The 57,578-nt window shown below is 36.7% G+C and carries 53 protein-coding genes; 46 read left to right on the top strand and 7 right to left on the bottom strand.

What is annotated here, in order from left to right:
• The 17 genes from BVC88_RS20375 to BVC88_RS20295 form a co-directional block, all read left to right on the top strand.
• On the top strand, positions 1-902 hold a 902-nt coding region (locus BVC88_RS20375), incomplete at its 5' end, for a glycosyltransferase family 4 protein (RefSeq protein ID WP_075352584.1).
• Positions 899-1,678 carry a glycosyltransferase family 2 protein gene (locus BVC88_RS20370; RefSeq protein WP_075352583.1) on the top strand — a complete coding sequence of 260 codons (780 nt, stop codon included), beginning with the start codon at positions 899-901 and terminating at the stop codon, positions 1,676-1,678. The genes BVC88_RS20375 and BVC88_RS20370, both read left to right, overlap by 4 nt.
• Complete coding sequence (locus tag BVC88_RS21630; RefSeq protein WP_075352582.1) at positions 1,678-2,910, top strand: ABC transporter ATP-binding protein; 1,233 nt, start codon at positions 1,678-1,680, stop codon at positions 2,908-2,910. The genes BVC88_RS20370 and BVC88_RS21630 overlap by 1 nt, the downstream gene beginning before the upstream one ends.
• Positions 2,894-3,667 (top strand): class I SAM-dependent methyltransferase, encoded by a 774-nt coding sequence (locus tag BVC88_RS20360; protein ID WP_075352581.1) that lies wholly within the window; start codon positions 2,894-2,896, stop codon positions 3,665-3,667. Before BVC88_RS21630 ends, BVC88_RS20360 begins: the two co-directional genes overlap by 17 nt.
• Before the next feature lie 5 nt (positions 3,668-3,672).
• Positions 3,673-4,494 (top strand): alpha-1,2-fucosyltransferase, encoded by an 822-nt coding sequence (locus BVC88_RS20355; RefSeq protein ID WP_175574468.1) that lies wholly within the window; start codon positions 3,673-3,675, stop codon positions 4,492-4,494.
• Entirely contained in the window at positions 4,491-5,216 is a 726-nt protein-coding gene (locus tag BVC88_RS20350; protein WP_175574467.1) for a class I SAM-dependent methyltransferase, read from the top strand. The genes BVC88_RS20355 and BVC88_RS20350 overlap by 4 nt, the downstream gene beginning before the upstream one ends.
• The gene (locus BVC88_RS20345; protein WP_075352578.1) at positions 5,213-6,100 is read left to right on the top strand and encodes a glycosyltransferase family 2 protein; all 888 of its coding nucleotides are present in this window, start codon (positions 5,213-5,215) and stop codon (positions 6,098-6,100) included. The genes BVC88_RS20350 and BVC88_RS20345 overlap by 4 nt, the downstream gene beginning before the upstream one ends.
• Positions 6,090-7,211, top strand: coding sequence for a glycosyltransferase family 2 protein (locus BVC88_RS20340; RefSeq protein WP_175574466.1), 1,122 nt, complete (start codon positions 6,090-6,092; stop codon positions 7,209-7,211). The genes BVC88_RS20345 and BVC88_RS20340 overlap by 11 nt, the downstream gene beginning before the upstream one ends.
• Complete coding sequence (locus BVC88_RS20335) at positions 7,208-8,164, top strand: glycosyltransferase (protein WP_075352576.1); 957 nt, start codon at positions 7,208-7,210, stop codon at positions 8,162-8,164. Before BVC88_RS20340 ends, BVC88_RS20335 begins: the two co-directional genes overlap by 4 nt.
• Position 8,165: 1 nt before the next feature.
• Entirely contained in the window at positions 8,166-9,014 is an 849-nt protein-coding gene (locus BVC88_RS20330) for a glycosyltransferase family 2 protein (RefSeq protein ID WP_075352575.1), read from the top strand.
• Entirely contained in the window at positions 9,011-9,895 is an 885-nt protein-coding gene (locus tag BVC88_RS20325; RefSeq protein ID WP_083639234.1) for a glycosyltransferase family 2 protein, read from the top strand. The genes BVC88_RS20330 and BVC88_RS20325 overlap by 4 nt, the downstream gene beginning before the upstream one ends.
• Positions 9,892-11,013 carry a glycosyltransferase gene (locus BVC88_RS20320; RefSeq protein WP_075352574.1) on the top strand — a complete coding sequence of 374 codons (1,122 nt, stop codon included), beginning with the start codon at positions 9,892-9,894 and terminating at the stop codon, positions 11,011-11,013. Before BVC88_RS20325 ends, BVC88_RS20320 begins: the two co-directional genes overlap by 4 nt.
• A 170-nt stretch (positions 11,014-11,183) precedes the next feature.
• Positions 11,184-11,378 carry a hypothetical protein gene (locus BVC88_RS20315; protein WP_075352573.1) on the top strand — a complete coding sequence of 65 codons (195 nt, stop codon included), beginning with the start codon at positions 11,184-11,186 and terminating at the stop codon, positions 11,376-11,378.
• Positions 11,379-11,629: 251 nt separating this feature from the next.
• Positions 11,630-11,947 (top strand): hypothetical protein, encoded by a 318-nt coding sequence (locus tag BVC88_RS21235; RefSeq protein WP_139316615.1) that lies wholly within the window; start codon positions 11,630-11,632, stop codon positions 11,945-11,947.
• 119 nt (positions 11,948-12,066) lie between these two features.
• Positions 12,067-13,158 (top strand): glycosyltransferase, encoded by a 1,092-nt coding sequence (locus tag BVC88_RS20305; protein WP_075352571.1) that lies wholly within the window; start codon positions 12,067-12,069, stop codon positions 13,156-13,158.
• Entirely contained in the window at positions 13,155-14,279 is a 1,125-nt protein-coding gene (locus tag BVC88_RS20300) for a glycosyltransferase family 4 protein (protein WP_075352570.1), read from the top strand. Before BVC88_RS20305 ends, BVC88_RS20300 begins: the two co-directional genes overlap by 4 nt.
• A 515-nt stretch (positions 14,280-14,794) precedes the next feature.
• On the top strand, positions 14,795-15,106 hold the full coding sequence (locus BVC88_RS20295) for a GIY-YIG nuclease family protein (RefSeq protein WP_075352569.1): 312 nt from the start codon (positions 14,795-14,797) through the stop codon (positions 15,104-15,106).
• Positions 15,107-15,609: 503 nt separating this feature from the next.
• Here BVC88_RS20295 and BVC88_RS20290 read toward each other — a convergent pair.
• The 6 genes from BVC88_RS20290 to BVC88_RS20265 form a co-directional block, all read right to left on the bottom strand.
• Positions 15,610-16,899 (bottom strand): glycosyltransferase, encoded by a 1,290-nt coding sequence (locus BVC88_RS20290; RefSeq protein ID WP_075352568.1) that lies wholly within the window; start codon positions 16,897-16,899, stop codon positions 15,610-15,612.
• 77 nt (positions 16,900-16,976) lie between these two features.
• Positions 16,977-17,951 carry a polysaccharide deacetylase family protein gene (locus BVC88_RS20285; protein WP_075352567.1) on the bottom strand — a complete coding sequence of 325 codons (975 nt, stop codon included), beginning with the start codon at positions 17,949-17,951 and terminating at the stop codon, positions 16,977-16,979.
• A gap of 159 nt (positions 17,952-18,110) precedes the next feature.
• The gene (locus BVC88_RS20280) at positions 18,111-18,500 is read right to left on the bottom strand and encodes a four helix bundle protein (RefSeq protein WP_075352566.1); all 390 of its coding nucleotides are present in this window, start codon (positions 18,498-18,500) and stop codon (positions 18,111-18,113) included.
• Between the two features lie 139 nt (positions 18,501-18,639).
• A complete protein-coding gene (locus BVC88_RS20275; protein ID WP_075352565.1) occupies positions 18,640-19,860 on the bottom strand; it encodes a hypothetical protein in 1,221 nt (406 codons plus the stop codon).
• Positions 19,861-20,146: 286 nt separating this feature from the next.
• Positions 20,147-21,085, bottom strand: a complete 939-nt coding sequence (locus BVC88_RS20270; RefSeq protein WP_075352564.1) for a GNAT family N-acetyltransferase — start codon at positions 21,083-21,085, stop codon at positions 20,147-20,149.
• A gap of 306 nt (positions 21,086-21,391) precedes the next feature.
• Positions 21,392-21,631: a hypothetical protein gene (locus BVC88_RS20265; RefSeq protein ID WP_075352563.1), complete on the bottom strand. Its 240-nt coding sequence runs from the start codon at positions 21,629-21,631 to the stop codon at positions 21,392-21,394.
• A 681-nt stretch (positions 21,632-22,312) separates the two neighbouring features.
• Between BVC88_RS20265 and BVC88_RS20260 the strand changes: the two genes are divergently transcribed.
• From BVC88_RS20260 to BVC88_RS21695, 7 genes are all read left to right on the top strand, one after another.
• Positions 22,313-23,134 (top strand): polysaccharide biosynthesis/export family protein, encoded by an 822-nt coding sequence (locus BVC88_RS20260; protein WP_075352587.1) that lies wholly within the window; start codon positions 22,313-22,315, stop codon positions 23,132-23,134.
• Positions 23,135-23,136: 2 nt separating this feature from the next.
• Positions 23,137-25,596: a GumC family protein gene (locus BVC88_RS20255; protein WP_075352562.1), complete on the top strand. Its 2,460-nt coding sequence runs from the start codon at positions 23,137-23,139 to the stop codon at positions 25,594-25,596.
• Positions 25,597-25,759: 163 nt separating this feature from the next.
• Positions 25,760-26,485: a 3-deoxy-manno-octulosonate cytidylyltransferase gene (gene kdsB, locus BVC88_RS20250; RefSeq protein ID WP_075352561.1), complete on the top strand. Its 726-nt coding sequence runs from the start codon at positions 25,760-25,762 to the stop codon at positions 26,483-26,485.
• 155 nt (positions 26,486-26,640) lie between these two features.
• Positions 26,641-27,450 (top strand): polysaccharide biosynthesis/export family protein, encoded by an 810-nt coding sequence (locus BVC88_RS20245; protein ID WP_075352586.1) that lies wholly within the window; start codon positions 26,641-26,643, stop codon positions 27,448-27,450.
• Between the two features lie 51 nt (positions 27,451-27,501).
• Entirely contained in the window at positions 27,502-29,901 is a 2,400-nt protein-coding gene (locus BVC88_RS20240; protein ID WP_245803691.1) for a GumC family protein, read from the top strand.
• Between the two features lie 1,234 nt (positions 29,902-31,135).
• The gene (locus BVC88_RS21445) at positions 31,136-31,291 is read left to right on the top strand and encodes a hypothetical protein (RefSeq protein WP_175574464.1); all 156 of its coding nucleotides are present in this window, start codon (positions 31,136-31,138) and stop codon (positions 31,289-31,291) included.
• A gap of 86 nt (positions 31,292-31,377) precedes the next feature.
• The gene (locus tag BVC88_RS21695) at positions 31,378-31,500 is read left to right on the top strand and encodes a hypothetical protein (protein WP_262481245.1); all 123 of its coding nucleotides are present in this window, start codon (positions 31,378-31,380) and stop codon (positions 31,498-31,500) included.
• A gap of 205 nt (positions 31,501-31,705) precedes the next feature.
• Here BVC88_RS21695 and BVC88_RS21440 read toward each other — a convergent pair whose 3' ends face one another.
• Positions 31,706-31,876: a hypothetical protein gene (locus BVC88_RS21440; RefSeq protein WP_175574465.1), complete on the bottom strand. Its 171-nt coding sequence runs from the start codon at positions 31,874-31,876 to the stop codon at positions 31,706-31,708.
• A 546-nt stretch (positions 31,877-32,422) separates the two neighbouring features.
• On the opposite strand from BVC88_RS21440, the gene BVC88_RS21435 reads away from it, so the two are divergent.
• The 22 genes from BVC88_RS21435 (at position 32,423) to BVC88_RS20130 (ending at position 57,076) form a co-directional block, all read left to right on the top strand.
• A complete protein-coding gene (locus tag BVC88_RS21435; protein ID WP_175574464.1) occupies positions 32,423-32,578 on the top strand; it encodes a hypothetical protein in 156 nt (51 codons plus the stop codon).
• A 1,234-nt stretch (positions 32,579-33,812) separates the two neighbouring features.
• Positions 33,813-34,394: a hypothetical protein gene (locus tag BVC88_RS20230; protein ID WP_075352558.1), complete on the top strand. Its 582-nt coding sequence runs from the start codon at positions 33,813-33,815 to the stop codon at positions 34,392-34,394.
• A gap of 357 nt (positions 34,395-34,751) precedes the next feature.
• A complete protein-coding gene (locus BVC88_RS20225) occupies positions 34,752-35,156 on the top strand; it encodes a four helix bundle protein (protein WP_075352557.1) in 405 nt (134 codons plus the stop codon).
• A gap of 129 nt (positions 35,157-35,285) precedes the next feature.
• Positions 35,286-36,284: a mannose-1-phosphate guanylyltransferase gene (locus BVC88_RS20220; RefSeq protein WP_075352556.1), complete on the top strand. Its 999-nt coding sequence runs from the start codon at positions 35,286-35,288 to the stop codon at positions 36,282-36,284.
• A gap of 58 nt (positions 36,285-36,342) precedes the next feature.
• Positions 36,343-36,726: a four helix bundle protein gene (locus tag BVC88_RS20215; protein ID WP_075352555.1), complete on the top strand. Its 384-nt coding sequence runs from the start codon at positions 36,343-36,345 to the stop codon at positions 36,724-36,726.
• 137 nt (positions 36,727-36,863) lie between these two features.
• Positions 36,864-37,829, top strand: coding sequence for a GDP-L-fucose synthase family protein (locus BVC88_RS20210; protein WP_075352554.1), 966 nt, complete (start codon positions 36,864-36,866; stop codon positions 37,827-37,829).
• A 155-nt stretch (positions 37,830-37,984) separates the two neighbouring features.
• On the top strand, positions 37,985-39,211 hold the full coding sequence (gene gmd, locus BVC88_RS20205) for a GDP-mannose 4,6-dehydratase (RefSeq protein WP_089153111.1): 1,227 nt from the start codon (positions 37,985-37,987) through the stop codon (positions 39,209-39,211).
• Positions 39,212-39,368: 157 nt separating this feature from the next.
• Positions 39,369-40,679 carry a nucleotide sugar dehydrogenase gene (locus BVC88_RS20200; protein WP_075352552.1) on the top strand — a complete coding sequence of 437 codons (1,311 nt, stop codon included), beginning with the start codon at positions 39,369-39,371 and terminating at the stop codon, positions 40,677-40,679.
• Positions 40,680-40,687: 8 nt separating this feature from the next.
• Entirely contained in the window at positions 40,688-41,683 is a 996-nt protein-coding gene (locus tag BVC88_RS20195; protein ID WP_075352551.1) for an SDR family oxidoreductase, read from the top strand.
• Positions 41,684-41,700: 17 nt separating this feature from the next.
• Positions 41,701-42,936 carry a UDP-N-acetylglucosamine 1-carboxyvinyltransferase gene (locus BVC88_RS20190; RefSeq protein ID WP_075352585.1) on the top strand — a complete coding sequence of 412 codons (1,236 nt, stop codon included), beginning with the start codon at positions 41,701-41,703 and terminating at the stop codon, positions 42,934-42,936.
• A gap of 70 nt (positions 42,937-43,006) precedes the next feature.
• Positions 43,007-44,299, top strand: a complete 1,293-nt coding sequence (locus BVC88_RS20185) for an oligosaccharide flippase family protein (RefSeq protein WP_075352550.1) — start codon at positions 43,007-43,009, stop codon at positions 44,297-44,299.
• 1 nt (position 44,300) lies between these two features.
• Positions 44,301-45,158 (top strand): UDP-N-acetylmuramate dehydrogenase, encoded by an 858-nt coding sequence (gene murB, locus BVC88_RS20180; RefSeq protein WP_075352549.1) that lies wholly within the window; start codon positions 44,301-44,303, stop codon positions 45,156-45,158.
• A 2-nt stretch (positions 45,159-45,160) separates the two neighbouring features.
• Positions 45,161-46,324 carry a glycosyltransferase gene (locus tag BVC88_RS20175; protein WP_175574463.1) on the top strand — a complete coding sequence of 388 codons (1,164 nt, stop codon included), beginning with the start codon at positions 45,161-45,163 and terminating at the stop codon, positions 46,322-46,324.
• Positions 46,324-47,607 carry an O-antigen ligase family protein gene (locus BVC88_RS20170; RefSeq protein WP_075352547.1) on the top strand — a complete coding sequence of 428 codons (1,284 nt, stop codon included), beginning with the start codon at positions 46,324-46,326 and terminating at the stop codon, positions 47,605-47,607. Before BVC88_RS20175 ends, BVC88_RS20170 begins: the two co-directional genes overlap by 1 nt.
• Positions 47,564-48,733, top strand: coding sequence for a glycosyltransferase (locus BVC88_RS20165; RefSeq protein WP_075352546.1), 1,170 nt, complete (start codon positions 47,564-47,566; stop codon positions 48,731-48,733). The genes BVC88_RS20170 and BVC88_RS20165 overlap by 44 nt, the downstream gene beginning before the upstream one ends.
• Position 48,734: 1 nt before the next feature.
• A complete protein-coding gene (locus BVC88_RS20160; protein WP_075352545.1) occupies positions 48,735-49,283 on the top strand; it encodes an acyltransferase in 549 nt (182 codons plus the stop codon).
• Between the two features lie 6 nt (positions 49,284-49,289).
• Complete coding sequence (locus BVC88_RS20155; RefSeq protein ID WP_075352544.1) at positions 49,290-49,997, top strand: WecB/TagA/CpsF family glycosyltransferase; 708 nt, start codon at positions 49,290-49,292, stop codon at positions 49,995-49,997.
• Positions 49,994-51,649: a capsule assembly Wzi family protein gene (locus tag BVC88_RS20150; protein ID WP_075352543.1), complete on the top strand. Its 1,656-nt coding sequence runs from the start codon at positions 49,994-49,996 to the stop codon at positions 51,647-51,649. The genes BVC88_RS20155 and BVC88_RS20150 overlap by 4 nt, the downstream gene beginning before the upstream one ends.
• Positions 51,650-51,936: 287 nt before the next feature.
• The gene (locus tag BVC88_RS20145; protein WP_075352542.1) at positions 51,937-53,094 is read left to right on the top strand and encodes a glycosyltransferase family 4 protein; all 1,158 of its coding nucleotides are present in this window, start codon (positions 51,937-51,939) and stop codon (positions 53,092-53,094) included.
• Between the two features lie 131 nt (positions 53,095-53,225).
• Positions 53,226-54,365, top strand: coding sequence for an aminotransferase class I/II-fold pyridoxal phosphate-dependent enzyme (locus tag BVC88_RS20140; protein ID WP_075352541.1), 1,140 nt, complete (start codon positions 53,226-53,228; stop codon positions 54,363-54,365).
• On the top strand, positions 54,366-54,980 hold the full coding sequence (locus BVC88_RS20135) for a sugar transferase (RefSeq protein WP_075352540.1): 615 nt from the start codon (positions 54,366-54,368) through the stop codon (positions 54,978-54,980). It abuts the gene before it with no gap.
• 185 nt (positions 54,981-55,165) lie between these two features.
• Positions 55,166-57,076, top strand: coding sequence for a polysaccharide biosynthesis protein (locus tag BVC88_RS20130; RefSeq protein WP_075352539.1), 1,911 nt, complete (start codon positions 55,166-55,168; stop codon positions 57,074-57,076).
• Positions 57,077-57,578 lie beyond the last annotated feature (502 nt).

Raw genomic sequence — 57,578 nt, 5'->3', positions numbered from 1 at the left:
TTAATAATTTAGATTTTTTTTTAACAATAGATGAGTTCAAAATTACACATACTCACTTTGGACATGTTGGAGAACTAATTTGCTTTTTAAAAAAAATCAAGCTTTTAAAAAAGTGTGAAATTGTCCATTCATTTCATGGGTTTGATTTACTTCCTAATCATCAAAAATATTACCAATTCAAATATGAAAATCTTTTTAAATTTTGTAAATATTTTACTGTTAATTCTAAGTACACCTACAATATATTAGAGGATTTTCCCAATGTAGAGTCAAAAAAAATTAGATCACTTCCAGTATCGCTGGATACTTCTTATTTTTCTAATTCTGATTTTAAACCAAATAAGGATTTTAGGATAATATTTATTGGCAGGTTGATTGATTGGAAATCCCCCATTAATGCTTTAAAAATTCTTCAAATACTTCATGAACGAGAATTTCCTATTTTCCTCGATATCATAGGAGAAGGACCTGAGCGAAAGAGTTGTGAAGACTTTATTCAGGCTAATAATCTTCAGGAATATGCTTTTCTGTTAGGAGCTTTAGATCAAAAAGATATTAAGGTCAAATTATCCCAATCCTCTGTATTCATTGCACCTGGCATTACTGATCCTAAAACAAGCAGAGCTGAAAATCAGGGCTTGGTAGTACAAGAAGCTCAAGCTATGGAATTGCCAGTAATTGTTTCCAGTGCAGGAGGAATGAAATATGGCTTAATTGATGGAGTAACAGGTTATGTAGTAGAAGAGAATGACATAGAGGGCTTTGTAGAAAAAATCATTCATCTTTTTAATTTTCCAGAAATCATAGAAGAAATGGGGAAAAGAGGTAGGAAATATGTTCAGGAAAATTTTGATTACAAAGTGTTGGGCAAAAAGCTATTAGAAATTTATAGCTTGAGATGATTTCAGTGATTATTCCTTTTTATAAGGCTTCAAACTTTATTCTAGAATCTGTTAATTCTGTAATTAAACAAGAATTAGTTTCTGAGATAATAGTTGTATATGATGGATGTCCAGATATTCCTTTTAGTGATTTGAATAATCTTTTTAAAGCTCAAAATAAAGTAATACTAGTTCATCATCAAGAATTTAAAAATTTTGGACCAGCTGCTTCAAGAAATTTAGGTATTCAAAAAGCATCAAATAATTGGATCTCGTTTTTGGATGCTGATGATTATTTCCTAGTCAATCGATTTGAATCATTTAAATTTCTTTTGAATTCAGCAACTGATTTTGAAGGGGTTTATCAGCCTATTCAATACTTCAATGGGTCAAATAAAATTTATGGAATTAAAAAAGAAATTCCTTCACACAAGCTATTTCATTATCTGATTCGAGGGACTTATGGTCATTTTCATACGAATGGTTTGATTATAAAAAAAGATTTATTATTCAAAGCAGGTTTATTTAATAAATCCTTGACCCTGCATCAAGATTCAGAGTTATGGTTAAAATTAGCGTTTTATGGTCGTCTGGTATCAGGTGATTTATCTGCACCCGTTTCAATGGTAAGAATTCATGGGGGAAATAGGATCTGGAAAGGAACTTCAAATTCCTCAAGATTAAAGCAATGGAAAGTTACCTGGCAATGGGCTTGGAATAAACCAGTTGGAATAATCAATAAGCTTTTAATTCTTCGTAAGCTTTTAAAATATAAAATAGGCTCATTAAGAGAATAATGTCTAACACTGTTATAAAAGTAAAAGATCTCTCCAAGCGCTATCGACTTGGTCTAAAGGAAAAGCAAGCGGAGACTCTTATCGGCCAAATCGGAAATGTAATTAAATCACCTTGGGAAAATCTGAAGCAATTACGTGCGATGAGCAAATTCGGTGTAGAAGATGAATCTGTTTTCTGGGCACTTAAGGATATTAATTTTGAGGTCAAAGAAGGAGAGGTCTTGGGAATTATTGGTAAAAATGGAGCGGGGAAATCAACGCTATTGAAAATCCTTTCCCAAATAACCGAGCCAACTTCTGGAAAAATTGAAATCCATGGTCGTGTAGCTTCATTACTTGAAGTCGGTACAGGATTTCATCCCGAACTTTCTGGTAGAGAAAACATCTATATGAACGGGACTATTCTAGGAATGACACGTCGAGAAATAGATTCTAAGTTGGAGGAGATTATTGATTTTTCTGGGGTCGAAAAGTTTATTGATACCCCTGTGAAGTTTTATTCCTCTGGGATGAAGGTTCGCTTGGGATTTTCTGTGGCAGCCCACTTGGAGCCTGAGATTTTAATTGTTGATGAGGTACTTGCAGTGGGAGATTTTGAATTCCAACAAAAGTGCCTAGGTAAAATGGATCACATTAGTAAATCTCAAGGTAGAACGGTTTTATTGGTAAGTCATAATATGGGGGCTATTCAATCAATTTGCACGGGAGGTTTGGTTATAAACTCAGGAAGGGTTAGTTATTGTGGAGATAAAAATACTGCAATTTCATATTATTTAGACGATGGTAATAACTCAATTAAAGATATTTTTAAAAATGATTTAATTGAATTGATTAATTTTAAAATTTTTAGCAATTCTTGTTCACAAATTTTGAATAGGGTTCCTCATAATTTAGATTTTGAAATACAAATTACATTCAATTCGAAAATCGGGAAAAAGAACACAATAGTAGCATTACTACTAACAGATTTAAATGGTTATAAAATTTCAACAATTCATGTCAAACCTTTTGATGTTGTAGAAGGGGAAAATGAATTTGTTCTTTTAATAGAAGGGGGAATTCTTACACCAAATAATTATAAATGGTTAATAAATGTTCATGACGAATATGAATCCTTCTTTTATTTTGATAATGTTTGTCAATTTGAAATTTATGATAATGGAAGTGAGTTTTATAAATGGTCGAATATTGATTATGGGAAATTGTTTTTAAAATATGAAAGGATTAAATAAAAAAAATACTAAATACGAAAGTCTGGCAAGAATTAAACCTCCATTTTGTTGGCTAAATCATACTCCTTTTGTAAAATATTTGATTGAGGAGATTAAACCAGGTTTAGTAGTTGAGCTCGGTACTCATAGTGGAAATTCATTAATTTCAATTCTTGAAGCATGTCAATCAAACAATCTAAACACGAAAGTTTATGCTATAGATACTTGGTTAGGTGATAATCACTCAAAGAACTATTCTGACTTGATATATCATGATCTTTTTAGTTATGTCAAATTAAACTATGCTGACAATTGCACTCTTTTAAAAATGACATTTGAAGAAGCAGTTGCTTCTTTCAGTGATAATTCAATAGATCTTCTTCATATTGATGGATATCATACGTATGATGCTGTCAAAAAAGATTTTGAAGATTACCTTCCTAAAATGAAAACTAACGGAATTGTTTTATTTCATGATATACTTGTCAAAGATTCTGATTTTGGAGTTCATATATTCTGGGAAGAGCTTTCAAATAAATATCCTTCATTTATCCAAGATAATGGCACCGGTTTAGGTGTTCTTTTAGTTTCTGAATCAAGTAATGATATTTTTGATTCTATTAGGTTTGAAACTGATAAAATCAAAACCTTTTCTCTTATGGGTGATGTTTTGAGGTATAAAGAGGAAATTAATGATCTAAATTTGGAATTGAAATTTTATCAAAAATCCAGAATTATAAAATTTGTAAAAAAAATAAGGGGGGTTTTTCGCAAATGATTTTTTTGAAACTAAAGGGACGATTAGGAAATCAATTGTTTCAATATTCATATGCTTATATTATTTCGAATATTTATAAAAAGAATATTTATTTATTGCCTTGTTCAGTTTTTGGTTTTTGGCTTAATATTTTTGAAATTAAGTCTAATAATTATATTTTTAGATCTTCCATTTCAATTTATTTTTTGACAATTATTCAGAAAGTATTTAAGCCTAAATTTGAAATTATAAATAACTCCTGTTTAACTAATAACGAGATACCTGATAATATAATATTTCCATTAAGAATTGAAGGTTTTTTTCAAGATGGAATGTTTTTTATAAATCATAAGCAAGAATTAATCAATCATTTGAAAATTAAAGATAGGATCATTAAGAAGTTTGAGAAAAAATATTCATGGGTTAATAATTCAAAAATAATAACCATTAATTTAAGAATTAAAGAATATAAAACAGTTATTTTTCAGGAAATAAACTCAAATGCTTTTTTGCCATTAGATTGGTTGAAAAGGGTTTTACAACAAATAGATCTGAAAGTATATGATAAAGTTATTATAATATCAGATGATATTTTGGAAGCTAAAAAATTTCTTAAAGAGCTAAATCATAATATGGTTTTTATAAATGATAATTTTATAGTCGATTTTATTTTTTTGATGAAATCAGATACATTGATCATACCAAATAGTTCCTTTTCTTGGTGGGGCGCTTTTTTAAATAAAAAACCAAATAAGAAAGTTTATGCACCTAAAAATTGGGTGGGATATAATGTAGGAATCGAATATCCTAAAGGTATTATGATTGATGAGTTTACATGGATAGAATGAATAATAGAATATTTAGTTATGATTTGCAGGTTTATAATAAAAAGTCTGCAGAAGTTGTCATTCCATTATTAAGAAGTTTTCAATCGTTTAATTCTGTTTTGGATGTGGGTTGTGGTATTGGTACTTGGTTGGCAATTGCAAAAAGTAATGGTATACCCATTATTAGAGGTATTGACGGTGATTATGATGATAAGTCTCTTCTTTTTTCAAATATTTCCAAAAAGGAATTTATCGCTACCGACTTAAATAAAGGATTTAATCTTGATCAACATTTTGATATCGCTATTTGTCTTGAAGTTGTAGAACATTTGGTTTCTGACTCAGCTCCTATTGTTGTACAATCACTCGTACGGCATTCTGATGTTATTCTTTTTTCTGCAGCTATACCAGGTCAAGGAGGTCAAAACCATATTAATGAGCAGTGGCCTAACTACTGGGCTAAGCTTTTTGAAGAACATGATTTTGTGTTTTTGGATATTATTAGACCATTAATCTGGAATAATCCAAATGTGGATTTCTGGTACAAGCAAAACATTTTTTTGGTTGTAAAGAATACTCATGAATTAGCATTAAAATACTCATCATCCCATTTGCCACTAGTTCATCCTGAATTATTTGAGCGAATCAATCAAAATAAAGACAACCAAATAGATCTCTTAAAAAAACAATTGGCTATAAATCCTTTGAAACGCTGGATTGCGTCAATTCTAAAAAAGAAATGAAGTTTTTAAATCTTGCGCCTTTTACGCAGAAAGCAAAATATTTCTTAAAGCACGAGTCTGAGGTGACTATTCTGATTAAAACCTTGGAGCGTGAAGCTCATTTAATTCAACTGCTTGACTCTATTTTGCATTATCATTTTTCTGGGCCAATCATCATCGCAGATGACAGTATTGTGCCTTATAGAGAATCAATCCTTAATAGATTTCCACAATTGAATATTCAATACATCAATTTGCCTTATGATGCGGGAACTGCTGAAGGAAGGAATAGAATGTTAGAGTTGGTAGAAACCCCATATTTTTTACTTTGTGATGATGATTTTGTGTTTGATAGACGCACTCGAATACCCCTGATGAAGAAGCTATTGGAGGAGAATCAATTGGATCTTTTAGCAGGAGTTTTTCGACAGCATAACCGCAAATCAAGGCAGGGGAAGTATTTGCTAAAAGTAAATAATTATATAAATCGTTTTGGATGGGTATTGCCTTCTTCTCAGATCTATGAATATCATGCAGGCATTACGATAAAACCAAATGAAATTTCATTGTATTCCATTCCTTATACCGATCCTGTCACTCCCTGTGATCTGACGCATAATTTCTTTCTAGCCAAAACAGAAAAAGTCAAAGCCTTTGGAGGATGGAATCCAATATTAAAAGGGGGTGAGCATCAGAATTTTTTTATTCGAGCCAAATTAGCTGGCTTAAAAGTTGGCACTACCAGGCAATGCGGTGTGATTCATGATCAATGGACGCCAAATTCTAAGGAATATCAAAACCTAAGAAATAGAGGCAATGAATATCAAATGTTGGCTTTGAAAGAATTTGGGGTTACCCGTCTAGAAAATTATAAGCAGGTTTTGGGTGGAACATTTGGAGTCTGATTTGATCACTTTTTCAATTATTGTCCCTTGCTATAATCAAGGGCATTTTTTAAAGGACTGCTTTAATTCTATTTTAAATCAAAAGTTTAGGGACTGGGAAGTTATTTTGGTGAATGATGGAAGTATAGATACTACCCAGGAAATAGCAGAATCATTTGTTAACAGGGATTCTCGAGTATCTTGCCTGTTTCAAGAGAATAAAGGACTATCTGCTGCCAGAAATACTGGTATGGCAAAAGCAAAAGGACAATACTTATTATTTCTAGATGCTGATGATTGGGTTGAAACTGATTTTTTTACAAATATTCAGGAATCCATAACCAAAAACAAGGGGTTTGAACTATATAGTTACGGGTATGGATACTGGGATAAACCTCAAGGACACTGTTATCATTATCATAATTCTGGATTAAATGGTGAAATCTATCCAAGTGTATTGACCAGAAATATTGGGCCTTGTCATGCTCAATTAATTGAAAGGAAGTTTGCAAATCAATTAGGAGGCTTTGATCCTTCCTTAAAAAGTTGTGAAGATTGGGATTTCTGGATTCGAGCAGGAAAGATGGGAGCAAGACTTAAATATACCCCGATAATAGGAGTTGGCTATAGATATGTGCCTTCAAGTATGAGCCGAAATCCAAAAGTAATGTATAAGTCATTAAGTGAAGTAAGCAAGCGAGCGTCTAAAGTTGATCAAAGGTTATCATTAGCAGGCAAATTTAATATTGCCACTAGCTTAAATTTAATTGAGGAAAGAAAGAATTTTTTTTTTCAGAACCTTGGAGTAATGATTCATAAAAATCAAGTAGCTGAGGCTTTAGAATGGTTTGAGAATGAAAAACAGAAAAATTCTTGGGTAATAAGAGATGCTGATTTTTATAGAATGTCAACCTATTTAACTTGGCAATATTTTAATCGACTCGACTTGATTGAAAAGCTCGAAAAATTTCTTTTGCCTTCATTAAACCAGTTTTTCGATAGTCTTGGTGTGAAAAAATCTAAGTCAAAAAAGATTATTCGACAATTGTTGAAATCCCAATTGATGATAAAAAACCATTTAAAGTACGGAAGAATTTTAGGTGGTACTCTTAACCGACTAAAACTGTATTGAGCTGTAGCATCATTTTGTGTACTTACAATGGAGCTTCTAAGTTGGAGGCTACACTTAAAGCAATTACTGAGTTAAGGACAGGATTTGATTGGGAATTACTTTTGATTGATAATAATTCTACCGATTCAACTGCTGATTTTGCTCGTTCCTATTTAGCTAATTCAAAGATTGACTATTCGGTTTTGGACTGTAATACGCCTGGAAAAATGAAAGCTTTTTGGTTAGGAATAAGAGCAGCGAAATATGATTTTATTCTTGATTGCGATGATGACAATCATCTTTTTTTGGATTTTCTCCAAGTTGGTATCAGCTACTTAAAAGAAAATCCAAGAGTGGGAGCTCTGGGAGGGCATGGAATTTTAAAGGCAAAGCAAGTTCCGGATTGGTTTGAAACTTATGCAAAAAGTTATGCAATAGGCTCACAAGGGAAAAGTGGGGAGGTGATGCAACCATTTTCTCATTTGTATGGAGCTGGATGTTTTTATAGAAAATCTATTCTTCTTGACTTAGAATCTAAGGGCTTTTATTCTCTTTTGAGTTGTAGAAAAGGTACTGAGCTAAGCTCTGGAGGAGATGTAGAACTTTGCTATGCAATCCAGTTATCTGGTTTTGATTTAGTTTATCTTAATACATTGAAATTTCATCATGCGATTTCGCAAGATCGACTAAGTTTTGAATATTATTTAAAACTTAAAGCTGGAATTGCATCTAGTTTTCCTATACTCGATTCATATCGAATTACTGAATTTTTAAATGTAATAGCCTTCAACAATCATTTGATCTTTAAAGAATGGATTGCCTTGAAAGGACTGTTGAAATCAACACTATTGGGGAATTCCAGCATGAATTCAAAAATTGAAAAAGTAGTAACAGTTACAAAGTTTAAATACTTTTTTAAAAATTACACATTGGCTTTGGAAGGGTTTAAACGGAATCAGAAAATTTTCAAATGAAATGATTTCTGTAATTATTCCTTTTTACAACGGAGCGATTACCCTTAATCGAGCGGTAGCATCAGTTAAGAACCAGAGCTTTAAAGATTGGGAGTTAATTTTAGTAAATGACGGAAGCACAGATGAATCTCATACTCTTGCAAATGAATATTTATCTGATTCTCGAATTCGATATGAATTTCAAGAAAATCAAGGTGTAAGTGCCGCTCGAAATCATGGAGCTGTATTAGCGTCGGCGGAATGGCTGATTTTCTTGGATGCGGATGATGAATTGAAAGAGAATGCAATTTTGAATTTTAATGCTGCGACTTCCTCAGATACTACAAAGGATTACTGGATAGCCGGGATTGAACGTGTGAATAATGGAGTAATTACCGAAACATTGCCGACAAATGGAGTTCACTTTAGTAAAATCCCAGGTACTTTTTGTCTAAGAAAGAAGTTGTTTGAATCAGTTGGCGGGTATGATATTAGGATGAAATTTTCTGAAAACACCGAGTTATTTCATCGGTTGGCGTTGGCAAAGGGAAATGGAGGAATATCATCTCAGGTGAGTTTGGTTTATTATGATTCACCAGATGGAGCGTCAAAAAATCTACAAAACATGGTGGATTCCTTAAGTTGGTTTTTGGAAAAGCATCATGATACCTTATCAAACCATGTGAAATACCTTTATTATCAGATCATAGGGGTGAATTACATGCGTTTTCAAAAGTTTTCAAAAGCTAGGAAATATCTTTTGAAAGCGCTTAGCTTCAAGCCCTATAAAGTCAATACCCTGATTCGTTTTTTCATCTCCCTAGTACCGCCTTTAGCTAAATTCTTATATCCCGAAAAAGTTGAAGTATGATTCGGTTCGGAGGATTTATTATCACCTTTAATCGCCCGGAAGTTTTAAAAGAAACTATCTCCAAAGTATTTAATCAGTCTTATCAACCAGAGCTAATTTGGATTATTGATAATTCTGAAGATTTAGCCACCGATCATATGATTGCTTCGCTGCAGGATCCTAGACTTAGATATTTTCGAATGGGATACAATGCAGGTCCAGCAGGTGCAGCCCAAAAAGGCTTGGAACTTTGCAGTAAAGAAGACTTAGACTGGATTTATTGGGGAGATGATAATGATCCTCCTTTTCGTACTGATTGTTTTGAAAGATTATTAGCTATTCGGGATGTAAATCCTTTTGCAGGAGTATTGGGTTCGGTAGGTCAGTTTTTTGATCGGAAAAAGGGGGTTATCAAGCGAGTGCAGACTAGGCTGCTAGAGAAGAAGGACGTTATAGATGTGGATTATGTGGCTGGAGGTATGTGTATGCTTGTCAGTGGAGAAGTAGCCAAGATTGGAATTGCCCCTGATCCAGGCTTATTTTTTGGGTTCGAAGAGTTAGATTTTTGCCTCAAAGTCTCGAGAAAAGGATATTCAATAGTGGTGGATTGTAAATTATTTTTGGAAGCTAGGGCTGCTACTGGAAGATTGGAATTTGAGCGCCCTACCTATCAAAGAAAGCAGAATTTGGCTAGGGAATATTATAGCCTACGTAATCTCTTAATGATTTCTGATTCCTTGACCTTACCAGCTATGAAGCATCAGTTAATCAAAAAATGGTTTGTTAAATCTTTATACGGATTCAGATATGGACCTAAATATGGGATGAGAAATTTTCGTCTGATTATGCTGGCTTTTTGGCATTACTTCAAAGGAATTAATGGGAAGACCGTTGAGCTTTGAATAAGGGTACAATCCTCTTTCTCCTAGATACCCTCCAAACGGGCGGAGCAGAAAAAAGCTTGCTGGAAATCACTTCTAGATTTCAGCACTTTAAGCCAGTCTTTGCGACACTTTTTGCCGGAAGACACGATTTATTAGCCGATTACGAGGCCGCAGGAATCGAAGTGATCCGATTAGGTCTGCCAGTATCTAACAAGTTCAAAGACCTTGCAAAGTATGTGGATAGGGTCGTGTCAGATCAAAATGCAGTGATCGTTCACTCAAGTATCTTCCGCTCAGACATGACCGCTAGGCACTTGAAAAGTAAAGTAAAGATTGTCAACAGTCTGGTGAATAACAGCTATCGAAAGAGGCGCTACGACGGCTTACCTTGGAAAGGAAAACTTTCCCTACTTGCTGTACAGCTTTTGGATCGGTTTACCATTAGTAGTATTGATCTGATGATTGCAAATTCTCAGGTGCTGGTTGATTCTCACCGTAAAACCATCGGGCTTAATCCAAATAAGACGGTAGTGATTCATCGAGGTCGACCTATTCCAATTAAAACGAAAGCTCTGCCCACTACCCATTTCCCACTGCGCACTGCTCACTGGTTATGCGTTGGTAGATTAATCGAACGAAAAGGTCATAAAGATTTACTTCATGCTTTTGCCAATCTACTTCAAGCTAGACCGAATGACCAACTGATTTTAGCAGGTGATGGGGATTATAGGGGAGCCATTGAAAAGGAGATTGAGAGATTAGAAATTGGTAATTCCGTGGACTTGTTGGGTACAGTGGGTAATGTGTCAGAATTGCTGGAAAAATCAGACTTCTTTGTTTTTCCAAGTTATTTTGAAGGCTTGCCAGGCTCAGTGATTGAAGCGATGCTGGCTAAGATTCCGATTATTTGCTCAGACATCCCGGAGAATAAGGAATGCTTAAAAGAAGGAATGTGTCTTTTTCATCGGGTGGGGGATCAGGATGATCTATTAGCACAAATGCAGCAAGCTATTTCCCTTAAGGATTGGGATATTCGTACGGATAATGCTTATGAGTATGCCAGGGAGAATTTCGATATAGAGAAGATTGCAACCCAATATGAGGAAACCTATCTCAAGCTTCTGGCTAGTCCATAACCTTTGAGGTTTTTCAAACCTCGAAGGTTTAAAATTCCCTTTATTTAGATAGCTTATTTCTAATACTTTTTTTAAGATTAAATTGTATAGGCGAAACCTTTGTTGAATTTATTGGAAAGAAATTTGTTATAAATTTGCAATACAAAATTTTATCAGTTAATTGATAAGGTATGAAAAGGAAAGAACTTAAGTCAGTTAGGAAATCTAAAGGTCAACGTAAAGGTTGGAGTACTTTGAAGGAAGATAATCCTAACTGGGTGCAAAGACTTAATGTAGTTGTTGAGGTTAAAGCTCATGTTTCATCTGCTAACTCTTCCAGGAAAGTTGAAGAAAAACTTCAATCCCAATATTTTTTGATTCCGTAATTTGAGCGGTGGAATTTAATTATCCTGGCTATCCAATAAAGTTTATTCAAAAAGATAGATGTAGGGATGATTCTGCCCATTTACATTCTCATATCTTCAAATTTTTTTCTCCAAAAACACACTACCACTACATCATAAGAGCTGAATATCATCAGGAAGAAGTTTTTGCTATTAAATTTTATTGCAAAAAGGATAGAAGGAGTGATTTCAAATACTCTAAAATTGTAAATAGAGGAGATATTGGAAACATTGTGATTTCTTGCCTAAAGGTTATTCCTATTTTGCTTCAAGAATTCCCAAATGCATCTTTTGGCTTTGTGGGTGCTAGATCTTACGATAGGACTGGGAATTTGGTAGAACCTATTTCAAAAACCCAACGCTTCATTATTTGGTCAGAAGTAGTTAAAAAGAAAATAGGACAAGTGACTTTCTCTCATTTTGAATTTCCGGAGGCATCAGGGTATTTGCTCCTGAATAGAAAATCTGTGATTAGTGAAGCAGAAAGAATTGAATTGATGAAAAGGATGTTTATTGATACCTATTCGGATTTTCCAGATTTGATGTTTTAATCTATCTCTGCCATTGCCCCGGTCTTTGTCTCCACAGGCTGGAAAAGCTACATTTCTATTCTTGAAAATCAATTGACTAACTAATTTATTATCCATAAATAATTAGCTCCTTATATCCCTTGAAAATCCTTCAACTTATCCAAAAACAACAGCTGAGAGGGGCTGAGATTTTTGCGGCCCAATTATCAGAAGAACTACTTGGCCAAGGAAATGAGGTAATACTTGTAAGTTTATTCGAAGGAGTTTCCAAGCTACCTTTTTCAGGAAGATGTATTTGTCTGGAGGCAAATTCCGACAAAAGATTTTGGGATTTTAAAACTTGGAAAAAGTTAGCCGCTTTGATAGCGGAATTTCAGCCTGATATCGTACAGGCAAATGCAGGAGACACACTAAAGTATGCTGCTTTTTCCCGCTTGCTTTTTGGCTGGAAGGCGAAGTTGATTTTCAGAAATGCCAATATGATCTCCGGTTTTGTCACTAGTATTCCAAAAAAGATTTATAATGATTTCTTGCTTAGGCAAGTAGCCGGGATTGCCTCTGTTTCTGCTATTTGTGCCAGAGACTTTATCCAAACATTTTCTTTTCCAGAATCCAAGGTTGAAGTTTTACCTATAGGCGTTTTACCTGTAAAAGAGACACTAAATCTACCTGAAGATCTAATAAAAATATTGGGAGCTTCTGATTTTTTAATACATATCGGAAGCTTCGTTCCCGAGAAAAATCATCAAGAGCTCTTCTTAATTTTTGACCAGATACTACTTAAGTTCCCGGATCTCAAATTGCTGCTGTTAGGAGAAGGCCCATTAAAGCCACATTTTCAAAATCAATTTACTGACAGGTCGGAGATCTTATTTGCAGGAGTCAGAACTGATGTAGATGCCATTCTGCCTTTTGCAAAAGCCTTACTTTTACCATCCTTAATTGAGGGTTTGCCCGGAGTGATTTTAGAAGCTATGAATAGTTTGGTGCCTATGATCAGCTATAATGTTGGAGGAATTTCCGAGGTGGTTTCACCGGAAACAGGATGGCTAGTACCAAAAGCTGATAGAGGACAGTTTGTAAAAGCCGTAGTGGAAGTGTTATCATTCGATAATAAATCTAAACTGAAAATTCAGCAGAATGCAAAGCAATTAGTAGAAGATCATTATCAGGTTTCTGTTTTGGCAAAACGATTTGAAATATTTTATAAAGAGAGGATCAGAATAAATTGAAAATTCTATTTATAGATACAGAACCTATTAGGCGCGGGGCTCAGATTTTTGTTTCTGAGCTTTCTTTATTTTTAGGGCAAAATGGGGAAGACTGTAAGGTTATTTACCTTTATCAAAAAGCAGATAGAGCTGATAAAGGGATTTCTCTTTCTGAAGCTTCAAAGATTTTAGATGGAGACAAAGATGATTTTTCTGAGAAATTCCCAGGACTGAATTCTGCTTTAGTAAAAAGATTACTGCTTGAGATCAAAGAGTTTTCCCCAGATGTGATCTTGGCTAATGGTTCACGTACGCTGAAATATGCAGCAGCAGCAAGACAATTTTATTCAGGTAAGTGTACTTGGATAGCTCGCTGGATTGATGATGCATCATTTTGGAATCCGGGTACGGCTTCGAAATTTGTTTATAGAAAGCTGATTATGTCCCAGTTCGATGCGACAATCGGAGTAAGTCAAGCCTCATTGAACTCCATGATTCGACATTATGACTTTAAAAAACCTTCGCAAGTAATTCATCGAGCTTTTGATCTGGAGAAATTTAAAGGTGCTCCAAGCAGAGAAGCTGCCAGAAGAGATTTGGGTATAGGGAAGACCGATGAAGTCCTGCTTTTTCTGGGAAACCTTACTGCTCAAAAACGGCCGGACCGCTTTTTAGAAATCATCCAAAAACTAATACAAACAAGACCTCAATTAAAAGCGCTGGTAGTTGGAGATGGTGATTTGGGCGTTTCGATCAAATCTCCAATCTCCAATCTCCAATCTCAGATCTTCTTTTTCGGTTACCAGCAAGACGTTTCTCCCTACTTAGCTGCCGCTGATTTGCTGATTTTGACTTCAGATACAGAAGGGCTGCCGGGGGTGGTCTTGGAAGCAGGTTATTTTTCTGTTCCCACTGTAGCCACGGAAGTGGGAGGGATTCGGGAATGCTTAATTGATGGAGAATCTGGGATTTTGATACCCGATCGATCGATAGAAGAATTTGTAAGAGAGATTGATTTCTTATTATCTGATTCTTCCAGGTTACAATTAATGGGGAAAAAGGCAAAAGATATGGTTTTAGAAAACTTTAGAATGGAAGAAGTTGCTAGGAAGTATTTGTCTTTTTTTAGAGGGTTAAAATGAAGCAATCGTATCGTCATTGCGAGGGTTTTAATCAAACATTCTTTGAGAACAGTATTCGCAAACCCGAAGCAATCTTTTAATTGAACTAGGTAGTCAAAGAGACAGATTGCTTCGGAAATGAAACTTGCCTAATAAATCAATAATCCGTTTATTTCCTCGCAATGACGGTAAGTCGAAGCAATCGTATCGTCATTGCGAGACTTTATTGCATGGTTTCTTTTTCTTGAATAATTCAAAGTCGAAGCAATCTTTTTGAGGGGAGTAGGTAGCTAACAGATTGCTTCGGAAATGAGACTTGCTTAATAGATCAATAATCCGGTTATTTCCTCGCAATGACGAATCATCTGAAGCAATCATATCGTCATTGCGAGACTTTACCGTAGAGTTTCTTTTTCCTGAATAATTCAAAGTCGAAGCAATCTTTTTGAGGGGAGTAGGTAGCTAACAGATTGCTTCGGAAATGAAACTTGCCTAATAAATCAAAAAGCCGTTTATTTCCTCGCAATGACGATAAGATGAAAAAAGGAGGTTCCACATATATAATGACAAATAAAAACAATACTGTTTTATATATCGGTGTGACCTCAGATCTAATCAGAAGAGTCTCTGAACACAAGGTCAAAACAAACCCAACTTCATTTACAGCAAAGTATAACCTGGATAAATTGGTTTATTTTGAAAATTTCCAGTCTATCGAAGAAGCAATAAATAGGGAGAAACAATTGAAAGGGGGAAGCAGGTTAAAAAAGGAAATTTTAATCAATTCCATAAATCCTGAATGGATCGATTTATTCGATGAATTGGACCGTCATTTCGAGGGTTTTTAAAAAAACATTTAATGGGAAGAGTATTAGCAAAGTCGCATCAATCTTTCTGATTGGAGTATGTAGTCAAAGAGACAGATTGCTTCGCTGCGCTCGCAATGACGGGTAAAGCGAAGCAATCCTATCGTCATTGCGAAGATTTACACGCTAATCTAATTGTAAGAAGAGTCATTCAAATCTGAAGCAATCTTTTAATTGAACTAGGTAGTCAAAGAGACAGATTGCTTCGGAAATGAAGCCTACCAAATAAATCAGGAATTCAAGGATTTCCTCGCAATGACGGTAAGGCGAAGCAATCGTATCGTCATTGCGAAGATTTACACGCTAATCTAATTGTAAGAAGAGTCATTCAAATCTGAAGCAATCTTTTAACTGAAGTAGGTAGTCAAAGAGACAGATTGCTTCGCTGCGCTCGCAATGACGAGAAAGTTCGCTTCATCGTTCTTTTCGCTAAACTACCTTGCATTAAATAAGGCTATTCCAATTTTGTAAACGACTATGTTTTCTTACCTAGGAACTAGATCCTGATAAACTTTTTCCAATTCAGCTACCATTTTTTTCATGCTAAACTCCTTAATCACCCGATCTCGGGCTGCTCGCTTCATCGCATTTAATTCTTCTGGATTTTGGGTCAATTGTATGCAATAATTTGCGAGCTCACTCCAATCTTCAATTGCTGTGAGAAATCCTTCATTTCCGTGGGTAATCACCTCTCCAATTCCTCCAGCACGAGTAGCAACCACTGCTATTTCGCATGACATTGCTTCTAACATGGCTATTGGTAAGCCTTCAAATTCAGAGCTACTGAGATAGATATCCATAATTGACAGGTAGGGGATCACATTTTTTTGAACTCCCACCCAGTGGAAATTTGAAGATTTTCCTGAATCCTCAATCTGTTTAATGATTCGCTCTCGCCACTCTCCGTCACCTACCAAAATAAAATGCGCTTCTGGACAGGTCTTTAGAATTTCCAAAGCAATTTCCACCCATAGCCAGAGTCTTTTTTGGGAGCGAAAGACAGCCACTTTACCGATTACTTTGGCTTCTTCTGGGATTCCTAATTGGGATTTGAGTGATCTTGAGACTTGAGATTGAGACTTTAAGAGATTGGGAGACTGGGAGCCCCGATAGTTATCGGGGGAGATTGGGTTCTTTTCTGGACCATTCTCCATTCTCTCACTCTCTATTCCCTTATTCTCTATTCTCTCAATCTCTGTTCTTTCATTCTCAATTCTTCTAAAAACCTCAGTATTCACTCCATTTTGAATCACTTTTAGCTTCATCCTGCCTCCTCTGACATACGGATCCCAAATGGAGTTGAGCCGCATAGAAAGCGCTACTTCGTTTGATACAGCAATTGCCACATCCTGCTTTTTAAAACTAACTCGGTTTCCCCAATAGGACACTTTATTGTATCGATCCCAGGTATTGTGCTCAGTGTAGACGATTGGAGTTTTGAGCGTATTACCGACGGATCTTGCAAGAATTCCTGCCCATGGTAGATGTGCATGGATTAAGTCAAACTTATGAGCCTGAACAAATTCCCTAACCTTTCGGACTTGAAAAAATAAGCCCAGGTTTCCTGAGGGAAAAAGATGAACCTGAATTCCAGCCCGTTCGAGTTCATCCACGATATTATTTTCTTGATGGTAAAAATAAAGACAATGGAATTCAAATCGATTTTGATCGTGTACCAATGCCGTCTCAGGAATTAGTTTCTCCGCACCACCACGCCCAAGACTTTTGATCAGATGAAGTACTTTTATTTTATTTTTAGCAATGGGGTCAGTCATGAATTGGGTTTTTCTTGCTTTTTAATAAGCAATTCTTGCACATATCTAGCTTAAAATCGGATTAAAAAGAAACGAAGTTAATCAGCTAATCTCATCATTTCACCTATCTGGCCCATATTCAAACTTTTCATTCCCCATTTTTCATTCAGCCGGCGAAAATGAATTAAAATGGCTTTAAGTTCTGATAATGCTCCCTCAGGATCTGTACCGAAGTTATGCGGATGCCACCATAAATGATAGACCTCGCTCTTTTTGGCAGCAATACTCATTTCATTTTTCACACGGGTAAGTCTTACTGAATTAAACAATGCATTGGCTTTAGAATAAGGTCTAAGGATTCGAGAGGCTGGAATTAGTAGCGGTTCATTTCGGAATTTGACTAACTCCTCTTTTTGGAAAGAGGTCCTTTTACCAATAGGGAAAAAGCAATCCGCAGACCGAAACCATTTCTTGCTTAAGTCTTCGTGCTGGGTTTCTTGCCAAAACCAGTTTTTGGGATTGCTGCGTACCTGTGTATAACCTTCCTCCAGACAAATCGGCAGGTAAAGTTCGTTGATATGATTTCTTGGAAAAACCAGAGAATTCATTTTTACACCAAATTTATCTTGGGCTATTTTCTGGGTAGCACGTAAATCTTCCCGAAACTGTTCAGGACTTTGCCCTCTCATTAGGGTGTAATAATGAGCAAATGTATGTGAACCTAATTCCTGGAGGGGAGTATCAAGAACTTTTTTAATCAATTCTGGTGCAAAATGAACTTCAGGGCGTATCCCATTAGCTTTAGTCCATTCGTAAGCAGAAAGACTTTTGTCCCTATAGCTTGGAAGGTTTGCTGGGGAGTATGACCTCCATTCTTCCTCATTTTCTGCAAATAGCATCCCAACAGTAGCCCAGGTAACGGCGATCTGATTTTCCGCGAAAAGATCAAGCATTTCTGGAATTAGTGCTCTGGTTTTCGAAAAGTAATCTACTCTATACTTCGTACCTACTTTGTCAAAAATACCCCAGAGGAGTTCGAAATCGAGGCTTATTGTGAAAATAGCTTGGGACATGTTGAGAGATTAAGAGACTGGAGAGTGAGAGATTGAGAGACTGGAGAGTGAGAGATTGGAGAGTGAGAGATTGAGAGATTGGAGATTGGGAGCCCTGATAGCTATCGGGGGGAGATTAAGAATCCAAATTGGGTTTTGGTAAGAAACTTCTTTTCGATATTACTTTTTTAACGAATTTAGATGTTCTCGTTTTAGGTAGAAAATAAATCCATTTAAGACTTTCAGAGTTTCTGAAATCTTGGTTCTATGTGTCAAATATAATTCTATTGAAATATATCCCTCATCTTTTGCCTCAATCAGATGATCCAATAACTCGGCAATCGAACCTCTTGAATTGTAGTAGAATTTGTTGCTGTCTAAATAATGAAACCTTCCCCAACCTTCAGCAATATTAGCAGTTGCTGATCTGGAAGCACGAATTATTTGGGAGCGGAGTTCATATTTTTCTGAAACAGGAATTTTTGAGATAACTTCATTTTTAAGTCCAGATTTCAATTGATAAGCAAGTTGCCAGCATTTTAATTCTTCAAAAGTTTCTGCTCTTTCCATTTCGTATAATAAATCTTAAACTAATTTATATAAACAAATTGCAATTAACGAATCATACTTTTGAATAATCTCTTAATCTCTAATCTCTAATCTCCCATTCTCCTATTCTCTTAATCTCCAACCTCCCATTCCCTTTTAATCACTTCCCCACAAATTCCGCTTCCGCGATACGGCTTCTTTCTTCTTCCACAATTCGATTGAATATTTCTCCTCGCTTTTTGATCCGGTTTTGTTTTTCCCAATCCATAAATGCAATAATCACAAAAAGCATAAAATACATGATTTGAGATTTTTGGCGGATAATGATTCCCAAGTTTGACATCACGAAAGTCATGGAAATGGAAATAGAGATAAAAACTACGCCCGACATTTTCACCATTGCGGGAGCAACCTTTATGTAATCGATAAAGCTTTTCTTTAGAATTTTGCTAAACATGTAGATGTATAGTGCATTTTCAAATGAAATAGCAATTCCAAGGATATTTGGAGAGTCAATGAATAAGGGTCTAAACCAAAAGGTGAAAAGTTTCATAGGGAGGCTGTAGGAACCCATATCGACACCTGAACCAGCACTTTGGAGCCGTTGGGAGTTAAGGGCTGTTTCTTCTTCAAAGCTTTCCACCACATTATTTGGGTCATAGCCCAAGAACGTTAAGAGGTCTTCATAAACAAAAACGCTGATTACAATAGCGCCAATGGCTACCAGGTACTTTTGATAAGCAGGGACTTTTTCCTTTCCCAAGACAAATCCTACACCCATGCCTATCAAAACTGCAAAGAGGATATGAGGTCGAATCATATAGCAGATAAATCCTCCCAGAATAATTTGAAAAATTCGTTTTCCAGGCCAGGAGAGTCCATAAGTGAGAATGCCTAGCCCTGCAAAAATATAGGCTCCCTTTCCCAAGGATGCCGTCCAGAAGTGCATATTTGGTAAAAACATAAAAATGGTAATTGCATCCCAACCTTCAAATTTCGGGTTGAAGCGAAGGTTCTCTTTAAAAAAGCAATAGAAATAGACGAAGCCCCAGAATCCTACCCAGGTGCTAAAAAACATCATCATATCGTAGTTGAATCCCAGCCATTTGGCAAAGGGATAATTCACCCATTCGATAAAAAGCGTGCCCGGCTCAAAGGCATCCATCCAGTTTCTATAGTGTCTATAGCTATTATAATACATGATAGAATCGGATCTGTTAAACTGGGTATAAGTCCAGTATACAAAACCAAAAAGCATGTGATACCAATACATCTGGTTAAGTAATCCAGCCTTGATCCATTTATGCTCTTTTTGGAGATTGGAGAGGATAGGTTGGCTGAGACCAAAAAGAACTAATATAAGAATGACTGCTCCGAGCAAGGGAATCTAATTTTTCTTTAAAGATATTCAAGTGCATTGGGAATCCCAATTAATAGATTTTACTCACTGGGTAAATCTCTAAAACTGTCGCAATCCTTTCATCATTACGAGGGAGAAACGGCTGAAGCAATCATTCCGTCATTGCGAGGGAGGAACGACTGAAGCAATCTGTCTGCTCTTTACTTCAATTAAAGGATTGCTTCGGGTTTGCTAATTCTCTTTTTAAAGAATGTTTGATAAGACCCCTCGCAATGACGAATAAACCCTCGCAATGACGATTGACAAATCAAAACACCTCCAAATCCCCTAAGCTCCAGTTCCAATTTTGGTCCAAGGGACTAAACAAGGGGTTAATCTGCCTAAGGGTTACAATAGGCCCCATTGGAATAATTGGTAAAATCCCCAAATCCAATATTTTTTCATTTGCATATTTCAAACCTGAATAGGAAGTAAATCGGGCAGCAGCCAATTTTTCAGCCTCTTTCAGCTTTTTCTTGACTTCATTTTTTTCCTTCTTCGAAAGCTCTCTGTTCGTAAAGAAATCTGCGATTCGCAATTCCCTGCCCATTTTACCTTCTTTGATTCGGTAGAATAAAACATAAGACTCCCCGTCAGAAATAAAATGATAGGGAAAGAGCGGGCAATCTCGATACCTCCAAGACAGATATCCCGGCAAAAGATGAGTATTCAATCCTGAAACTGCTTGACTTTCCTGCTCTACTTTATTGATAATATTTTCGATTTTGCTCCAGGGTTCTGGATTTAGAGGATGATTATTTTTTCCCTGATTGAAGTGGAAATTGAGTTTCAAAGGCAGTTTACCCCACTTTTCCCAACCCATTTTCAGATAACCCGGAAGGCTATCGGCATTGGGTGTGTTGTAGATAAAATCTAATCCTTCCTTTTCCATTTCCTCAATCAGACTTAGCGTCAATTTTTTGAAAATTCCCTGACCTTGGTAATCCGGATGCACGGCCGTATCTACCGCCCGGCAGGCTTTTTTGATTTTGCCATCTAAGGAAAACTCCCATCGTAAAAAAGCTCGAATTCCAATCAACTTCCCATCCGATTCCGCTACTATGACCGGAGAAGGCCCAAAGGGGTTGCTTTGATGCTTCCACCTCCAAAGTGCCTCCGACTTGGGGATCATGGATTCTCCTAAGGAAATTTTTAGAAGTTCGATGATCTGAGGAATATCGGATTCAGTGGCAACTCGAATTAGCATTTAAAGGGATTTTCGGTTTAGGTAGAAATAAAATTGAAATATAATAGAAATATTCCTGCGCTTCGATTGGAGAAATAAATTGGAATTATGATAGAAATAAAATAGAAATACTCCATCGCTTCGCTCGGAGAAATAAATTGGAAGGTACTAACATGAATTTAATGTAGTTGGCAAGGAGATTTTTAGTTGAAAAAGCTAAAAAACAATCTTTGGGATATTTTGGGGAAACACTGCGTTAAATTCTCTTTGCCATATCCTATGGCTTTTGTTTTGCGAAAAAAAATAGCTCATCGAAGCCTTTATTTTCTAAATATTCTTCGTGATAAAAAATCCGTTTCCATCCTCCCGCACGGGACTTTCTTTTCCAAAGGTAAATCCTGCGCGGGAGACCAATAATCTTATTTCTTTCAACCCCGGGTTTCGTACCTCACCCGGGGCTATTAATGCTTTGACCACTTCGTGGTCATTCTCAACTGTATGATTTGGAGCTCCAATTAAATCATACTCTATCACTTCGTTTGGAGAATTAGATTTGAAATACTCCACCGCTTCGCTCGGAGAAACAAATTAGAAATATATTTCGCGCAGCGTATTTCATTGAAGTTGTATTTCGCCGAAGGCGTATTTCAGCAAAGCTCTATTTCGCGCAGCATATCTTGCCGAAGGCTTATCTCGCCGAAGGCATATTTCTGCGAAGCAGTATTTCGCGCAGCGTATTTCATTGAAGTTGTATTTCGCCGCAGGCATATTTCAGCAAAGCTCTATTTCGCGCAGGATATCTTGCCGAAGGCCTATTTCGCCGCAGGCCTATTTCTGCGAAGCAGTATTTCGCGCAGCGTATTTCGTTGAAAACTTATTTCGCCGCAAGGCGTATTTCAGCAAAGCTCTATTTCGCACAGCATATCTTGCCGAAGGCTTATCTCGCCGAAGGCATATTTCGCGCAGCGTATTTCATTGAAGTAGTATTTCGCCGCAGGCCTATTTCTGCGAAGCTCTATTTCGCACAGCATATCTTGCCGAAGGCTTATCTCGCCGAAGGCCTATTTCTGCGAAGCAGTATTTCGCGCAGCGTATTTCATTGAAGTTGTATTTCGCCGAAGGCCTATTTCGCGAAGCCTATTTCAGCAAATAAGCATTTCATTAAAGATCGATTTCAAAGAATCATATAAAAGAGAAGCTTAATAAAGTATTTTCTATCTTTGGCTATCTTTTTTCTTAATGAAAAGTATGAGAAAAACCCTTTATTTTGTATTAATGATCTTGTTGTCAGTAAGTTGCATTAGTAATAAGCGTATCACCTATCTTCAAAATCTTCCGGACAACACACCTATTGATCTGGATGAATTTATTCCCTTTGCCACAGTCGATTATCAATACGTACTTCAGCCATTTGATATAGTGGAGATTGATTTCGCTTCATCAGATGTTGAATTGATCGAAGCATTTTCCTTTCAGAATTCTCAAAGTTCAGGGGGAGCAATGGGAATGGGAGGCGGAGGCGGCGGCGGAGGTTCGGATCCTCTTTATTTTCGGGGCTATAGTATTGATCAGGAGGGAAATGTGGAAGTCCCTAAGCTGGGAAAAATCAAGATCGCAGGACTGACTGAAGAAGAAGCTAAGGTAAAGGTGGAAACAGAGATCAATAAATTTTTTAAAGAGGAAATCTATGTTAAGCTTAGAATGGCTGGGATTCGATATACTACCTTGGGTGAGTTTAATTCAGTGGGAGTTAAGATTATTTTCAAGAATAGAGCAACAATTTTTGATGCTTTGGCAAATTCCGGGGAGACCACACTTTTAGGAAAGAAAAACAAACTCTTTATTATCAGACAGTATGATGGGGGAAGTAAAATCCATCAGATCAACTTAAACGACAGAGCTCTTTTGGCCAGTCCATTTTATTTTATCCAACCTAATGATATCTTGTATATGGAGCCTATGAAAATCAGACAAATCGGTACAGCAGATAATTTAACTGCTTCTTTGGCCTTGTTTGCAGGACTTTTGGCTTCTACTTTGTTGATGATTAATTTGGTCACAGGGAATTAACTATGGAGAAATTAGATCTCAGTCAGTTAGATAATGAGGAGAAGGCACTCGAGATTAGGTATGTAGTAGCTAAATACATTCGCTATTGGCCTTGGTATGTGGTGTTTATCTTTCTGTTTGTCTTTGCCACCTTTATGTTTCACCGCTATACCGTGGATGAATATGAGGTAAGCGGCTCCATGCTGATCAAGACAAATACTTCTCCGGAATCAAAAATTCTGGATAGATCCAATATTTTTTCCTCAGGTCTCAATCTGGAAAATGACATTCTTAGGATCAAGTCCAAAGCCCTTGCTCAGGAAGCTTTGTCAAAACTGCATTTTGATGTAGAATACTACGCCAAAACCACTATTAAGGCTATAGAACTCTATGATCGCTCTCCGATTCGGATCGATGTGGATTGGTCACATACACAGGTGGCTGATGTACCTTTGGAATTGGTTATTTTATCGGAAACCAATTTCCGAATTCTGCCGGAGGAATCCGGAATGATGGATTTTAACTCCGCAATGGCAGCAGGAGATGATGCTTTATTTAACAAAACTTACACCTTTGGAGATCTGATCGAAACAGGCAGATCCAAGTTCACGGTATTCCTTGTTAATCCCGCAAGAATCAATGAGTCTATAGTTTTTAAACTGATAAATCCGGCGACGCTGGAGGATTTTTATACAAGAGCTATTGAGGTAACTCTTCAAAATGAATACAGCTCGGTACTTCGTCTGACTACGACCAGCAAAGTGGTGGAGAAAGGAAGAGACTACATCAACAGTCTGATGGAGGCTTATATTGGTTATGATCTTCGGGAGAAGAATAGAACTCAGGAGAATACACTGGCTTTTATCGAGGAGCAACTGGGCTTTTTACAGGATTCCCTGCAGGAAAAGGAGCGGGAACTTCAGGATTTCAAAGTGGAGAATAAATTGCTCGATGTCTCTGCAGAATTTTCGAATATTCTGGGCAAGATGAATACGCTGGATGAGATGAATGCTGAGATTGACTATCAGCTGGACTATTTCAATCAGATCAAGAATTACATGGAGCAAAAGAGCAAGGATTTTTCCCAAGTGATTGCCCCCTCTATTATTGGTGTTCCAGACCCCCTTTTGAATGGCTCCATCCAAACCTTGGTAACCCTTTCTCAGGATAGAAGAAGATTATTGGCTACGGTCAATGAAAATCATCCGGAGGTTTTGAAGATTGATGTTCAAATGGAGAAAATTCAGGATGTCCTTTTTGAAAACGTCTTGAATCTGATCTCAAATACTGAGAAAAAGAAGCGTAGTATTCAGGCAGATATCGAGGTTTACGATGCTGAATTTTCGACTTTGCCGGAATCTGAATCTAAGTACACAGGGATTTTTAGAGAATTTAAATTAAGGGAATCTCTATTTACCTATTTGCTGGAAAAGCGTGCGGAAGCAGGCATTGCCAGGGCTTCCAATGTATCGGATAATACCATCCTGGATTATGCGAAAAGAGGGACGCTGGTATTTCCAAAAAAACAGCAGAATTACGGTTTAGCAATTGTTTTGGGTTTTTTGCTTCCATTTGGTTTTATAATCCTGCGTGATATGTTTGATGATAGCATCAAAGATCAGCGGGATCTCAAGAAACATTTTATGATTCCCCAGCTGGGGATTGTTGGTTACAGCGAAAAGGACACCAATATGGTGGTGCTTCAGCATCCCAAATCTGCCGTTGCGGAATCATTCAGGTCCCTGCGTTCTGCGATTACTTATTTGGCTTCGGGTAAGAATACCAAAAAAATCCTCGTTACCTCTTCAGTTTCAGGTGAAGGCAAAACCTTTACTTCACTGAATTTGGCATCTGCCATGGCTTTGGGTTCGAAGAAAACTGTGGTAGTTGGTGGGGATTTGAGAAGACCTAAGTTAGCTTCATATTTTGGAGAGTCTGATCGGGTAGGACTTTCTACTTATTTGATTGGTAAGGTGGAGGCCGAAAAGATTGTTTTAGCAACTGATCATGAAAACCTATGGTATGTGCCTTCGGGTGTCATCCCTCCAAATCCTGCGGAATTACTTCAGACTCCAAAATTGACTGAGTTTTTAACCTACTTGGAGTCTAGATTTGATGTGATTGTTTTTGATACTCCACCAATGGGATTGGTATCTGAGACTATTGATTTGATGCGATTATTTGACATCAACCTCTATGTAGTTCGCCAGAATTATACCGTAAAGGATCACCTGGTGATGATTAATGACCTTTTTAACAACAAGCAGGTAAAAAATGTCTATGGGGTATTCAATGGTATTATCAATTCAGGATACCATTATGAAGGCTATAATTATGGTTATGGAAATACCTATCTGTATTCTCAGAATAACAAGTATATGTACAATTATTATGGGGATGATCTGGATACCAAAAAGAAAAAGCTGAAGAAGAAATCATTGAATTTTAGACAGAAGCTCAAAAAGTTATTCAAAACCCGCTGATTTTTCAAGGGATGCCAGATGTTCCTTGATCGATCTTCGAGGTAAGTCATTTCGAAGAAGCTGATGTGAATAACGGTGAAAATGACTCATTGCGCGACTGAGAAATCTCATTTCTATATCCGATATAAAAGCAGAAAACGTAAAAAACAATCATTCCTTTTTAATGAAAAAAATCGCCTTGATTCCGGCCCGATATGCATCGACCAGACTTCCCGCCAAATTGGTTCAGGATCTGGGAGGGAAATCCGTGATTCAACGTACTTACTTGAGCACCCTGGCAACGGGAGTTTTTGATGAAGTCTGGGTGGTGACGGACCATGAGAGTATTCAGGCTCAAATCCAGGAATTGGGTGGGAATGTTTTTTTTAGTCAAAAAGCGCATGAAAGCGGTTCGGATCGTATCGCAGAGGCGCTTTCTGAGATTGAAGGGGAATTGATTGTGAATGTGCAGGGCGATGAACCCAATCAGGATACCAAGGCATTAACAGACCTGGTGCATGCTTTTCAGGATGAATCTGTAGCAGTGGCAACTCTGATGTGTAGAATCTCTGCTGAAGAAGCCCAAAACCCCAATTTCGTAAAAGTAGTTACAGATCAGGCAGGAAATGCGCTCTATTTCTCCAGAGCAATGATTCCTTACAATAGGGATGGACTGATTGTTGTTGACTATTGGAAGCATATAGGAGTATATGCTTACCGTAGGGAAGCGCTATTGGCTTTCACTCAACTTGAAAAAAGTTCTTTGGAACGAATCGAGATGTTGGAGCAATTACGATTATTGGACAATGGGTATAAAATCAGAATGGTAGAGACTGATCATCTGCCAATTGCGATCGATACCGCAGAGGATTTAGCCAACGCAAGGACTAAAATCCCTAAAATCAGTTAGTGCAATAAACAAGATGTTTTATTCCAATTTGGTTGAATTTGTACAAAACAAATTGCCTAAGTGGTTATCAAATTGATAATTATCGATTTTAAGATCAGTCAAATAACCTAATTTGGTTACCTTCGCGATCTTAAATGATTAAAAAAGAATCCTATATGCCGAAATTTCTGAAAGGTCTTACAATTGCTTTTTTTGCAATTACTGCCTTTAGCTGTGTTTCAAATGAGAAGATTATTTATCTGCAGAATCTGGAAGGAAATGACCCTATTTCTGAGGGTCAGTTGATTTCCTATGAAATTCCTGAATATAAACTTCAGTACAATGATATCATCGATGTGAATGTTCAAACTATTGATGATCTGATTGAAGGAGGTTTTAATAGCAAGAATATACCTGGAGGCAATCAGCAAATGCAAGTGGCTGGGCAAACTGGAGGAGATATCTATTATATGACAGGATACACAGTCAATGATCAAGGGAATATTCGATTGCCTATTGTAGGCGAGGTGCAGGTGAAAGATAAGACCATTGATGAAGCCAGGATCGAAATTGAAAAAAAGCTCAGGACATTGGTTGTGTCTGAACTTTATGTCAAAGTGAAGCTTGGAGGAATTCGCTACTCAGCTTTAGGGGAATTCAGACGTCCGGGTAAATTTGTAGTGCTGCAAGATAGAATGACGATTTTTGAAGCCATTGCAAATGCGGGAGATTTAACTCCTGTTGCCAAAAGAGATGAAATTCTTTTGATTAGACAATATCCTGAAGGTACCAGATTACATAAAATAGACCTCTTGGATAGAGGTATGATAGAATCTCCCTTTTATTTTATTCAGCCCAATGACCAGATTTATGCTGAGCCGATGAAAGTTCGTGAAATCGGAGCCGGTGAGAATGCAGCCCAATCCATTTCCCTTGTGATTTCAGCAGTAACAGCATTAGCATTGATCTTGAATTTATTGAAGTAATTATTTATGTACCCTAATTCCACGAATCAACCAAACCCTCAAACTCCATTTATGCCTCAAAAGGAGGATGAAATTGATTTGAAGGTGCTATTGTTTAATTATTTACAGTATTGGCCCATCATTGCAACATGCATGTTTTTGGGTATAGCTTCTGCTTTTATTTTTAATAAATACGCTACCAATATTTATAAGGTGGAGTCAACAGTCTTGGTTGTGGATGATAAGCCAAGCCTTGGTACTGATCTGTTTGAATCCAGCGGATTGGGAATGCTGCAGGGCAAAAGTAATATTGAAAATGAGATAGGTATTCTTAAGTCATTTTCCCTGGCCGAGGAATCTGTCAGTGAGCTTAACTTAAATGTACAATACTTTGCAGAAGGCTTTTTCAAGACTTCTCAGATTTATTTAAATACCCCGGTATTGGTGACTGTAGATTGGGAACAGCCTCAGTTGGTAGGAGGGATGTTCAGAATCGAAGTCCTCAATGAAGATTCTTTTGAGATAGAAATTCTAAATGATGATTTTAGAATTTTTAATCCTGCTGACCCTTATTACAAAACAATTCCTGAAAATGAGGTAACACTTAAAAAATCCATTTATTCCTTTGGGGAATTGATTGAAGGGGAGAATTATGCTTTCACCGTGAACCAGGTATCTGCTCTTCCGGATGATGTGCTTCTTTTTAATTTTGTGGACACCCCATCTTTGGCGCTGAAGTTTAAAACTGATCTCTCTGTCGCTCCTATCAATAAACAGGCATCGATCTTATCCTTAAGTCTGGAGACTCCGGTTCGGAAACTCGGGGAGAATTACATCAATAAAATGATGGAGATGTATCTTGAGAGGGAATTAAAAGAGAAAAATAGAGCCTCTGAAAGTACCATTCGGTTTATTCAGGATCAGCTCGCCGGTATCTCCGATTCACTTCGCTTTTCTGAGAATAAGCTTCAGGAGTATAGAACCGAAAATAGGGTTTTCAACCTTTCTGAGGAGGGTTCTGTAATTTTTCAGCGATTGCAGGAATTGGAAAAAGAAAGAGGACAGACTGAAATCAATCTGAAGTACTATCAAACCCTACGGACTTACTTAGCAAATAATCAAAATATGGAGCTTGTTGCACCCTCTATAATAGGAGTAACAGATCCACTTTTGAATTCCCTGGTAGAGTCACTCAGTACACTTCAGGCAGATCAGAACAGGCTTAAATCAAATTTTTCGGATCAGGCACCTGCAGTAAGAGAAAATGCCACTCGAATTCAAAACACCAGAAACGCATTACAGGAGAATGTAAACTCTGCTATTCGAAATACAGAAAATGTTCTCGCAGATCTAAACAGTCAGATCAAAATGCTTGAGCAGGATGTGAATTCCCTTCCTGAAACCGAAAGAAAGCTTTTAGGATTCCAGCGACAATTCTCAATCAATGAGAATATCTATGTTTATTTACTACAGAAAAAAGCTGAGGCTGAGATTACTAAAGCAGCCAATATGCCTAAAAATTCTATTCTTGACTATGCCAAAACAGGTCAATTGCCGGTTGCACCCAAGCGTAGCTTAAATCTCCTGATTGGTTTAATTTTGGGGCTGATCTTACCTATAGGTTTTATTACTGTAAAGGACTTTTTGAATACTAAAATCGAGGATCCAAAGGAATTGGAGAATCAGATCAAGGTGCCTTTGATAGGTATGATTGGTCGAAATACCTCAGAGGATGGAATTCCGGTTTTAAATAACCCAAGATCCTCAGTTACGGAATCTTTCCGATCACTGCGGGCGGATATGTCATATCTCAGTCCCAATCGGGAAAGTCTGGCAATACTATTCACATCCTCTATTTCCGGAGAGGGAAAAACCTTTGTTTCTATCAATGTCGCGGCGGTTTATGCTTTGATGGGTAAGAAAACCATTCTTATTGGACTTGACCTCAGAAAACCTAAAATTGCGGAAGACTTTAATTTGGTCAACGATAAGGGAATGAGTACCTGTTTGAGTTCAAATACCTCCTGGAAAGAAGTAGTAAAGTCATCCGGTCATAATCACTTCGATGTAATCCTTTCAGGTCCAATTCCTCCAAATCCCGCTGAATTATTGCTTCAGGATAAATTTGGTCAAATCATTCGGGAGATTAAAGCCGAATATGATGTAGTTATTTTTGACTGTCCTCCTGTGGGCTTGGTTTCCGAGACTAAGGAACTCTTTGCTTTTTCGGATATCAACTTCTTTGTGTTTAGACAAGGCTACTCCATGAAAGGGAATACGCAGATTCTGAATAACCTGGTAGAAAAAGGAGGAGTATCTAAGATCTACGGTGTTCTCAATGACGTGCATATCGACAAGGGTTACGGTTATGGCTATGGTTATGGCTACGGTTATGGCTATGGAAACAATAGCTATGGCTACCATGAGGAAGTGCAATTGCCTTGGTGGAAGCGTGCTTTGAAAAGAAGATGAGAGATGTTGGATGTCAGGTGTCAGGTGTCAGATGTAAGATGTCAGGTGTCAGATGTAAGATGTCAGATATGAGATGTGAGATTTAAGACATGAGATTTGAGATTTAAGACGTGTGATGTAAGATGGATTTGCGGATTCTGGTTTCGCCTAATTTTTATGAGGGGGTTTTCTCGTTACTGATGTTAGTATAGGCAAATCTATTTTTTAAAGTTTTCAGGACTTTAGAAGATTTGAAAATTGAAAACCTGCCCCAATGTTGATCTTTTAAATAAGCTCCATAGGAGCGTTCTGTTTGTAGCCCCAGGTTTTAACCTGGCGTATATGAGATGTCAGATATGTGATATTAGATTTAAGACATGTGATGTGAGATGGATTTGCGTCTGAATTCTGGTTTCGCCCAATTTTTAATAGGGGGCACGTTACGGAGGATTGTGTAGGCAAATCTATTTTTTAAAGTCTTCAGGACCTTAAAAGATTTGAAATTGAAAACCTGCCCCGATGCTGACCTTTTAAAGAAGCTCCATAGGAGCGATCTATTGGTAGCCCCAGGTTTTAACCTGGGGTATATGATTTAAACGGGATTTCCACTCCCGCGCAGGATTTCAATTTGGAAAAGAGGTGTTGGTGCGGGAGGATGGAAAGGGGCCTTTTTTCCAGAGATTTTAGGTTTTCGAATTGCGGAGACACAAGCCTGTGTGAAGGCTTTTTATTCACTCCTTATTTGTATTTTTAAGAAGCTCCATAGGAGCGACCTATTGGTAGCCCCAGGTTTTAACCTGGGGTAAATGAATTAAACAGGATTTCCACTCCCGCGCAGGATTTCAATTTGAAAAAGGGATGTTGGTGCGGGAGGATGGAAAAGGACATTTTTTCCAGAGATTTTAGGTTTTCGAATTGCGGAGACACAAGCCTTGGCGAAGGCTTTTTATACACCCCTTACTTGTGTTTTTCAGAAGCTCCATAGGAGCGACCTATTGGTAGCCCCAGGTTTTAACCTGGGGTAAATGAATTAAACAGGATTTCCACTCCCGCGCAGGATTTCAATTTGGAAAAGGGATGTTGGTGCGGGAGGATGGAAAAGGGATCTTTTTTTCAGAGATTTTAGGTTTTCGAATTGCGGAGACACAAGCCTTGGCGTAGCTTTTTATACACCCCTTACTTCACTTATATTTTAAATAAGCTCCATTGGAGCTTCATTCAAATTCCACCTTCAGAGCGGAATTTCACTCATAGAATGTCTCAACCGAAGGTTTCTGAAATCCATCATATTTATGGCGCGGTGGGAGGACATGGAAGCGGGCCGGCGGTGGCCTGTGGGGAGAAGCTTTTCCATGTCTTGGATTTTTGGTTCTTTTGGGCCAAGCCAAAAGAACAAACAACAGGCTATTAATGGTTTAACCAACCTTGGTCATTCTCAACTGTATGATTTGGAGCTTCATTCAAATTCCACCTCCAGAGCGGAATTTCACTCATTGAATGTCTCAACCGAAGGTTACTGAAATCCATCATATTTATGGCGCGGTGGGAGGACATGGAAGCGGGCCGGCGGTGGCATGTGGGGAGAAGCATTTCCATGTTTGGTGCCACCCGCATACCTAGCTCTTCGCTATAAATGCCCATTGGGCATTTACTTCACGCTCAGCCCTTCTTTTGGGCCAAGCCAAAAGAACGAAGAATAGGCTATTAATGGTCTGAACATAATGTCGTCGTCATTTCAAAACGGAATATTTTTAATCCAAAATCAAATGATATTTGGTGAAATCAAGTAATGAAAAAATCCGTTTCCATCCTCCCGCACGGGCCTTTATTTTCCAAAGGTAAATCCTGCGCGGGAGACCAATATTCTTATTTCTTTCAACCCCGGGTTTCGTACCTCACCCGGGGTTATTAATGCTTTGACCACTTCGTGGTCATTCTCACCTGTATGATTTGGAGCTTCATTCAAATTCCACCTCCAGAGCGGAATTTCACTCATAGAATGTCTCAACCGAAGGTTACTGCAATATATCATCCTCAATGCGCGGTGGGAGGAGCGTTCTGTTTGTAGCCCCAGGTTTTAACCTGGGGTATATGTATTAAACAGGATTTCCACTCCCGCGCAGGATTTCAATTTGGAAAAGAGGTGTTGGTGCGGGAGGATGGAAAAGGATGTTTTTTTCAAAGATTTTAGCTTTTCGAATTGCGGAGATACAAGCCTTGGCGAAGGCTTTTTATAAAACCCTTACTTGTGTTTTAAAGAAGCTCCATAGGAGCGTTCTGTTTGTAGCCCCAGATTTTAACCTGGGGTATATGAATTAAACAGGATTTCCGCTCCCGCGCAGGATTTCAATTTGGAAAAGAGGTGTTGGTGCGGGAGGATGGAAAAGGGATCTTTTTTTCCAGAGATTTTAGCTTTTCGAATTGCGGAGACACAAGCCTTGGCGTAGGTTATTTATACAATCCTTACTTCACTTATATTTTAAATAAGCTCCATAGGAGCTCCATTCAAATTTGACCTGCAGAGCGGAATTTCACTCATAGAATGTCTCAACCGAAGGTTTCTGAAATCCATCATATTTATGGCGCGGTGGGAGGACATGGAAGCGGGCCGGCGGTGGCCTGTGGGGAGAAGCTTTTCCATGTCTTGGATTTTTGGTTCTTTTGGGCCAAGCCAAAAGAACAAACAACAGGCTATTAATGGTTTGACCAACCGTGGTCATTCTCAACTGTATGATTTGGAGCTTCATTCAAATTCCGCTCTGCAGGTGGAATTTCACTCATAGAATGTCTCAACCGAAGGTTTCTGAAATATATCATCCTTAAGGCGCGGTGGGAGGAGCGTTCTGTTTGTAGCCCCAGGTTTTAACCTGTGTATATGAGATGTCAGATATATGATATTAGATTTAAGACATGAGATTTAAGATGTAAGACATGTGATATCAGATGGATTTGCGGATTCTGGTGTCGCCTAATTTTTAATAGGGGGTTTTCTCGTTACTGATGATATTGTAGGCAAATCTTGTTGATAAGTTTTCAGGACTTTAAAAGATTTGAAATTGAAAACCTGCCCCAATGTTGACCTTTTTCGGAAGCTCCATAGGAGCGTTCTGTTTGTAGCCCCAGGTTTTAACCTGGGGTAAATGAATTAAACAGGATTTCCGCTCCCGCGCAGGATTTTAATTTGGAAAAGAGGTGTTGGTGCGGGAGGATGGGAAGGGGCCTTTTTTCCAGAGATTTTAGGTTTTCGAATTGCGGAGATACAAGTCTGGGCGAAGGCTTTTTATACACCCCTTACTTGTATTTTAAGAAGCTCCATAGGAGCGTTCTGTTTGTAGCCTCAGGTTTTAACCTAGGGTATATGAATTAGACAGGATTTCCGCTCCCGCGCAGGATTTCAATTTGGAAAAGAGGTGTTGGTGCGGGAGGATGGAAAAAGGGCCTTTTTTCAGAGATTTTAGGTTTTCGAATTTCGGAGACACTTGTATTTTTAATAAGCTCCGAAGGAGCCTGACTATTCATGACCCCGTACGATTCCAGGGTATATGAATCATCAGTTACCCCAAAGCCCTGAAAGGGTGAGACCCCATTTTCACATTACTTGATTTCCCTAAGGTTTAAACTGCCTTAGCACCTTTGGCTATGTACCTATAATACTAGGTACCAATGCTGTGAAAAGTTTCAATCTATTAGATTTTTTAAAGTCACTCAACTCCCTAAACCAAAATCTCAGTTTAAAAAAAAATGTCTGGGAACTATGATGTATCCTACAATACAGATTATTACAGAATTCCTCGATTTTTGACCACATCTATACAAAAAATCACCACACATATCCATTTAATTCCTGAATATTAAAAAAAAGCATGTAGTTTTAACTATTATTTGACGAGCAACTAATGTCTCAGAATTAAGAAGTTGAAGTTTAAATAGTTATGAGAATACTCAATTTTTTCAACAAAGCCTTAACCGGCTACAGATCCAAAACGCAGTTTTTAAATGGTTTTAGGGTAAATTATCAATATGCGGGAAAGCCTGTTCTTTTTGATCCATTTGGGATGCTTGAGAATCTTGGTTTTCAATATCCTCAAGCCAAAGTTTTGAATTCCAGTCCTGGTTTGAATTTAGAACTATCTTCATTGGAATGCCTAAATATTGAGGGTTTGGTCCCATCGGTGATTTGTTCCATAGAAATTCCCATGGGGAATTTGGAGGTCAAACGTTTCGTTAAAAAATCAGGAGATAAACCCTGCAGCAACTATGTGTTTTTTCTTGACGGAGAAGAATTCGCTCATTTCTCCCGAGTTTATGATTATGGTGAGATCTTTAGCGCTGTCCTTGGGACTCAGGAGATATACGATCAGTTAAAAGAGAAGGAAGCTACAAGAGCTTTATGTTTTCACTTTACACAGAAGGAACGTTTTTTTATTGAAAATTTTGGTCATAGCCATTTTTGGCATATCTGGGATTGGTCACTGATCGAGGAACTAAACTCAATAAAGGAGACAAATTCATAGGATAAACTACAAAAAATGTGGTGTACAAATTCTTGAGAAATTGCAGCAAATCTAAGGTCTAATCCTACTCACCTCACTATCTTTGTAACTTTAAAGGGCTTAGATCTTAACAGACTATAATATTCCATGAACCCATAACAGCCTGATCTTCAAGATCAATTTTATAGACTGATACTACGACGTATAAGCTAAGAGCAAACAAAAACCTGAGATTCAATCTATTTATATCTTAGGTTATTTCCCCCGGTCATATCCCTGTTAAGTCATCATTCAAAATGGGACTGAAAGGGCGAAGCTGCGCGAGAAGCAGATTAAATGATGAATTGTTTAATTGTTTAATCGAAATTTAGGCCTGCCATGGAAAATAAGTTTTTCACCTACCGATTTGAAAAATTAGATGTCTATCAATTGGCTAGAAAAATTCGTATTGATATCAAAAAGCTGACTTTAAATTTTCCAAATGATGAAAAATTTGAATTGACATCTCAAATCCGTCGATCATCTTCAAGTATTGCTACAAATTTGGCTGAAGGATCTGGGAGAGCCAGCGGGGCAGATCAGGCTTATTTTTCGAATATTTCCTATTCCAGTGCCTTAGAAACTATAGATCATTTGATTTATGCCTTTGATATGCAATATATTTCGGCAGAAACTTATTCTTCCCTGAGAGTAAAACTTGATGAAATCATTAATAAAATTAATTCCCTTTACAAGTTTCAGATTAACCAATCGGAAGGATTAAAAGAAAAACTCAGAAAATGAGGTATTACTGTTTATTCATTAACTGTTTAATCGATACAGAAACCTGGAATACTATTCTCTCCAATCAGTTCGACAATTCATCAGTTCATCAGTTCGACAATTCGCTTGACAGTTCTAATATCAAGTTAAATGGCAATAATTAGAAACGTAATCCTCTCCGGCGGTGTAGGTTCCAGGCTCTGGCCTTTGTCCAGGAAAAGCAGGCCTAAGCAATATCTGCCTATTTTTGATGGTGAAACCTTGTTTCAGAAGACAGTAATAAGAAACTCCGGGTTTTGTGATCAGGTGATGGTTGTGGGTAATGTTGACAACTTTGAGCTTTCAAGGAAAGACTTAAAGTCAGCTGGAATAGCAAAATACACAGAGATAATCGAAGCCTGCCCTAGAAACACCGCCGCAGCAATAGCTTTTGCAGCTTTTTCGGCCAATCCTTCAGACATTCTTTTTGTAACTCCTTCAGATCACCTTATAGAATCTGGCACTGATTACCAGTTGGCTGTGGCTAGAGCGTTAGAACTTGCAGAAGGAGGACATATCGTAACCTTTGGTTTGAAGCCAATTAAAGCAGAAACTGGTTTTGGGTATATAGAAGCTGATGGGGAAGAAGTAAAGGGGTTTAGAGAAAAGCCCAATTTGGAAACTGCTGAGCAATTTCTGAAAAGCGGTAATTTCTTTTGGAATTCCGGAATGTTCTGCTTCCAGGCAGGAGTCTATCTAAAAGAGCTTAATGCCTTTCAGCCCGAGGTATATGCAGCTTCTAAAGTTGCATTTGAAGCTGCAGAAGCAGGGAAGCTAGACTTTGATCTTTCCATGAAAATCCCTTCCATCTCGGTGGATTATGCGATTATGGAGCGGACAAAGAAAATCAAGGTGGTACCTTCTTTTTTCAAATGGTCGGATATGGGTTCTTTTGAATCGATTTATGATTATTTTATTTCCCAAGGTTATTTAGTTGATGATCATGGAAATATGCAAATAGGAGAGGCCGCGCATACTGAATTTGTAGGTTTGAGCAATTGTGTTTTTATCTCCACCCCTGAGGCGAATTTGATTCTCCAAAAAGATCATGCACAGGATGTGAAAAAAGTCTACGAGCGATTGGAGAAGGATAGGCCAGACTTAGTTTAAATGTTAAAACTGTTAAAGGTTAATTTGTTAATTGTTAAAAAGTTAATCTGATTTTAACATGGCTAGTATAAGTTCTTTTGAAGATTTAGAAATATGGAAATTGGCGAGAGAACTTTGCTTTCTGGTAAGGAAACTTTCTAGAAAAGACCAGTTTTCTAAAGACTTTCGATTTTGTGGTCAAATTAATTCAGCAGCAGGTTCTATCATGGACAATATTGCTGAAGGATTTGAAAGAGATGGAAATAGGGAATTTATTAATTTTTTATATATAGCTAAGGGATCAAATGGAGAAGTTCGATCTCAATCGTTCAGGGCACTTGATGCCAATTTTATTGATGGCAATGAGCAGGATGAGATTTTAAGATTAACAGAAGTTTTAAAATTTAAAATTCAAGGATTAATTCAGGTTTTAAAAAATAGTGGTGGGAAGGGATATAAATGATAGGACTAATCGTAAAAAGTTAATTTGTAAAATGTTAATCACATTTCCTGTGAAAAGCTTTAATAGTTAACCGTTTACTATTAACGCTCTAACCCTTAACCCTTAACATTTTTAACATTTAATATTTACAGAATAAAGTGAATAGCAAAACAAAAATATACATCGCCGGCCACCGTGGAATGGTAGGATCCGCGATCTGGAGAGCACTCGAGTCTAAAGGCTATTCTAATTTGTTGGGGAAAACCTCCCAAGAATTAGACTTGCGTAATCAAGCTGCAGTTCAGGAGTTTTTTGAAAGGGAAAAACCAGATGTAGTAATTGATGCTGCGGCCAGAGTTGGTGGTATCTTGGCAAACAACAATTATCCCTATCAGTTTTTGATGGAGAATATGCAGATTCAAAATAATCTGATTGACTCTTCCCTCAAGGCTGATGTTCAAAAATTTATCTTCCTCGGGTCTTCTTGCATTTACCCAAAACTCGCTCCCCAGCCTCTTAAAGAAGATTATCTCTTGACAGGTCCTTTGGAACCTACCAATGAATGGTATGCAGTGGCGAAAATTACTGGAGTTAAAGCTTGTGAGGCGATTAGGAAGCAGTTTGGAAAGGATTATATCTCCTTGATGCCTACCAATTTGTATGGGCCTTATGATAATTTTGATTTGAATACTTCCCATGTACTTCCTGCTATGATACGAAAGTTTCATGAGTCATGTCAGTCCACGGTCAACGGTCAACAGTCGACGGTAACACTCTGGGGATCGGGTACACCGATGAGAGAGTTTTTGTATGTTGAGGATTTAGCAGAAGCAGTGATTTTCGCTTTGGAAAATAATCTGGGAGATAATCTTTACAACGTAGGAACTGGAGAGGATTTGAGCATTAAGGAATTAGCCAATTTTATCCAGAAAATTGTGGGTCATACTGGAGAGATATTATGGGATTCTAGCAAGCCTGATGGTACTCCTAGAAAATTAATGGATGTCTCCAAAATGGAAAAAGCAGGTTGGAAAGCCCAAACGAGTTTGGAAAAGGGTATACGTAAGACTTATCAGTGGTTTTTGGAGCATCAAGGGGACTTTAAGGAGATCAAAATCAAGTAAGTCTTGTTAATCGTTAAAAGTTAAATGTTTAACACTTTAACCTTCAACGCTTAACAATTTAACGCTTTAACCTTAATTATTAACGCTTAACAAGTTAACTCTTAACCTGTAACGCTTAATTTTTCATTTATCCAATTATGAATTCAACTAAACATATCAAAGTCGCCCTAATCACCGGCATCACCGGCCAAGACGGTTCCTACCTAGCCGAACTACTTTTAGAAAAAGGCTATATGGTTCATGGGATAAAGCGTAGAGCTTCTTCCTTTAATACCCAAAGAATTGATCATCTCTATCAAGATCTGCATGAGAAACCTATAAAGTTTAAGTTGCATTATGGTGACTTAACAGATTCGACTAATATCATCCGCATCATTCAGGAAGTGCAGCCCGACGAGATTTATAATCTGGGTGCAATGTCGCATGTAAAGGTGTCTTTTGATTCCCCGGAATATGTAGCTAATGTAGATGGTATTGGTACTTTGAGGATTCTCGAAGCTGTTCGAATTTTGGGACTTGAGAAAAAAACTAGAATCTATCAGGCTTCTACTTCTGAACTTTATGGCGGAATGCCTGAAAATAAGAACGATAAGGGGTTTTATGATGAAAAATCTCCTTTCTATCCAAGATCTCCATATGGAGCAGCCAAAATCTATGGGTTCTGGATTACCAAAAACTACCGAGAAGCATACGATATGTTTGCTTGCAATGGGATCCTTTTCAATCATGAATCACCAAGAAGGGGAGAAACATTTGTAACTCGAAAAATCACAATGGCTACAGCTGCTATTGCCTTGGGATTACAGGATTGTTTATACTTAGGTAATTTGGAAGCCATTAGAGATTGGGGCCATGCCAAAGACTATGTAAAGGCAATGTGGCTGATTTTGCAGCAAGAGAAAGCTGAGGATTATGTCATAGCAACGGGTAAAACCTCAAAAGTGCGTGACTTTGTGGAAATGGCTTTTGCCCATGTGGGTTTTACAATCCGATGGGAAGGAAAGGGAGTGGAGGAGGTTGGGATCCTGGATTCAATCGATAAGCAGAAATATGAAGAAGCAACGGGCAGGGAATTAAAAGTTAAAGAGTTAAAAGTTAAATCGTTAAACGACAACACGATTAACGATGAACCTTTAACTCTTAACGCTGAACGTTTAACCCTTAACTCCGTCCTCGTTCGAGTTGACCCAACTTACTTCCGCCCAACTGAAGTCGACCTCCTAATTGGAGACCCGACAAAATCCAAAACTCAATTAGGTTGGGAACCAGAATATGATTTAGCTGGATTGGTAGAGGATATGATGGATTCTGATATCAAATTAGTGCAGAAGGATATTCATTTGGTCGAAAAGGGGCATGAAATTTTTAGACAAGCGGAGTAGAGGGTTAATTAGTTAATAGTTAAATGTTAAAAAGTTAATTCATACTTACAGATTAACCCTTAACCTCTCAAACTGTTAAAACTTAAATGTTAATAGTTAACACTGAACCCTCTTAACCTTTAACCCTTTTAACCTTTAACCATATTTACAATTACAAATGCTAATACCAATTTCAGAAAGTAAAATCGCTATCATCGGCTTGGGCTACGTAGGTCTGCCATTAGCGGTTGCTTTTTCAGAGAAATTCAAAACTATAGGATACGATATCAATGCAGCCAGAGTAGATGAGCTTCAGAAGGGGCATGATCGAACTTTGGAAGTAGAGGACTCAGAACTTCAAAGTGTATTGGTAAAAACCTCCTTAGAGCAAGATGAAAAAGGAAAAGGGCTTATAGTCACGGATGGAATAGGCCCAATTTCCTCGGCAAATATCTATATCGTTACGGTTCCTACTCCTACAGATAAACATAATAGACCAGTGCTTACTCCAATGCTAAAGGCATCAGAAGCAATAGGGAAGGTGCTGAAAAAAGGAGATGTGGTGATTTATGAATCCACGGTATATCCTGGAGTGACGGAAGAAGAGTGCGTGCCTGTTTTGGAGAAAATCTCTGGTTTGAAATACAATGAAGACTTTTTTGCGGGTTATTCACCTGAGCGAATTAATCCTGGGGATAAGGAGCATACCGTAACCAAAATCCTAAAGGTAACCTCGGGTAGTACTCCGGAGGTAGCTGAATATGTAGATCAATTGTATAAATCAGTGATTACTGCCGGTACTCATAAAGCATCTTCTATCAAAGTGGCAGAAGCAGCTAAGGTGATCGAAAATTCCCAGCGGGATATCAATATTGCCTTTGTAAATGAATTGAGTAAGATCTTTAACCTTCTGGATATTGATACTCAGGAAGTGCTGGAAGCTGCTGGAACGAAGTGGAACTTCCTACCATTTAAGCCGGGCTTAGTTGGAGGCCACTGTATTTCTGTAGATCCATTTTATTTGGCTCAGAAAGCCCAAGAAATGGGTTATCATCCTGAGATTATTTTGGCTGGACGCCGACTGAATGACTCCATGGGTAAGCATGTGGCTACTGAGACCATCAAACATATGATGCGTAAAGACTTAAAAGTGATAGATTCCAAAGTGTTAATCCTTGGTTTTACCTTTAAGGAAGACTGCCCAGATGTTCGGAATACCCGTGTTATTGATATTTACAGAGAACTTCAATCCTTTGATATGGATGTCTGTGTCTATGATCCATGGGCAGATGTGGCAGAGGTAATGCATGAATATGGAATTGAGATTATCAATGGAGGGGCAAAGCCTATATTGGAAGATTATTCTGCCATCATACTTGCAGTAGGGCATAAGGAGTTTAAAAGCTGGAATATTCAGAAATCAGATCAGCAGGTAGTGTTTGATGTAAAGGGATTGCTTAGTAAGGAATTGGTGGATAGTAGGCTTTAATTATTATTATGTTTGAGAATTTTAGGGAGCAATTAGAAGGGAAGAAAGTATTGGTAACAGGAGGAGCTGGTTTTATAGGCTCTAATCTTTGCGAAGCTTTATTAGAACTTGGAGTAAAAGTCACCTGTTTGGATAATTTTGCTACAGGGCATAAACATAATATTGAGCCTTTTCTCTCGAATACCAATTTCACCTTGATAGAAGGAGATATTCGTGATTTAGCTACTTGTCATGCTGTAAGTAAGTCCCAAGACTTTGTGCTTCATGAAGCAGCTTTAGGTTCTGTTCCAAGATCTATCAATGATCCCATCACTACCAATGATGTCAATGTAGGTGGATTTTTGAATATGCTGGTAGCCGCTAGAGATGCAGGAGTGAAGCGCTTCATCTATGCTGCAAGTAGTTCTACCTATGGGGATTCTGAGTCCTTGCCCAAGGTTGAGGAGGTAATAGGTAAACCACTCTCTCCTTATGCAATTACCAAATATGTTAACGAGTTGTATGCAGAGAATTTCTTTAAGACCTACGGTTTAAACACTATTGGATTAAGATACTTCAATGTATTTGGTAAAAGACAAGATCCAAATGGAGCTTATGCTGCCGTGATTCCTCTTTTTGTAAAGAAATTTATGAATCATGAGAGTCCAGTAATCAATGGAGATGGGACATTCTCCCGTGATTTTACTTATATAGACAATGTGATTCAGATGAATTTGTTGTGTTTGTCCACAGATAATCAAGAAGCCTTGAATCAAGTGTATAATACTGCAGTGGGAGATCGAACTAACTTAGTTCAATTGTGTGAATTAATTAAAAAGCATCTTTCAGTTTATGATCAATCTATCTCAGATATAGAAATTGTTCATGGTCCTAATCGAAAAGGTGATATTCCACATTCTTTGGCCTCAGTTGAGAAAGCTAATAAAATGCTTGGCTATAAAGCTACTCATTCAATTGATAAAGGGGTTGAGGAGGCTGTGGATTGGTATTGCAAAAATTTATAGAAGAAAGTAATTTGAAGATGACAGACAATAATATTTTGAAAATTAAGAAAGGTAGACTTCAGGGAGAAGTTAAAGTAAGTGGTGCAAAGAATGGTGGGTTAAAGCTGTTAACTGCTTCTGTACTTACTGATGAAACTATTGAGTTATTTAATTCTCCCAATGGACTATTAGATATGCAGGTTCATATTCAGATGTTAAATCAAATGGGTAAAACTTGTACTGAAAATGGAGATTACTTAAGAATTTCTGAAAATAGATTATCCCCAGAATTACTTTGGGATGAGAGATCTATAAGGAATTCTCTTTTAATATTGGGAGCTCTTACTACTCGTTTTGGTGAAGGTAAAGTTCCACTCCCCGGTGGATGTAAACTTGGAGATCGTAAGTTTGATTTACATGTTATGATCCTTGAGCAAATGGGTGCTAAAGTATGGGAGGAAGATGGTTATTTGTGTACAAAAGTTGAGGGTCAATTAAAAGGAACCGAAATATTTTTACCTATTAGATCTACAGGGGCAACAGAAAATGGAATTTTTTGTGCTACTCTAGCGAAAGGAACTACAACAATTTGGAACCCTCATATTCGTCCGGAGATTATTGATTTAATTGGAATGCTCAATAAAATGGGCTCAAAAATTAAGGTATATGGTCAGAAGTGCATTGTTATCGAAGGAGTCCAAAAGCTTTCTGGTGTAAAGCATACTGTTGTTCCTGATAATATGGAAGCGCTTACGTGGGCTATTGGATCTGTAATTACCAAAGGTGATGTAGAAATTCAGAATTTCCCTTTCGAACATCTTGAAGTTCCCTTAATATATCTGAGAGAAAGTGGAATGAAGTTTTATAGAGGTCAGGATAGCTTAATTGTTAGAGGAGGAGATAATTATCCGATCGAAATAAGTACCGGACCCTATCCTGGTATTAATTCAGATATGCAACCATTATTTGCAGTTTATGGAGCAATGTCTGAAGGGACTTCAAAAATTATTGATTTGCGTTTTCCCGGCCGATATGCATATGCTGAAGAAATGGCAAAAATGGGCGTAGAATACGAAATTCAAGGAGAAATGTTAGTTATTAAGGGTGGTAACCCTTTACATGGTGCAACTGTTAAAGCATTAGATCTAAGGGCTGGAATAGCATTAATGTTAGCTGGCTTAACTGCTGAAGGTGAAACTACTATTGAAAATGCTTGGCAAATTCAGAGAGGATACGAGAATTTGGACTCTAAACTTAAAGTCTTATTAGGTTGATATTCGCTATATTTTTATTTAGAGCTTCGATGATTATTAAGGGACAAAGAAAAAAACAAAGAATGTATTTATGAGTTCCTTTTTAAAGGACGTTTCAAGGGTAGGCTTATCTAATATTTTTATTATATTTTTTGGTTTAGGAACCTCGATAGTTACAGCTAGATTTATAGGGCCTGAAGGAAATGGAATTATAGCAGGTCTTTTAGTGTATCCATCATTGTTTATGAGTTTTGGTTCTTTAGGAATAAGGCAGTCAACTACTTATTTTTTGGGAAAAAGTATATATTCGGAAGATCAAATAAAGGTCGCGATCTCTCAAATATGGATGATATCAACATTGTTTTCTGTAATTATTAGTTTTTTTTTAATTCGCTACTTTAGCAAAACGGGTGATAATTTAAATCTAGTTATTTTAGCTTTATTACCGATACCATTTACTTTGTTTAACACCTATAATTCTGGTATTTTTTTGGGAAAAAATGATATTAAAACTTTTAATAAAATAAATTGGATTCCTTCTTTAATCGCTTTATTATCAACCATTATTTTCGTGTTGCTATTAAAAATGGATGTACAAGGAGCAATGATTGCTAGTATAAGTGCTCCACTTTTCATGTCTATCCTATTACTATTTAAGAATAAATTTATTAAATTTTTTAGTATTAAATATGAATGGAAAATTATAAAAGATATGCTTAGTCTGGGTTCAGTATATGCTGTTGCTCTTTTAGTTATTAATTTGAATTATAAAGTAGATATCATAATTCTAGATAAGCTTAGCATTCCATATGAAATGGGGATTTATTCTAAAGGATCTGCGATTACTCAATACTTATGGCAAATTCCAATGATTTTCAGCACAATTGTATTTGTGAGAAGTGCTGTAAGTAAAAATGATGTGCAATTTTCTCACAAAGTAGCTCAGTTATTAAGACTCTCCTTTCTTGCTATAGGGATTGGATCACTTGTTCTATATTTGTTTTCTGAACAGATAATTATTGGTATGTATGGGGAACCTTATCAAGAGAGTGTAGAGGTTTTAAATTATTTACTTCCTGGTGTATTAATATTAACAATCTATAAAGTAATGAATATGGATTTGGCAGGAAAAGGCAAGCCTTGGATCAGTATGAAGGCCATGCTTCCAGCACTCGGGATAAATATTTTTTTTAACTTTATTTTAATCCCTAGTTATGGAGCTAATGGTGCGGCTATAGCTTCCACAATTAGTTATGCAATAGCTGGGATTTTCTTCTTGCATTTTTATAGTTTAGAGGTTGGGATACGAATAACTCAAATATTGACATACAAAAAATCTGATTTTGACCCAATTTTAAACATTATTAATAAAGTAAAAAACTAGGATGAAGGTTTTTGAAAATTTTAATCTTACAAATTATAATTCATATAAAATTGAAAGTTATTGCTCTAAAGCATATTTCCCTGAATCTGAAAATGATTTCTTAAAAATTTTTAAGCAGCATAATCTAAAGGAATTTGTTTTAATTGGAAACGGAAATAATATTATTCTCAGTAAATCTGAATATGAAAGACCATTCATTATTTTGAACGAAAATTTCAAAGAAATTAATGTTGACAAAACTCTTATAGAGGCAGAATCTGGAGCTACTGCTCTTGAAATAAGTTCTGTCGCATTAAAACATAGTCTTACTGGGGTCGAATTTTTGTACGACATTCCAAGTTCTGTTGGTGGAGCTGTCATAATGAATGCTGGAACAAAAGAGGGAGAAACAAAGGATGTTTTATATAAAGTGCGATATTTGGATTTAAGTGATTTAATTATTAAGGAAAGATTTAGTGAAGAAATAGGTCTCTCATATAGAAACAGTTTTTTTCAGAATAATACAGGTTGTATTATCTTGAAAGCTTGGTTTAAGTTGCGAAAGGGGAATAATGAACATATTGAAAAATTGATGATTGATTCAAAGAATAGGAGATGGTCTATACAACCTAGAGATTATCCTAATTGCGGAAGTGTCTTCAAGCGACCTCCAGGGAAGTTTGTAGGTCCTATGTTGGACGAGTTAGGACTTAAGGGATTTAGTGTGGGCGGTGCCAAAGTGTCTGAAAAACATAGCGGTTTTATCATCAATTTTAATCGTGCTACAGGACAAAATATTCTCGATCTAATTTCGGAAGTTAAAAATCGTGTAAAGGATAAATTTGGTATCATTTTGGAAGTTGAACAAAGAATTATTTGAAATTGAAAATTGCATTTATAATTGCAAGCATAAATTCAAAAAGTAACGGCCTGGGAGGTCATTACCATAGTCTACTGGAAACAGCTCAACAAATTGCTGCTCATCATGAAGTTTTTATAATTAATGTTGGCAATAACCCGGCTAAAGCGCTGGAAGACACAAAAATAAAACTACACTCAGTTATTTTCAAAGGTCCTGCTATTTTTAGAACTCACAGTTCTATAAAAAAAATATTAAAATCTGAACAACCTGATATTTTACATGCATTTGATTCATTAGCTTATTACTGGGTTCGTTTAGCAGGGCATAAACTTCAAATTCCATTTTGTGTAACAAAATGTGGCGGGATAAATTCAGTATATTTCCCGTATGCTAAAAATTTAATTTTATTTAGTACAGAGAATTTAAACTTTTTTAAATCGAAAAGGAAATTCGAAGATAGTAATCTTTACCTAATACCTAATCGAATAAAATACTTTGAAAGTGACAAAACTCGGATTGAAAAAATAAAAAATAATCTTGGGGAAAAAACTGAAGTTTTCAAATTTTTAAGGATAACTAGAATTGGTAAATATTACCATAGTAGTTCTACACAACTCATTAATCTTGTAAATAAGCTTTCGTTAGATGGTTTTAAGTGCTGTGTTATTTTTATTGGTATTGTGGAAGATAAAAATTGTTTACAGGAATTGAGAATACTTGGTAAAGATAATTGTTTCTTTTTTACTGAATCAGAATTTACAAAAGATGCAAAACAACTTATAAGTGTTGCCGACGCTGTTTTAGGTACCGGTAGAAGTTTTATGGAAGCTGCTGCCAAAAATAAAATTTTATTAAGCCCAGTTCAAAATAGTTCCATTCCTATTATAATAACACAGAAAAATTTTGATACAGCATTTTATTATAATTTTTCAGAAAGGATAAAAATAGAAAATTATAATGAGTCATTTAATTATAATAAGATTAAATCTATAATTCAAAATAAGGATGAACAAACTAGAAATATAAATTTTATACGTAGAATTTTTAATGAATATTTTAATACAGATAAAATTGCAGTTAAATATGAGAAAGTTTATTCTAATACTCGAAATAATAAAATACCAAAAGTAGGTGCTGATTTTTTACTGCATACTCTTTTTTTAATCCGTAATTATTATCGTTGATGCGAGAACAACAGATAAATTACTATTTCAAAACAAATTGGAAAGAGATATTTTTTTTTATTATCCTGTGGTTATTACTTTATATCGAACCAGTTAAGATTGGATCATTAAAAATTTCACAAATATGGAAAGCCGGTGTTGTAGTAGGTATGTTCGGGTATTTGTTTGTAAAACACCTTCCTGTTTATGTATGGATTGGGTTTTTATTTTCTTTCAAATATCTTATTTATATTAAGGTGCCTTATGGTTTTTTAACAGCAATACAAAATGCTTTAGAATCAATGATATTCCCTTTGTTTCTTGGTTTTTTCTATATAAAATATAAAAATCGTTCTGACTCTTTTGAACGATTAAGCAATATTGCTATTTCCCTTTCTTTATTTTTGATTTTTTCAACTGTACCATTTATGTTTGGATTGGAAACACTTAATCCTGTAACTGAATTAGATAAATATGGTATAGAAGGTACTGCTACGAAAGGTTTGTTTTATCATGTTGCAGTATCTTCAAAAATTTTCAGTATAGCAACCATTGTTTTAATAAATTCATATGATCGGTTTTCAAACAATTTCAAAAATAAAATTATTTGGATTTTTGCCATTTTACTCGGCATTTGGTTTGTTTTTTCAAGTTGGACTCGAACAGGGTGGTTTATTTTTTTGATTGTAATATTAGTAAGCCTTTTTTATAATTCTAGCTCTAGGAAAAAAATAATTTCAGTAATCTTAAGTTTTTTTATTTTCATTTCTATTTTTTGGATGTACGATAATAATCAAGCGTTTCACTTTCGATTAACTGGAGGTTCTGTTTACCGACAAGATACTGAATTATCTGTTGAACAGTTATCCAGTGCCAGATTACCATTTATTATAGTTGCTCTAGATAATCTTAAAGAAGAAGGATTGCTCGGGCAGTCTTTAGGATATGGTACTCAACATTCAATAGATTTGTTTGAGAAAAAAACTGGTATGTCTATCGTGTCTCACAATGCTACCTTTAATATTTTGGAAAGTTCTGGTATATTAGGTTTATTACTTTTCTGGATTTTTATTTTTTTAATCTATATAAGGATTAAAAGATATTGGAAGTTTTTGGATGACAAATTTCAAAAAAATATATTGGTTTTATTTTTTCTATTTATTGGCTTTTATTTAACTTCTCATGGGACTCCATTTTGGGGCGAGATAATTTATAGTTGTTATATTATTGCTGCCTTATCTAATAAGAAAATTTCTGAACATGCAACAAAAAATTCTTTTAATAGAGATTTGCAACTACGATGATTATCCAATAGGTGGATATCTTGCATTTGCTAAACAAATGGTTACTGCATTTAAAGATGATCTTGCATTAGTTGGATTATCTACTGATAACACTCCTGTTGGACGGTGGACAAAAAAAGAAATAGATGGAATTAATTTCGATTTCTTCTCCGTGAGAAAGGTTGTAAAAACTAATAGGAGAACTTTAATCCCAGGAAGATTAAAATCGTATTGGAGTGTCAGGAAATATAAAAAAGAAATTTTTGTAAAGGATTTTGCAAAAGTTTTTGTTCAGACTCCTGAGGTTTTATTTGCTTTGGACAGACAAAAAATTCCGGAGTTATTTACTAGGATTCCTGGGGTTGAAAACCCTATGATGATCTCCAGGTACTGGTATGGAAAATATTTCTCGTATTTATTTGATATAATGTTCTTTAAATCATTAAACAGATCAAAATTGATTTTTGCTTCTGCAAATAGAGAGGCAATACATAATTTTATTTATAGGGATAAGAAATGTCGATTAGAAGGAAGAGTAATTCAGTTTCCTACTAGAGTGGATACAAAAATTTTTCATCCAATACCAAAATTATTAGCCCGTCACCATCTTCAGTTATCCGAAGAAAAAATAATTATAACAACCACAGGGAGGCTGAGTAAGTTGAAGGGGTGGGAATTGATGCTTGAATCCTTTATGGTTTTGAGAAAAGACTTCCCTAATGCTTTTTTTATGTTTTTAGGAGATGGTGAAGATAGAAAAACAATTGAAGAGTTCATCCAAAATAATGATTTGGAAGGCAATGTTTTCTTGGCAGGACGATTAGATCACAGGATGCTTGCTCTTTATCTCAATGCTTCAGATGTTTTTGTTATGGGTTCTTTTATTGAAGGATGGGCTACTTCGTTAATGGAAGCTATTGCTTGTGCAAAACCAATAGTAGCTACAAATTTTAGCAGCGCAAAAGAATTAATTGAACAAGGAAAAAACGGATTTGTATTAGAAAACAGAAACGCTAATGAATTTTCAAATGGAATTTTAAAAGCCTTAGAACTACCAGATAGTAATCTTTTAAAGAAAGTTGAAGATATTCAAATATATTCAACTTCCAACCTTAGGGTATCACTTGAACAATATTTTGACAGCTAAAATGAGTTATTTAAAAAAAATACTTAAAAAAATGAGGGACTTATATCTTCTCCATTGGAAATGGAGAAGATATAATATCGAAAGAGGTTTCCATGCCGGTAGAAATGTGAATATATGGTGCAAATCTGAAATCAAAATAGGGAAAAACTTTTATATAGGGAGAAATTCTCAAATTGAGTGTGACACAGTGATTGGGAATAATGTAATATTTGGAAATAATGTAGCCTTAGTTGGCAAATACGATCATCACTTTCAAGAAATTGGTATTCCAATAAGATTTGCTTCACAGATACGAGATCATACTTATTCATGGAAAGGATTAAATTCCAAAGTTATTATTGGGGATGATGTTTGGGTTGGTTATGGGTCAATTTTGTTAAGCGGGATTAAAATAGGGAAGGGTTCAATAGTAGCAGCAGGTTCAGTTGTTACTAAAGATGTGGAACCATATGCTATTGTGGGAGGAAATCCAGCTAAACTATTAAAGAATCGTTTCAGTGAATTTGAAATTAAAGAACATGAAGACGTCTTAAAAAAAAATAAATTTTAGTGAAGAATGAAAATGCTTGGTTATAATATTTCTACCAAATACCCAAAATTGCCTGTTCAAGCAAAAACAATTATAAGTACCATTAATCCTCATTCATACTGTGTAGCAAGTAAAGATAAAATATTTCATGAAGCTTTAAAGCAAAGTGACTATTTATTTCCGGATGGGATTGGGATTGTTTTGGCAGCAAAAGTACTGAATAGGAGAAAAATAAATAAAATAGCAGGGTATGATATTTTTATTTATTTGATGAAATATTTAAATCAGATTGAAGGTAAATGTTTTTTTCTTGGTGCTTCCCCGCAAACTTTAACGATTATAAAAGCACGAGCAGCATTGGACTTCCCAAAAGTAAAAGTCGTTAGTTTTTCACCTGCATATAAGATTGATTTTTCTGAGTATGAAAATATTGAAATGCGTACCAAGATAAATGAAATACGTCCTGATGTTCTATTTGTTGGTATGACCGCTCCTAAACAAGAAAAATGGGTTTACTCACAAAAGCAGAATCTGAATGTTAACATCATTTGTTCCATTGGTGCTGTTTTTGATTTTTACGCAGGAAATGTTCAAAGACCCAGTCAATTTTGGATTGATATTGGATTGGAGTGGTTTCCAAGGTTTATCAAGGAGCCTAAGAGATTATGGCGTCGAAACCTAATTTCCACTCCTCAATTTATTTTTGAGGTTCTCCGTGCTAAATTTAGCCAATGAAAATACGGCTTCTTTTTATTTCTATTTTTTCATTTCTTTTTTCAGGTACTTTAAGATCTCAGGTTTTTCAAAATACCTATCCTAAAGAAAGGGAATTAAGTCGGAGATACAGTTTGAGCTTATCAGACACTTCCTCAGTTCAAGATTTTAGGTATTCATTTATCCAAGAAACTCAAGTAGAAGATATTGATTGGGGCATTTCTTATTCATTCAGCCCCTTAGTTTCTTTTCAAAGAATAAGTTCCAGGTCAAACTATGGTTGGGATGATCGTGGTGTATTACCTGTGAAAGGCTATCAATCCTATTGGTCTGGAGGCATAAATGCTTCCTGGAAATTCATTAGACTGGAATTTAATCCGGAAATAGTTTTTGGAAGCAAAGGGACTAAACCTGAGTTTTTACAGGATTGGTCTAATTCTCAAATCGATGATTTTTATTTCGACTTAAACTATGGTGATTTCCCCCAATCTTTTGGAGATGGTTTGTATTCAAAGCTATGGTGGGGGCAAACTAAATTAGTAGCCCAATTTGGGGCCTTTGAGACCGGTATTTCGACCAAAAATATCTGGTGGGGACCTGGACAGTGGAATTCATTGACTTTTTCAAATAATGCTGCTGGATTTCCACATTTTACCCTCAATACCCATCGACCAGCAAAGACTTTCATAGGAGGGATTGAGCTTCAACTCTTAATGGGGAAGCTTGCCTCCAGTAGACTAGGTGGCACCGGAATTAACGAATTGGATGAGAAGTATTTTGATCCAATTTCTAGTGATTGGAGATATTTGAATGCATTTTCCTTCACATGGCATCCTAAATGGATCAAAGGAATTTCATTTGGATTTAGCCGAACTGTCCAACAATACAGTGAAACTTTATCAGGCCGTTTTGTTGATTTATTCCCGGTTTTTCAAGGCTTTCAGAAAAAGCGGTTTTTCGAAGGGGGAAATACGGTGGATTTTGACGGAAATGGGCAGGATCAGCAATTTACTATTTTCGGTTCATTTAAAAATAGACCTTCCCAGCTTGAAGTTTATTTTGAGTTTGGAAGAAGAGACCATGCATTTAATTGGCGGGAATTTGTTTTGAATCCAGAGCATGCTCGTGCCTATATTTTGGGATTAGTCAAACTTTTTGACTTACCAGATTTGAATAAAAAAATTCAAATTCGATCTGAAATCACTCAGCAACAAGAATCTGTAAATAGATATATCAGATATAGAGGGTTGCAGGGGTTAAGCAGTTGGCATATGCACCATCAGGCAAGAGGTTTTACGAATTTTGGTCAACCCATTGGAGTAGGGATGGGGCCTGGTGCCAATATTCAGACTTTAGAAGTGGCATTGGTTGATGATTTTGATAAAAAAGGAATCATTTTCGAACGTTTAGAAAATCGACAAGGATTTTTCTATCGGACATTTGGTCAGCAAAGTGTTCGCAAACCCTGGATCGATCTCTCTCTAGGTTTCTTATACGACAAGAAATTCGATAACCTTTTGCTGAGCTCCAAGCTTCAGCTTATCCATGCCCGAAACTATCAGTGGCAACTGGATCCGACAAGTACACCTGACTTCCCGAAAGGGGAGAACATGACTAGTGTAATGGCGCAGGTAAGCCTGATTTATTTCTGGAATAAAGGAAGTAAGCAGTAATCTATTTCTGAAAATCGCTTACGGATAGTTGATCATGGGAGAGGATAGTTATCCTTTCAAACTCAAGTCTTTTTATCTTCTTTACTTTGAATAAAGAAAAGGCCGTTAATAAAAATTTTCAAAAAAAAATCATCTTCAAAAAACTGTAGTTTAAAAAGAAATAAGAAGTGATTAAATACATTTTTTTGTTTTTTGATGATTTAAAGCCTTAATTTTATTTTGCTGAATCTGTAATAAACTTAGGCTTCAGCTACATTTTTCATAACTTTGTCCTTAATTATTTAGCCATGTTTCATTTCTACGCCACATTAATCGCTTTTTCGGTTACTTTTTTAGTGATGCCGGTCCTGATTTCCATCCTTAAAAAGAAGAATATTGGAGATGCCCCTGGGGGCAGGAAGATCCACAAAAACTTTGTTCCCTCCATGGGAGGAATAGCCATCTTTATAGCATCAGCAGTTGCTTTGGCAATCTGGGCTTGGCAGTTTCCAATACCTGATATTCGCTTTCTTCTTGGCGCTGTAGCCCTGATGTTTTTCGTGGGCTTTCGGGATGATATGGTGGAGCTTAAAGCGACTCATAAAATTCTCGGACAGCTGGTTGCTGTGCTTCTTGTGGTGGTGGTATCTGATATTCGAATCAAGGATCTTCATGGCTTCCTCGGAGTTGGGGAACTGAATACTATAGTTAGCTACGGTTTTTCTGCCTTTGTTATCTTAGCGCTTACCAATGGCTTCAATCTGATTGATGGACTTGATGGCTTGGCAGGTACTATGGCAACCATTGTTTTCTCCTGCCTTGGAGCCTGGTTTTTGATTCAGGGCCTTGAGAGTTATGCCTTGCTTTCGTTTATTTTCCTAGGAGCAGTTGTCGCTTTCTTGTTCTTTAACTGGCATCCGGCAAAAATCTTTATGGGGGATACAGGTTCCCTAATGATTGGATTTACCATGGCTGCATTGATTATTGCATTTATGGAAACCAATGCTGCTCTTCCTGAAGATAATTTCTGGAGATTCACACCGGTCTTTACAGCCGGAATCACTTTAATGATCTTCCCGCTCTATGATATGGCAAGAGTCTTTACCCGAAGGATCAGTAAGGGGCAAGGTCCTATGACTCCGGATAAAAGTCATGTGCATCATTTTTTGATGCGCATGGGTCTCAAGCATAATCAGGTGGCACTTGTTTTAGGTGGATTGCAGTTGAGTTTTATTGTTTTGATTTTTCTTATGAAAGATTTTTCAGATCATTTAGCACTTCCTATTATATCCGTAATAGTTCTATTATTGGGCTATAGACTTGATCAGATTACTGTAAAGTATGTGAAGAAAAAAGTGAAAAAAGAACCTAAGGTTCTTGAAAATAGAAGGTTGACTAAGAAAAGAATAGAATCAAAAATCGTAGATCGGGAAGGTTTTAAGGATTCCCGCATTAATATGAATTAAGAAAACCTTGAAGATTCAAAAAACAAATTAAAGCCCATCAAGGGCTTTTTTTATTTCTTGTAATTGATGGTTTGGTTTTTGATAGTATTGATTTTACCTTTAGAAAGGTTCTTATTCACCTAATTGTAAGAATGTCCTTTAAATATCCACTCTCTTTCCCTGTTTTTGAAGGGAATGAAAAAAAATATTCCAATAAAGCGATTGAGGCTGGTCATTTAGCCACTTATGGAGAATTTATCCCAAAATTTGAGCGAAAGCTTGCGCGGGAAATGCATTCTCATCAAGCAGTGGCTTTAAACTCCGGTACTTCTGCTTTGCATCTGGCAATGGTTCTTTTGGGAATTGGTCCAGGGGATGAGGTGATCTGCCAATCATTTACTTTTTGTGCTTCAGCAAATCCCATCGTTTATCTGGGAGCAAAACCTATTTTCGTAGATAGTGAAAAGGATACCTGGAATATGTGTCCTGAATTGCTTGAGGACGCTATCTTAAGTAGGATAGATCAGGGTAAAAAGCCAAAGGCAATAGTTACAGTCCATCTTTTTGGGATGCCTGCCAAGATGAATGAGATCTTGGAAATTGCCGGAAAATATCAAATACCTGTTTTAGAAGATGCTGCAGAAGCAGTTGGTTCCAAATACTTCGGGAAATTCTGTGGAGCTATAGGCAAAATGGGTGTTTATTCTTTCAACGGAAATAAAATAATCACCACCGGAGGTGGGGGTGCACTGATATCAGATGATGTCTATTTAATTGAAAAGGCAAAATATCTATCCACTCAGGCCCGAGAGGATCTGCCCTATTATCATCATTTGGAGATAGGTTTCAATTATAAAATGAACAACCTAGCCGCTGCTATTGGTCTCGCTCAGCTTGAGCAATTGAATGCCTGGGTGAAAAAAAGAAGGTTGATAAATCAAAGATATAGGGAGCTTTTGGACGGTTTTCCTGGGATTACCTTTCAGGAGGAGCCGGAGGGCTCTTACTCAAACTATTGGTTAAGTACTATTCTGATTGATCCTGATACTAACGGAATCAGTAATGATAAGCTTCGGGTGATATTTCTAAAAAATGATATTGAAACACGTTTTCTTTGGAAACCACTTCATTTACAACCTGTTTTCAAGGATATGCCATATTATGGAGGAAATGTTTCTGAATGCTTGTTTAAAAACGGACTCTGTCTTCCTAGTTCAGTGACTCTTACTCTAGATGACCAAAAGCTGGTTGTCTCTCATATAGAAAAAGAATTAATTAAAACCCTTGGGTGAGTGAATTATAGGTTTTTTTTCAAAAGGATATTGGATGTTTTAATTTCCCTTGGGCTATTTCTTGTCCTGTTTCCAATATTTGTTTTGATAGCCATTACACTGATCATTCACCATAGAGGGAATCCATTTTTTGGGCAGGCCAGACCTGGACTTGCCGGTAAACCTTTCCATATTCTCAAATTCAAAACCATGCGGGACAAATATTGTGAGGAAGGCAGATTGCTTTCTGATGAATTGAGAATTACTGCATTGGGGAAAGTCATAAGAAAGACATCTTTGGATGAAATACCCCAGCTTATCAATGTGCTTAGAGGTGATATGAGTTTGGTAGGTCCAAGGCCACTGCTGGAGGATTATCTTCCTTTGTATTCACAGGAGCAATCCAGAAGACATGAGGTAAAACCGGGAGTGACGGGATGGGCTCAGATCAATGGTAGAAATGCTATCAGTTGGGAGAAGAAGTTTCAGTTAGACGTATGGTATGTGGATAATCTCTCATTATGGATTGATTTAAAAATCCTATTCAGAACATTTTTTAATGTTTTGATGGGAAAAGGAGTGTCCCAAAAAGGAGAAGTGAGTATGAAGAGATTCACAGGGAGATCAGTAGCTTAATTGATTTGGGGTATTAAATCAAACAGATTTAGATTCTGTTATTTGGGATTTAATGCTGGTAATTTTTTTAGTTATAAGTATCTTTGACAGATTATTTTAAAAATCATTAATAATTTGATTAATTTGCGTCATTATTTATAATCACTGAGTAAAATTTAATCTTACTATTTGAATAAATTTCTACTATGAATTTTTTAACCCGGCTTAAGATTCTACCTAGGTGGATAATTGCATCTTTAGATTCCTTAATTCTTTTTTATTGTGCCCTATTTGCATATCTGGTTCGTTTTAATTTTGAATTGGCTTTAATAGAGCAAAATGATGCTTTAGCAGGAAGTTTTACATTTATGATTGGTGGTTTGCTGGTAATGCAAAATACCAGAAGCTATGAAGGGATTGTACGACATACCGGTTTTCGGGATGGCTCCAATATTTTCAAGACAGTTGTTATCAATTTTGTTCTCTTCCTATTCTTGAATTTTTTTAGAGGCAATTTCTTAAATGATAGATTTTTACTTCCAACCTCTGTTCTCATTATAGCAAGTTTATCATCCTTATTCATGTTGATTTTTTATCGACTGTTGGTTAAGGAATTATTTGTTTACCTGAAAAACGGATTCTTAGTAAAGAACCTTAAAAACGGAGTGATCTTCGGGGCAGGTGAAGCAGGAATTATTGCACAGGAAGCAATCAAAAGAGATGGGCAAAGTATTTTTAATACGATTGCTTTTTTGGATGATGATCCAAAAAAAGAAGGAAAAAATATTGCCGGTAAACGAATTTATAAAGGCCTCGGCGATTTAGAAAGTCTTGTTTCAGAGTTTGGGGTTACTGAGTTGATTATCGCGGTTCGTGACCTTTCCGTCCAACGGAAAAATGAAATTATTGACGAATGTCTAAGGCTAAATGTCTCTGTTTGTATTGTACCTCCGGTAGATCAATGGATCAATGGTGGTTTGACAGCAGGTGCTATTCGAGAGGTCAAAATTGAGGACCTGTTGAGTAGAGAGCCAATTTTATTGGATAACCCTAGAATTCATCAGGATTTACAAGGTAAAGTAATCTTGGTTACCGGAGCAGCCGGTTCTATAGGATCTGAAATCTGCAGACAGATTAGCCATTATGAGCCAAAACTTCTTATCCTGTTTGATATCGCAGAGTCAGCTCTCTATGATGTGCAGCAGGAATTCAAAGAAAACCATTCACACTGCCCAATAAAAATTGTTTTGGGGGATGTGAGAAACAAGAAAAAAGTTAAAGAGGTATTCAAGTCTTATAAGCCTCAAGTTGTATTTCATGCCGCTGCCTACAAGCATGTGCCTATGATGGAAAATTATCCTGAGGAGGCTGTACATTCCAATATTTTGGGAACAAAGCTACTTGCTGACATAGCAGTATTGGCTCAAGTGGAAAAGTTTGTATTTGTGTCAACAGATAAAGCTGTAAACCCTACAAATGTAATGGGAGCCAGTAAGAGAGCTGCTGAAATGTATGTTCAGGCTTTGAATGAGTACTTAGAGAGAAATCATAAAAAATATCATACAAAGTTTATTACCACTCGGTTCGGAAATGTACTTGGTTCAAATGGTTCGGTGATTCCGCTTTTCAAAAAGCAGATCATGAACGGAGGTCCCATTACTGTCACACACCCTGATATCACAAGGTATTTCATGACCATACCGGAAGCCTGTCAACTCGTTCTTGAAGCCGGAATTATGGGCGAAGGAGGGGAGATTTATATTTTTGATATGGGTGAGCCAGTTAAAATATTAGATCTCGCAAAAAAAATGATCAAACTATCTGGAAAGAAAATCGATGAGGAAATCAAAGTTGTGTTTTCTGGACTGAGAGAAGGGGAGAAGCTTTTTGAAGAATTATTGAATGATTTTGAAACAGTTAAAATCACCCATCACCCTAAAATCAAAATTGCACAGGTACCACCTTCATCTTACCATAAGATTGATGGGCAGGTTGAGCTTTTCATGGATATGATCGGGAAAAATTCTGACGATCAACTGGTGAGCCACTTGAAGTCCATAGTTCCTGAGTTTATTTCCAACTCCTCCAGATTTGAAGTTTTGGATAGAATGAATTGAAAAAAGAATCAAGTATTTAGTACCCAGCACTAGGTATACGAGATAAGCCGCTTTATTAAAAGAGCGGTTTTTCTTTTTTCGTTTCCTTCTGAATTCCTATGCCTTGATACTTGAAACCAAAAACCCAAGATATGGAAAAGCTTCTCCCCACAGGCCACCGCCGGCCCGCTTCCATGTCTACCCACCGCACCTTAAGGATGATATATTGCAGTAACCTTCGGTTGAGACATTCTATGAGAGAAATTCCGCTCTAGAGGTGGAATTTGATTGAAGCTTTAAATCATACAGTTGAGAATGACCACGAAGTGGTCAAAGCATTAATAGCCCCGGGTGAGGTACGAAACCCGGGGTTGAAAGAAATAAGATTATTGGTCTCCCGCGCAGGATTTACCTTTGGAAAAGGAAGGCCCGTGCGGGAGGATGGAAACGGATTTTTTCATTCCTTGATTTCACCAAATATCATTTGATTTTGGATCAAAAATATTCCGTTTTGAAATGACGA

The organism is Algoriphagus marinus (genome assembly GCF_001936475.1).
Lineage (GTDB): Bacteria > Bacteroidota > Bacteroidia > Cytophagales > Cyclobacteriaceae > Algoriphagus > Algoriphagus marinus.
This window is presented reverse-complemented; position numbering and strand designations above follow the sequence as displayed.

Bases quoted from the DNA above. Each gene is read 5' to 3' on its own strand.
- BVC88_RS20370 (WP_075352583.1), top strand. From the start codon at position 899: ATGATTTCAGTGATTATTCCTTTTTATAAGGCTTCAAACTTTATTCTA.
- BVC88_RS21630 (WP_075352582.1), top strand. From the start codon at position 1,678: ATGTCTAACACTGTTATAAAAGTAAAAGATCTCTCCAAGCGCTATCGA.
- BVC88_RS20360 (WP_075352581.1), top strand. From the start codon at position 2,894: ATGAAAGGATTAAATAAAAAAAATACTAAATACGAAAGTCTGGCAAGA.
- BVC88_RS20350 (WP_175574467.1), top strand. From the start codon at position 4,491: ATGAATAATAGAATATTTAGTTATGATTTGCAGGTTTATAATAAAAAG.
- BVC88_RS20345 (WP_075352578.1), top strand. From the start codon at position 5,213: ATGAAGTTTTTAAATCTTGCGCCTTTTACGCAGAAAGCAAAATATTTC.
- BVC88_RS20330 (WP_075352575.1), top strand. From the start codon at position 8,166: ATGATTTCTGTAATTATTCCTTTTTACAACGGAGCGATTACCCTTAAT.
- BVC88_RS20325 (WP_083639234.1), top strand. From the start codon at position 9,011: ATGATTCGGTTCGGAGGATTTATTATCACCTTTAATCGCCCGGAAGTT.
- BVC88_RS20315 (WP_075352573.1), top strand. From the start codon at position 11,184: ATGAAAAGGAAAGAACTTAAGTCAGTTAGGAAATCTAAAGGTCAACGT.
- BVC88_RS20295 (WP_075352569.1), top strand. From the start codon at position 14,795: ATGAAAAAAGGAGGTTCCACATATATAATGACAAATAAAAACAATACT.
- BVC88_RS20290 (WP_075352568.1), bottom strand. From the start codon at position 16,899: ATGACTGACCCCATTGCTAAAAATAAAATAAAAGTACTTCATCTGATC.
- BVC88_RS20285 (WP_075352567.1), bottom strand. From the start codon at position 17,951: ATGTCCCAAGCTATTTTCACAATAAGCCTCGATTTCGAACTCCTCTGG.
- BVC88_RS20280 (WP_075352566.1), bottom strand. From the start codon at position 18,500: ATGGAAAGAGCAGAAACTTTTGAAGAATTAAAATGCTGGCAACTTGCT.
- BVC88_RS20270 (WP_075352564.1), bottom strand. From the start codon at position 21,085: ATGCTAATTCGAGTTGCCACTGAATCCGATATTCCTCAGATCATCGAA.
- BVC88_RS20260 (WP_075352587.1), top strand. From the start codon at position 22,313: ATGAGAAAAACCCTTTATTTTGTATTAATGATCTTGTTGTCAGTAAGT.
- BVC88_RS20255 (WP_075352562.1), top strand. From the start codon at position 23,137: ATGGAGAAATTAGATCTCAGTCAGTTAGATAATGAGGAGAAGGCACTC.
- kdsB (WP_075352561.1), top strand. From the start codon at position 25,760: ATGAAAAAAATCGCCTTGATTCCGGCCCGATATGCATCGACCAGACTT.
- BVC88_RS20245 (WP_075352586.1), top strand. From the start codon at position 26,641: ATGCCGAAATTTCTGAAAGGTCTTACAATTGCTTTTTTTGCAATTACT.
- BVC88_RS20240 (WP_245803691.1), top strand. From the start codon at position 27,502: ATGCCTCAAAAGGAGGATGAAATTGATTTGAAGGTGCTATTGTTTAAT.
- BVC88_RS21445 (WP_175574464.1), top strand. From the start codon at position 31,136: ATGTCTCAACCGAAGGTTTCTGAAATCCATCATATTTATGGCGCGGTG.
- BVC88_RS21695 (WP_262481245.1), top strand. From the start codon at position 31,378: ATGTCTCAACCGAAGGTTACTGAAATCCATCATATTTATGGCGCGGTG.
- BVC88_RS21440 (WP_175574465.1), bottom strand. From the start codon at position 31,876: ATGAGTGAAATTCCGCTCTGGAGGTGGAATTTGAATGAAGCTCCAAAT.
- BVC88_RS21435 (WP_175574464.1), top strand. From the start codon at position 32,423: ATGTCTCAACCGAAGGTTTCTGAAATCCATCATATTTATGGCGCGGTG.
- BVC88_RS20230 (WP_075352558.1), top strand. From the start codon at position 33,813: ATGAGAATACTCAATTTTTTCAACAAAGCCTTAACCGGCTACAGATCC.
- BVC88_RS20225 (WP_075352557.1), top strand. From the start codon at position 34,752: ATGGAAAATAAGTTTTTCACCTACCGATTTGAAAAATTAGATGTCTAT.
- BVC88_RS20220 (WP_075352556.1), top strand. From the start codon at position 35,286: ATGGCAATAATTAGAAACGTAATCCTCTCCGGCGGTGTAGGTTCCAGG.
- BVC88_RS20215 (WP_075352555.1), top strand. From the start codon at position 36,343: ATGGCTAGTATAAGTTCTTTTGAAGATTTAGAAATATGGAAATTGGCG.
- BVC88_RS20200 (WP_075352552.1), top strand. From the start codon at position 39,369: ATGCTAATACCAATTTCAGAAAGTAAAATCGCTATCATCGGCTTGGGC.
- BVC88_RS20195 (WP_075352551.1), top strand. From the start codon at position 40,688: ATGTTTGAGAATTTTAGGGAGCAATTAGAAGGGAAGAAAGTATTGGTA.
- BVC88_RS20190 (WP_075352585.1), top strand. From the start codon at position 41,701: ATGACAGACAATAATATTTTGAAAATTAAGAAAGGTAGACTTCAGGGA.
- BVC88_RS20185 (WP_075352550.1), top strand. From the start codon at position 43,007: ATGAGTTCCTTTTTAAAGGACGTTTCAAGGGTAGGCTTATCTAATATT.
- murB (WP_075352549.1), top strand. From the start codon at position 44,301: ATGAAGGTTTTTGAAAATTTTAATCTTACAAATTATAATTCATATAAA.
- BVC88_RS20170 (WP_075352547.1), top strand. From the start codon at position 46,324: ATGCGAGAACAACAGATAAATTACTATTTCAAAACAAATTGGAAAGAG.
- BVC88_RS20165 (WP_075352546.1), top strand. From the start codon at position 47,564: ATGCAACAAAAAATTCTTTTAATAGAGATTTGCAACTACGATGATTAT.
- BVC88_RS20160 (WP_075352545.1), top strand. From the start codon at position 48,735: ATGAGTTATTTAAAAAAAATACTTAAAAAAATGAGGGACTTATATCTT.
- BVC88_RS20155 (WP_075352544.1), top strand. From the start codon at position 49,290: ATGAAAATGCTTGGTTATAATATTTCTACCAAATACCCAAAATTGCCT.
- BVC88_RS20150 (WP_075352543.1), top strand. From the start codon at position 49,994: ATGAAAATACGGCTTCTTTTTATTTCTATTTTTTCATTTCTTTTTTCA.
- BVC88_RS20145 (WP_075352542.1), top strand. From the start codon at position 51,937: ATGTTTCATTTCTACGCCACATTAATCGCTTTTTCGGTTACTTTTTTA.
- BVC88_RS20140 (WP_075352541.1), top strand. From the start codon at position 53,226: ATGTCCTTTAAATATCCACTCTCTTTCCCTGTTTTTGAAGGGAATGAA.
- BVC88_RS20130 (WP_075352539.1), top strand. From the start codon at position 55,166: ATGAATTTTTTAACCCGGCTTAAGATTCTACCTAGGTGGATAATTGCA.